This is a genomic window from Undibacterium sp. SXout20W, from assembly GCF_049340285.1.
Lineage (GTDB): Bacteria > Pseudomonadota > Gammaproteobacteria > Burkholderiales > Burkholderiaceae_D > Undibacterium.
The window spans coordinates 115344-166179 of the sequence record NZ_JBMPPH010000005.1; the positions used below are offsets into that span (position 1 = coordinate 115344).

The 50836-nt window shown below is 45.8% G+C and carries 42 protein-coding genes and 1 pseudogene (1 of these 43 running past the window's edge); 27 read left to right on the forward strand and 16 right to left on the reverse strand.

The window, feature by feature from the left end:
• The 4 genes from ACO0K1_RS04910 to ACO0K1_RS04925 form a co-directional block, all read left to right on the forward strand.
• Window positions 1-553, forward strand: the 3' portion of a protein-coding gene (locus ACO0K1_RS04910; protein ID WP_423023273.1) for an HpcH/HpaI aldolase/citrate lyase family protein. It extends 434 nt beyond the left edge of the window; 553 of the gene's 987 nt are visible here — the last part of the coding sequence; its start codon lies off the left edge, out of view; it ends in the stop codon at window positions 551-553.
• On the forward strand, window positions 550-1053 hold the full coding sequence (locus ACO0K1_RS04915) for a hypothetical protein (protein ID WP_423023275.1): 504 nt from the start codon (window positions 550-552) through the stop codon (window positions 1051-1053). Before ACO0K1_RS04910 ends, ACO0K1_RS04915 begins: the two co-directional genes overlap by 4 nt.
• Window positions 1054-1179: 126 nt before the next feature.
• Entirely contained in the window at window positions 1180-3915 is a 2736-nt protein-coding gene (acnA, locus tag ACO0K1_RS04920; protein WP_423023277.1) for an aconitate hydratase AcnA, read from the forward strand.
• Between the two features lie 258 nt (window positions 3916-4173).
• On the forward strand, window positions 4174-4938 hold the full coding sequence (locus ACO0K1_RS04925) for a substrate-binding periplasmic protein (RefSeq protein WP_423023279.1): 765 nt from the start codon (window positions 4174-4176) through the stop codon (window positions 4936-4938).
• A 113-nt stretch (window positions 4939-5051) separates the two neighbouring features.
• Here the strand turns inward: ACO0K1_RS04925 and ACO0K1_RS04930 are convergent, their stop codons facing one another.
• A complete protein-coding gene (locus tag ACO0K1_RS04930) occupies window positions 5052-6239 on the reverse strand; it encodes a cystathionine beta-lyase (RefSeq protein WP_423023281.1) in 1188 nt (395 codons plus the stop codon).
• A 243-nt stretch (window positions 6240-6482) separates the two neighbouring features.
• On the reverse strand, window positions 6483-8624 hold the full coding sequence (locus ACO0K1_RS04935) for a UvrD-helicase domain-containing protein (RefSeq protein WP_423023283.1): 2142 nt from the start codon (window positions 8622-8624) through the stop codon (window positions 6483-6485).
• Between the two features lie 454 nt (window positions 8625-9078).
• Between ACO0K1_RS04935 and ACO0K1_RS04940 the strand changes: the two genes are divergently transcribed.
• The 8 genes from ACO0K1_RS04940 to ACO0K1_RS04975 all read left to right on the forward strand — a co-directional run bounded on the left by ACO0K1_RS04940 (window position 9079) and on the right by ACO0K1_RS04975 (window position 18903).
• Window positions 9079-10275, forward strand: coding sequence for an efflux RND transporter periplasmic adaptor subunit (locus tag ACO0K1_RS04940; RefSeq protein WP_423023285.1), 1197 nt, complete (start codon window positions 9079-9081; stop codon window positions 10273-10275).
• Complete coding sequence (locus ACO0K1_RS04945) at window positions 10268-13360, forward strand: efflux RND transporter permease subunit (RefSeq protein WP_423023287.1); 3093 nt, start codon at window positions 10268-10270, stop codon at window positions 13358-13360. The genes ACO0K1_RS04940 and ACO0K1_RS04945 overlap by 8 nt, the downstream gene beginning before the upstream one ends.
• Window positions 13360-14904 carry an efflux transporter outer membrane subunit gene (locus ACO0K1_RS04950; RefSeq protein ID WP_423023289.1) on the forward strand — a complete coding sequence of 515 codons (1545 nt, stop codon included), beginning with the start codon at window positions 13360-13362 and terminating at the stop codon, window positions 14902-14904. Before ACO0K1_RS04945 ends, ACO0K1_RS04950 begins: the two co-directional genes overlap by 1 nt.
• A gap of 24 nt (window positions 14905-14928) precedes the next feature.
• Window positions 14929-15306, forward strand: coding sequence for a RidA family protein (locus tag ACO0K1_RS04955; RefSeq protein WP_423023291.1), 378 nt, complete (start codon window positions 14929-14931; stop codon window positions 15304-15306).
• Window positions 15307-15356: 50 nt separating this feature from the next.
• Window positions 15357-15800 (forward strand): acyl-CoA thioesterase, encoded by a 444-nt coding sequence (locus tag ACO0K1_RS04960; protein ID WP_423023293.1) that lies wholly within the window; start codon window positions 15357-15359, stop codon window positions 15798-15800.
• A gap of 273 nt (window positions 15801-16073) precedes the next feature.
• Window positions 16074-16367 carry a hypothetical protein gene (locus ACO0K1_RS04965; RefSeq protein WP_423023295.1) on the forward strand — a complete coding sequence of 98 codons (294 nt, stop codon included), beginning with the start codon at window positions 16074-16076 and terminating at the stop codon, window positions 16365-16367.
• A gap of 17 nt (window positions 16368-16384) precedes the next feature.
• A complete protein-coding gene (locus ACO0K1_RS04970) occupies window positions 16385-18049 on the forward strand; it encodes a tetratricopeptide repeat protein (protein ID WP_423023297.1) in 1665 nt (554 codons plus the stop codon).
• Between the two features lie 167 nt (window positions 18050-18216).
• Window positions 18217-18903: a VIT1/CCC1 transporter family protein gene (locus tag ACO0K1_RS04975; RefSeq protein WP_423023299.1), complete on the forward strand. Its 687-nt coding sequence runs from the start codon at window positions 18217-18219 to the stop codon at window positions 18901-18903.
• 4 nt (window positions 18904-18907) lie between these two features.
• Here the strand turns inward: ACO0K1_RS04975 and ACO0K1_RS04980 are convergent, their stop codons facing one another.
• A complete protein-coding gene (locus tag ACO0K1_RS04980; protein ID WP_423023300.1) occupies window positions 18908-20833 on the reverse strand; it encodes a PAS domain-containing sensor histidine kinase in 1926 nt (641 codons plus the stop codon).
• A 44-nt stretch (window positions 20834-20877) separates the two neighbouring features.
• A complete protein-coding gene (locus ACO0K1_RS04985; protein ID WP_423023301.1) occupies window positions 20878-22185 on the reverse strand; it encodes an HD-GYP domain-containing protein in 1308 nt (435 codons plus the stop codon).
• 208 nt (window positions 22186-22393) lie between these two features.
• On the opposite strand from ACO0K1_RS04985, the gene ACO0K1_RS04990 reads away from it, so the two are divergent.
• Window positions 22394-23029 (forward strand): ABC transporter ATP-binding protein, encoded by a 636-nt coding sequence (locus ACO0K1_RS04990; protein ID WP_423023302.1) that lies wholly within the window; start codon window positions 22394-22396, stop codon window positions 23027-23029.
• Window positions 23030-23059: 30 nt separating this feature from the next.
• Here ACO0K1_RS04990 and ACO0K1_RS04995 read toward each other — a convergent pair whose 3' ends face one another.
• On the reverse strand, window positions 23060-24361 hold the full coding sequence (locus ACO0K1_RS04995) for an MFS transporter (RefSeq protein ID WP_423023304.1): 1302 nt from the start codon (window positions 24359-24361) through the stop codon (window positions 23060-23062).
• Between the two features lie 291 nt (window positions 24362-24652).
• Between ACO0K1_RS04995 and ACO0K1_RS05000 the strand changes: the two genes are divergently transcribed.
• Both ACO0K1_RS05000 and ACO0K1_RS05005 read left to right on the forward strand, forming a co-directional pair.
• Window positions 24653-25243: a hypothetical protein gene (locus ACO0K1_RS05000; protein WP_423023306.1), complete on the forward strand. Its 591-nt coding sequence runs from the start codon at window positions 24653-24655 to the stop codon at window positions 25241-25243.
• Between the two features lie 595 nt (window positions 25244-25838).
• Complete coding sequence (locus tag ACO0K1_RS05005) at window positions 25839-26951, forward strand: NADH:flavin oxidoreductase/NADH oxidase (RefSeq protein WP_423023308.1); 1113 nt, start codon at window positions 25839-25841, stop codon at window positions 26949-26951.
• A 212-nt stretch (window positions 26952-27163) separates the two neighbouring features.
• Here the strand turns inward: ACO0K1_RS05005 and ACO0K1_RS05010 are convergent, their stop codons facing one another.
• From ACO0K1_RS05010 to ACO0K1_RS05025, 4 genes are all read right to left on the reverse strand, one after another.
• Entirely contained in the window at window positions 27164-28114 is a 951-nt protein-coding gene (locus ACO0K1_RS05010; RefSeq protein ID WP_423023310.1) for an SPFH domain-containing protein, read from the reverse strand.
• 76 nt (window positions 28115-28190) lie between these two features.
• Window positions 28191-28625, reverse strand: a complete 435-nt coding sequence (locus tag ACO0K1_RS05015; RefSeq protein WP_423023312.1) for an NfeD family protein — start codon at window positions 28623-28625, stop codon at window positions 28191-28193.
• A 365-nt stretch (window positions 28626-28990) separates the two neighbouring features.
• On the reverse strand, window positions 28991-29740 hold the full coding sequence (locus tag ACO0K1_RS05020) for a hypothetical protein (RefSeq protein ID WP_423023314.1): 750 nt from the start codon (window positions 29738-29740) through the stop codon (window positions 28991-28993).
• Between the two features lie 195 nt (window positions 29741-29935).
• Window positions 29936-30859 carry an alpha/beta fold hydrolase gene (locus tag ACO0K1_RS05025; protein ID WP_423023316.1) on the reverse strand — a complete coding sequence of 308 codons (924 nt, stop codon included), beginning with the start codon at window positions 30857-30859 and terminating at the stop codon, window positions 29936-29938.
• Between the two features lie 185 nt (window positions 30860-31044).
• Here ACO0K1_RS05025 and ACO0K1_RS05030 point away from each other — a divergent pair, with 185 nt between their 5' ends.
• From ACO0K1_RS05030 to ACO0K1_RS05060, 7 genes are all read left to right on the forward strand, one after another.
• Entirely contained in the window at window positions 31045-31494 is a 450-nt protein-coding gene (locus ACO0K1_RS05030) for a ribonuclease HI family protein (RefSeq protein WP_423023318.1), read from the forward strand.
• A 218-nt stretch (window positions 31495-31712) separates the two neighbouring features.
• Window positions 31713-33929: a YgiQ family radical SAM protein gene (locus tag ACO0K1_RS05035; protein ID WP_423023368.1), complete on the forward strand. Its 2217-nt coding sequence runs from the start codon at window positions 31713-31715 to the stop codon at window positions 33927-33929.
• Between the two features lie 160 nt (window positions 33930-34089).
• Window positions 34090-34380 carry a hypothetical protein gene (locus ACO0K1_RS05040; protein WP_423023320.1) on the forward strand — a complete coding sequence of 97 codons (291 nt, stop codon included), beginning with the start codon at window positions 34090-34092 and terminating at the stop codon, window positions 34378-34380.
• Between the two features lie 133 nt (window positions 34381-34513).
• Window positions 34514-35618 (forward strand): peptide chain release factor 2 gene (gene prfB, locus ACO0K1_RS05045; protein WP_186910676.1). Its coding sequence is split into 2 segments (ribosomal slippage): window positions 34514-34594 and window positions 34596-35618, totalling 1104 coding nucleotides; the frame shifts between segments, so codons are not numbered across the junction.
• Window positions 35619-35745: 127 nt separating this feature from the next.
• The gene (gene lysS, locus ACO0K1_RS05050; RefSeq protein ID WP_423023322.1) at window positions 35746-37284 is read left to right on the forward strand and encodes a lysine--tRNA ligase; all 1539 of its coding nucleotides are present in this window, start codon (window positions 35746-35748) and stop codon (window positions 37282-37284) included.
• Window positions 37285-37505: 221 nt separating this feature from the next.
• Window positions 37506-39287, forward strand: coding sequence for an ABC transporter ATP-binding protein (locus ACO0K1_RS05055; RefSeq protein ID WP_423023324.1), 1782 nt, complete (start codon window positions 37506-37508; stop codon window positions 39285-39287).
• A gap of 148 nt (window positions 39288-39435) precedes the next feature.
• Window positions 39436-39816, forward strand: a complete 381-nt coding sequence (locus ACO0K1_RS05060; RefSeq protein WP_423023326.1) for a cupin domain-containing protein — start codon at window positions 39436-39438, stop codon at window positions 39814-39816.
• A 24-nt stretch (window positions 39817-39840) separates the two neighbouring features.
• Here ACO0K1_RS05060 and ACO0K1_RS05065 read toward each other — a convergent pair whose 3' ends face one another.
• Window positions 39841-40833, reverse strand: a complete 993-nt coding sequence (locus ACO0K1_RS05065; RefSeq protein ID WP_423023328.1) for an NAD(P)/FAD-dependent oxidoreductase — start codon at window positions 40831-40833, stop codon at window positions 39841-39843.
• Window positions 40834-40917: 84 nt separating this feature from the next.
• Window positions 40918-41367 carry a CBS domain-containing protein gene (locus tag ACO0K1_RS05070; protein WP_423023330.1) on the reverse strand — a complete coding sequence of 150 codons (450 nt, stop codon included), beginning with the start codon at window positions 41365-41367 and terminating at the stop codon, window positions 40918-40920.
• Between the two features lie 163 nt (window positions 41368-41530).
• On the opposite strand from ACO0K1_RS05070, the gene ACO0K1_RS05075 reads away from it, so the two are divergent.
• The 3 genes from ACO0K1_RS05075 to ACO0K1_RS05085 are packed head-to-tail and all read left to right on the forward strand — an operon-like array spanning window position 41531 to window position 44277.
• Window positions 41531-42841: an O-acetylhomoserine aminocarboxypropyltransferase gene (locus ACO0K1_RS05075; protein ID WP_423023332.1), complete on the forward strand. Its 1311-nt coding sequence runs from the start codon at window positions 41531-41533 to the stop codon at window positions 42839-42841.
• A 1-nt stretch (window position 42842) separates the two neighbouring features.
• Complete coding sequence (locus ACO0K1_RS05080; protein ID WP_423023334.1) at window positions 42843-43649, forward strand: alpha/beta fold hydrolase; 807 nt, start codon at window positions 42843-42845, stop codon at window positions 43647-43649.
• Window positions 43650-43659: 10 nt separating this feature from the next.
• Window positions 43660-44277 (forward strand): LysE family translocator, encoded by a 618-nt coding sequence (locus ACO0K1_RS05085; protein ID WP_423023336.1) that lies wholly within the window; start codon window positions 43660-43662, stop codon window positions 44275-44277.
• A gap of 12 nt (window positions 44278-44289) precedes the next feature.
• Here the strand turns inward: ACO0K1_RS05085 and ACO0K1_RS05090 are convergent, their stop codons facing one another.
• A complete protein-coding gene (locus tag ACO0K1_RS05090) occupies window positions 44290-45276 on the reverse strand; it encodes a hypothetical protein (RefSeq protein WP_423023338.1) in 987 nt (328 codons plus the stop codon).
• 378 nt (window positions 45277-45654) lie between these two features.
• Here ACO0K1_RS05090 and ACO0K1_RS05095 point away from each other — a divergent pair, with 378 nt between their 5' ends.
• Both ACO0K1_RS05095 and ACO0K1_RS05100 read left to right on the forward strand, forming a co-directional pair.
• The gene (locus ACO0K1_RS05095) at window positions 45655-46200 is read left to right on the forward strand and encodes a hypothetical protein (RefSeq protein WP_423023340.1); all 546 of its coding nucleotides are present in this window, start codon (window positions 45655-45657) and stop codon (window positions 46198-46200) included.
• Window positions 46201-46550: 350 nt separating this feature from the next.
• The gene (locus ACO0K1_RS05100) at window positions 46551-47348 is read left to right on the forward strand and encodes a beta/gamma crystallin-related protein (protein WP_423023342.1); all 798 of its coding nucleotides are present in this window, start codon (window positions 46551-46553) and stop codon (window positions 47346-47348) included.
• Between the two features lie 207 nt (window positions 47349-47555).
• On the opposite strand, the gene ACO0K1_RS05105 is transcribed toward ACO0K1_RS05100, so the two are convergent.
• The 4 genes and pseudogenes from ACO0K1_RS05105 to ACO0K1_RS05120 form a co-directional block, all read right to left on the reverse strand.
• Entirely contained in the window at window positions 47556-48311 is a 756-nt protein-coding gene (locus ACO0K1_RS05105; RefSeq protein WP_423023344.1) for a hypothetical protein, read from the reverse strand.
• A gap of 275 nt (window positions 48312-48586) precedes the next feature.
• Window positions 48587-49921, reverse strand: a complete 1335-nt coding sequence (locus tag ACO0K1_RS05110; RefSeq protein ID WP_423023346.1) for a M48 family metallopeptidase — start codon at window positions 49919-49921, stop codon at window positions 48587-48589.
• Window positions 49922-50216: 295 nt separating this feature from the next.
• Entirely contained in the window at window positions 50217-50591 is a 375-nt protein-coding gene (locus ACO0K1_RS05115; protein WP_423023348.1) for a DUF6404 family protein, read from the reverse strand.
• Between the two features lie 34 nt (window positions 50592-50625).
• Window positions 50626-50836: pseudogene (locus tag ACO0K1_RS05120) on the reverse strand (IS3 family transposase); the annotation flags it as partial.

Genomic DNA, 50836 nt, shown 5'->3' on the forward strand with positions numbered 1-50836 from the left:
AATTGAAACACACGAAGCACTTGCAAATGTGATGTCCATTGCGGCGCTTCCTCAAGTTGAATGCCTCTCATTTGGTATCATGGATTTCGTATCCTCTCATTTTGGCGCCATCCCATCATCGGCGATGCGTTCACCGGGGCAGTTTGATCATCCATTGATTGCCAAAGCAAAGCTAGAAATTGCCGCAGCATGTCACCGATTTGGCAAAGTACCCTCGCACAGCGTTACGACGGAAATTCAAGATTTATCTGTTGTAAGCAACGATGCGCTACGAGCGAAATCTGAATTTGCCTACACCAGAATGTGGAGTATTCACCCAAATCAGATTTCTTCCATCGTTCGTGTAATGGCACCACAGCACGACGAAATTTGTGAGGCTGCAGATATTTTACTAAGCGCTCAAAAAAACCATTGGGCTCCGATACAATATGCTGGCAAATTACATGATCGTGCCAGCTACCGTTATTTCTGGACGATCTTAAAACGCGCAAAATTAAGCGCCATTAAGCTGCCGGAGACGGCATACGTTTTACTTGAAGGAGACCTTGAATGAACCAACTTTTATCCCGCATCGCAGGCCTGATGATAGCGGGCAGTTTTGCCCTGTCACCATGCGCCGTCCAAGCAGAAAATGCACCAATCAAGGCAAAGGCGTCAAGCAAAGCAAAGAAAGCAATACCTGAAGAATCCAAGGATGCTGATGAAGCCGAGCCAGACGTCCGCGAAGATAAAAATTACGACTATACGTGCGAACTTGGGAATTCTCTCACCATGTACACCCATGGGGACAATATTGAACATATCGCCATGCGTTGGAAAAAGCATTTATACCTCATGCATCGCGTGCCGACCACCACTGGCGCCTATCGGTTTGAAAATCCTAAAGCCGGGTTTATCTGGATTGGTATTCCTGCAAAAGGTTTACTGCTGGATTCACGTAAGGGTCAGCAATTGGCCAATGAATGCACTAGCACAGTTCCAATGATGGCAGACGCAACAGCCGCAGAAAACCAAGTTGCAACACCTGTCGAAGCTAGCGCGGTAACAAAATAAGTACCACTGAGCGAAGTAGCTTACGCCACTTACCGGCCGCACAAGATGGTATGTTGGAGTACTGCTCAAAATGAAGAAGCAACAAGCATGTTTTTGATCATTGATTTTTGTAAATAAGGAACAGCCATGAGCCAAAATGCGTATCAAGATGCATTCAAAACCCTGAAAGACTTTAAAATTTCAGAAACCAAAAAAGGTAAATTTTTTTCTTTGCCAGCTTTGGAAAAAAATCTGGGCGTTAAAGTATCTCGCCTGCCAGTGTCGATTCGCGTAGTACTTGAATCCGTTTTGCGTAACTGCGACGGCAAAAAAGTAACTGCTGAGCACGTTAAACAATTGGCTAATTGGGGTGCAACTGCAACCCGTACTGACGAAATCCCATTCGTTGTATCACGCGTTGTCTTACAAGATTTCACAGGCGTTCCTTTGCTGGCAGATTTGGCTGCAATGCGTAACGTTGCTGCCAAGCAGGGCAAAAACCCAAAAAACATCGAGCCATTGGTTCCGGTTGATCTGGTTGTTGACCATTCGGTACAAATCGATCATTTCCGTGAAAAGAAAGCGCTCGATCTGAACATGAAACTGGAATTTGAACGCAATAACGAGCGTTACCAGTTCATGAAATGGGGCATGCAAGCATTCGACACGTTCGGCGTTGTTCCTCCAGGTTTTGGTATCGTTCACCAGGTCAATCTGGAATACCTGGCACGTGGCGTACACAAAGTAAAAGATGCGAAGAAGAATGACGTTTACTATCCAGACACACTGGTAGGTACCGATTCCCACACAACAATGATTAACGGTATCGGCGTTGTAGGCTGGGGTGTTGGCGGTATCGAAGCTGAAGCTGGCATGTTAGGACAACCTGTTTACTTCCTGACACCTGACGTCGTTGGTGTTAACCTGACTGGCGCGCTGCGTGAAGGCTGTACAGCAACGGATCTGGTTCTGACCATCACTGAATTGCTGCGTAAAGCAAAAGTGGTTGGTAAATTTGTTGAATTCTTCGGCGAAGGTACACGTTCCCTGTCCCTGACAGATCGTGCAACGATCGCGAACATGGCGCCAGAATACGGCGCGACAATGGGCTTCTTCCCAGTTGACGAAGCAACTATCGACTACTTCAAAGGCACTGGCCGTACTAAAGCAGAAATCGACGCATTCGAAGGCTACTTCAAAGCCCAAAAAATGTTCGGTATTCCGAAAAAAGGCGACATCGACTACACCACAGAAATCTCTCTGGATCTGTCTTCCGTTGTGCCTTCTTTGGCTGGTCCTAAGCGTCCACAAGATCGTATCGAAATCGGTCACGTTAAATCAACTTTTGCTGATCTGTTCTCCAAACCAACCTCCGAAAACGGCTTCAACAAAAAAGTTGAAGATCTGGAAGCGGTCTACGTCAACAGTGACAACGTTAAAGTTAAAAATGGCGACGTATTAATCGCTGCAATTACTTCTTGCACCAACACTTCCAACCCTAGCGTATTGCTGGCTGCCGGTTTGCTGGCGAAAAAAGCGGTTGAAGCTGGTCTGAAAGTAGCACCACACATCAAAACTTCCCTGGCACCTGGCTCACGCGTTGTGACTAAGTACCTGGAAGCAGCTGGCCTGTTGCCATACCTGGAAAAACTCGGCTTCGGTGTAACAGCCTACGGTTGCACCACTTGTATCGGTAATGCTGGTGACTTGACTCCCGCAATGAACGAAGCAATTGTTGCAAACGACATCGTGGCATCTGCCGTCTTGTCTGGTAACCGTAACTTTGAAGCACGTATTCACCCGAACATTCGCTCTAACTTCCTGGCTTCTCCTCCATTGGTCGTTGCTTATGCTATCGCTGGCAACATGACTAAAGATCTGATGACAGAACCAGTTGGTCGCGTTAAAGGCAAAGACATTTTCCTGGGCGACATCTGGCCAACCAGCGCAGAAATCCAAAAACTGATGAAGTTCGCGATGAACTCCAAAACGTTCAAAGACAACTACGCTGACGTTAAAGGTGCACCAGGCAAATTGTGGGAAAACATCAAAGGCGTAGCGGAAGGCGAAGTCTACAACTGGCCAACATCTACTTACATTGCTGAACCACCATTCTTTGCTGACTTCACAATGGAGCCAAAAGCAGCGGCGACCGGCATCACTGGCGCACGCGCATTGGGTGTGTTCGGTGACTCCATCACAACTGACCATATTTCTCCAGCTGGTTCAATCAAAGAATCCAGCCCAGCAGGTAAATGGTTGAAAGAAAACGGCGTTTTGAAAGCAGATTTCAACTCCTACGGCTCACGTCGTGGTAACCACGAAATCATGATGCGCGGTACTTTCGCGAACGTTCGTATCAAAAACCTGATGATCCCAGCGAAGGAAGATGGTTCCCGTGTTGAAGGCGGTGAAACATTGTTCCAACCAACTGGCGAACAAATGGCAATCTACGACGCAGCGATGAAATACGTTGCTGAAGGCACACCAACCATGATCTTCGGTGGCGAAGAATATGGTACAGGCTCTTCACGTGATTGGGCTGCTAAAGGTACACAATTGTTGGGCGTTAAAGCAGTCATCGCTAAGTCCTTCGAGCGCATCCACCGTTCCAACCTGGTTGGCATGGGCGTGTTGCCACTGCAATTCATCGGCACAGACAGCGTTGACTCTTTAGGTATCACTGGTAACGAGTCTTTCGACCTGAAAGGTATCGAAAATGAAATCAAACCACAACAAGACGTTACTTTGGTAATTCACCGTGCAAACGGTGAAACACAAGAAGTAAAAGTACTGTTGCGCATCGATACACCAATCGAAGTTGATTACTACAAGCATGGCGGTATCCTGCCATTCGTTTTACGTCAACTGTTGTCTGCTTAATCGAAGATTTTTCGGTTAATTAGTCCTAAGTTAACGCATCAGCCCTTAGCTGCTGTGTAAAGAAAAGGGGAAATGGCTTCGTTCATTTCCCCTTTTTATTTAGCCCATTTTTTTAAAATTGCCATATTCCCTACCATTTTTGTGGTTTCGATAATTAGAGGAACAATACATTTATAAAATTTTGTACAAACCCGAATAATCTGACTACACTGCGTCTATGGAGATATAAATTTCCCCTTTAAATCAAGGACGTGTTGAATGCTGTCCAAGCATACTATTTTCCGTATTGCCCTGTTATTACTTGTCGTCCAGGTCAGACTCGTACAAGCAAGTGATTTGCTTGCTTGTGGTGGTGATAACAACTGGCCACCAATGTCATATCGTAGTAGCGACGATCAGCCAGTAAAAGGGATTTCAGCCGACATATTGCGAAGTATCTTCGCCGAAAAAATTAACGTCCGTTTATTGCCTTGGGCACGCTGTTTGTATCAAGCGAAATCACAATTGAATGTCGATATTGTTATGTCACTGTTCAAAACGCCCGAAAGAGAAAAAGAGTTCCTTTTTTCTATGTCGTATATGAGCCTGACGCCGTCATATTTATACTCGACCAGGCGATTCAAATCACCGCCAATCAAAACCCTTGCGGCACTAGAGAATTACAAAATCTGCGCATTACACGGCGCCTCAACGATTTACACACAACTACCGCCGGAAAATATTGAGAGTGGCGCGACAAGTTACTCCAGCTTGATTAAAAAAATAGACAAGGATTACTGCGATATCGTTGTTGATATGCGTGAAGTGTTTCTCGGACTTTCTGAATTAGAGTTATTACCCATTAATAATGCCAAATATCGCATCCAGGCGCTCCCTGGCACTGAGCCTTATCCACTACAATTTGGCGTGAGCAAAACAAATCCTAAAGCTCGGGATATTGTTGAAAAAATCAACTTAGAACTTAAACAATTACAACGCAGTGGTGGCCTTAAGCGCATTCTCGAGCATCACGGCATAAAATAGAAGATAGGATCATTGGAACTCCTAAGTCCGGGAGTGGTTTGTATTTCACGAAATACATGACCCGGACTTAGAGATAACTTTGCTTACATCGAACTAAAATTAATGCATCATCATTACTCGTGCATGCTTTGCAATGCTGACTCAATATCCGCGATGAGATCTTCAGCATCTTCCAGACCGATATTAAAACGCACCAAAATACCGGACTCAGTCCAACTTTCGCGCATTTTTTCAATTCTGTAGGGGACGCATAAGCTATGTGCACCACCCCAGCTGAAACCAATCTTAAATAACTCTAACGAGTCGACGAAGCGATCCGTCTGCTCTTCAGAGTATTTGGCGTCAAATAAAACCGAAAACAATCCGCCTGCACCATTGAAATCACGTTTCCAGATATCGTGACCTGGACATTCTGATAACGCTGGATGTAAAACCCGTGAAATTTCGGGGCGCTTTTGGAGCCATTCCGCTACCTGTCTTGCGGTCTTGTCGTGTGCATCAAAGCGTAACTTCAGCGTTGGCAAATTGCGCAAGACCAAATAAACATCATCCATCCCTACGCCAAAGCCAAGCCGCATATGCGTCAATTGCAATCGCGCATACAACGCTGCGTCATTGGTGATAACGGCACCCATCAATACGTCTGAACCTCCACTTTGGTACTTAGTCAATGCTTGCATTGAGATATCGACCCCGTGGTCAAATGGTTGAAAGGCAACGCCACCGGACCAGGTATTATCCAATGCCACCAACACACCCCTATCATGTGCAGCTTTACAAATCGCGGGAATATCCGGCACTTCCATTGACACTGAGCCAGGTGCTTCCGTCCAAATCAACTTCGTGTTTGCCTGAATTAACGCCGCGATTCCGTCACCAATAAGCGGATCATAATATCGGGCACTGATACCAAAATTACTACTTAACCAATTTGCCAACTCCCGATTTGGGTTATAGACATTATCAGGAATCAATACATCGTCGCCACTTTGCAGCAATGCGAGGTCAATTAAGGTAATCGCTGCAAGCCCACTTGGGACCAATAAACAATGATCGCCGCCCTCAATGTGGGCGAGGTGCGCTTCCAAGGTAAAACTGGTTGGCGTTCCATGCAATCCGTAGGTATAAGACGATTTCTCCAACCAGCTCCGGGCGCGCATCGCTTTCACATTTTCAAACAATACGGTCGATGCATGATGAATCGCTACCGGGAACGCGGCGAACCCGGCAGGTGCCTCATAGTCGTTGTGGACCAATTGTGTATTGATGCCCTTTGGCTTTTGAACTTCAATTCCCATCATTTCCCCCATTGCACGATTGAATTAATTACCTAATATTTAAATTATTAAATTGCCTGATTGGCTATTTACCATACTGTTAAGCAATATTCTTGTGACAGCTTAAGAAGTGACTAAGTGACTAAGTGACTAATACGTTGACACCAAAGAGCAATTTACTCAACCTTTCCTATGAATAGCATGACATATGTTGGCGGCACCGTCGCAAAATCGACAAGAAATCATCCAATTTCGGTGAGGTAAGAGTTATAACCACGCGGAAAATAATCGAATATCTAAGCCACCTTCGACATACCAGGCTTTCCTTGCCATATCAAACTTCGCTCCCAATTTCTTTGCAACATCCTTTTCATGAAATGGAACTTTCAAATACTGACGAACTGGATCTGAACTCATTTTGATTGCTGCGTTTCTCGCTACCGCTTTATTGGCTTCTTTTTTGAACCCATCGAGCTGCATCGCTGCAATGAAATGACTGCGCTTAGACATGTCGCTGGGTACCAATAAGCTCAATCGAGCTTTGGTACGGGTTGCGCCAACGTAGAATAAATGTCGTTCATCTTGGGGGTCAGCAAATGGATGAGGGAAAACATTGCGCTCCATCTTGGGAATAATCACATGTTCAAATTCCCGGCCTTTGACATTTTCCACGGTATCGAGCGTGACATAATTTTTCTCGCGCTTGCGTGTGGCAAAAGTCTCCGCCTCATTCAACATGACTGAAAAGTCCCTGATAGTAAATCCACTGATCTGTGCAACTTTAATGACGCCATCGATCGACTTTTCGACCACGGCTGCATCATGAGGGCGCATAAAAACACGCCTTGCAACGGCACGTAAATTCAATCGTTCAACTACGCATAATAAGGCTTCTGCCGCATTCGTTTCAGATCCTAGCTCCTGCAAATAAGCAACCGTGCTGACCATCACTTTGACATGCGGCAACTGCGAATCGCGGATGTACTTATTGTAAAAATCAAATATAAGCTCTGGATTTTTGGCAACAGTATATTTTGCGCTCTCTAAATCAGCAGGAGGAATATGAAGATCTCCAAAGACGGCTAAAGCGTCAAGCACGCCACTTCGTACTTCATAGCTTTTTATTGATGACAAATCATTGAGCACAATCGCCATTATGCCGCGCAAAAATAACACCTCGTCCCACTGCAAATAGCTTGCCATTGCGGGCGTCTTATAATCAATGCTTGCAGCTCTGAGTGTATTTTCGATATGTATAGACTGATCTCGATCGCGCATTAAAATTGCGCAGTGCTCAAGCGAATTTCCGTCATTCACCCATTGCTTAAGGCACTGAAGCAAACACTGTGTCTCGGAATTTTCTGCTTCGGCGTAGGTGATTACAGAAATTTCAGTATGTCTGGAAACGAAGGACTCAATATCCTTATCAGCGAATTCACGCATTGCGTAGGCAAGATGTGGTCCGTGCCTGTATGTGATGGTCAGGGGGTAGTGCTTAAGCGTTGGAAAAGCAGCTTTAAAACGGTTTTCCAGAAAAACGCGGCTAGCGCCTAGCGTTGCATGAATTACTTGATGTTCGTCGCCAGCGCCAACAAAAAAACACTTTCTGTCCGCGGAAATAAGCTTGCTCAGAATAGTAAATGCGGCCTCATTAAGATCATGAAGTTCATCGCAAATAACCAAACGGTAATCAGGTATGTACTGCTCAATACCAGGATATTCGAGCAAATACTGCGCAAGATCGTAGGTTGCATCGAATTGCGCCCGAAAAGCAGGCGCATCTCTTTTACCGCGACGTATCCTTTCATATTCAACTGAAGTTAGATATTGTGTTGCAGTGACGCCCCATCGCTCATAGACATTCTCTATTTCATCTACATCAAAATAGGGATCGAGTACCATCATCGCTTTAAGTCTCAACAACGACTCTAAAAATTGAGCGATTGCAAGATGATGAGTTTCAATTTGCAAAAAATCGAATTTTTGACCGTATTGCTCAGAAACATAATTCAGGGCTTGCAATGCAACCCCTTTAAGGGAACGTGAATGCAGTACTTGCTTTACGTCCTCCCCTTCTATACGAAACAGAATGTTTTTTGCAAATTCCTCAAAGGTCAATAACTGAATTTCATTAACAATTTTATAATTAATACCTAAATCAATCAGCCGAATTCGCATTACTTCACGGGCTGCATCTGTAAAAGTTAATGCCAGAATTTTTTCCGGCTGGACATTATTTGCTAAGGCCTCGCCAATCCGTAATGCTAATGTTGTTGTTTTTGCTGCACCAGCGTTGGCCTGAATTAAAACCACGCGGTTTTTCGCTACCTGAATGTTGATCTGCTCCTGATTTCTGACTATCTTCTTAGGAAAGAATCTAGAAATAGAATTAACAGTGTTTTCAATCATGGAATCCCAGTAATTCGGAAGAAAAAGAGCTGCAAGTCTACCTCACCAAAGGAAAGGAAACGATATATATGAAAAATATGAAAAATACCTTGCAGCCTTCGTTTTGAAAAATAACCATGGTTATTCAGCTATAATCCTGCCCAGCATTGATACCACCTACAATTTGGGCATCTTGCTGGCTCCCGCAGCAAAGCTTTCGCAGTGCAAAAAACACCGGCAAACCTTATTTAAAAGCATGATTAGCTTTGTCGCGCAAAATTTGCCGCGCCTTAACTGCGTGTATATGTCATCAACAAGTCAAGTTAGTACTTTACAGTACACGATACCGAATTTTTGTTCACGCCAAAGCAACGCCAATGCGTGAATAATTTTAAATAGTTTGCTTCATCCTTAATGCTGCTTGACACCAGCAAAGAATGACAAATACGATAATTATTAAAACAGGAGTAATTGCATGTCCATTACTGCAATCAAAAGCATAAAAAAAATCACATCCTTATTTGTCTCAAGTCGTCGCTCTGACCATGTCAAGCTAGCCAGCATGACATTATTACTTCTTGTCGCTATTGTTTCAATATTAGCAATTTCTTCTGCAAGAGCAGATGGCAACAAAACTTCCAATACGCCAGAGCCAATGTTGGTGCGCTCAGGTGAAAAATTAATCGTTCCTGAAAAATCACCATTCCGGACGCGGCTTAAAGTCGCGCCGGTAACAATGGCAGATGTTCCTCACGTCGTTAACTTCCCTGCTGCGGTAGAGGCAAATCCAAGCAAAACTGTCAATGTTTTGCCGCCTTTAACTGGACGCCTCTCGGAAGTCAAAGTGAGGCTTGGCGATGTCGTCAAGCAAGGCCAAATAGTCGCGGTGATTAGTTCTGGCGACCTTGCTCAAGCATTTTCAGATTTAGACAAAGCGAAGGATGCGTTGGAATTAGCACGTCTGGCATTAGCACGGGGCAAAGGCGTCAATGCCGCCGGGGCCAATTCAGTCAAAGATATAGAACAGTTACAAAGCAATTATAGTCAAGCATCAGCTGAAGCAAAACGTGCCGAAACAAGACTCAGCAGCCTGGGTGTCGATAAAGTCGCCGAAAAGTCTCGTACATTAAATATCATGGCGCCAGTATCAGGTACGATCACTGCGATAAATAACGCACCAGGTGCCTACATTAACGATGCGACTGCCGCTATCATGACGATCTCCAACCTTGATTCAGTCTGGGTAACAGCAAACGTTCCGGAGTCACAACTGCATTCGATCTCAAAAGGCCAAGCTGTCGATATTCGTCTCGCTGCCTATCCAAACAAAGTTATTAAAGGAAAGGTCGATATTATCAGCTCCATTCTTGAACCGGATACGCGCCGCAATAAGACACGAATTGAAGCTAATAATAAAGACGGATTATTAAAACCAAATATGTTTGCGACGGTCTCGGTTTTAGTACCACAGGCAAAGCAAATCCGCGTTCCGACCTCTGCCCTACTGATGAATAACGATAGCATCACCGTGTTTGTTGAAGTGGCACCATGGACCTTCGTTCGCAAAACAGTCACGCTTGGCAATGAAGAACCAGACTCCGCTGCCGTACTGAGTGGCTTAAACCCAGGCGACAAAGTTGTCGTCAGCGGAGGAGTGCTGCTCAATGATTAATCAGTTAATCGCTTTATGCTTCAGACGTCGTCATCTGGCATGGGTTATCGCGATATTGGTGAGTATTTATGGCTATTTATCCTGGACGAAAATGGCGGTTGAAGCTTATCCAGATATTAGCGATGTGACCGTTCAAGTCACAACCCAGGTACCAGGACTGGCAGCAGAAGAAATTGAGCAACAAGTTACAATCCCGCTCGAACGAGCATTAAGCAATACCCCGGGCGTCTCAGTCACACGCTCCAGCAGCACTTTCGCTCTTTCACTCATTACCTTAGTTTTTCAGGATGGCGTTGAAGATACTATTGCCCGTCAGCGTGTGAATGAGAAAATTGCACAGGTAACTTTACCTCCCGGGGTACAAGCTTCTCTCGCGCCGATGTCTAGCCCTGCAGGCGAAATCTATCGTTATACGCTGGAATCTGACACCAAAAATCTGATGGAACTATCCGAAGTTCAAAAATGGATAGTGACGCCGGCATTTAAACAAGTTCCGGGCATCGCGGACGTCAATAATTTCGGTGGCTTCACCAAAGAATTCCAACTTGAGCTTGATCCAAGCCAACTTCAACGATATAACGTCGCTCTCAATGACGTGGTCAATGCGATCAATGCCAATACCTCCAATGCAGGCGGTGGGCGCATTGCGCGTGGCGAGCAAAGCTACGTTGTGCGTGGCATTGGTCAAGTGCACTCGTTGGAGGATCTGGGCGCCGTCGTTGTTACGCAAAGCAATGGCATTCCTGTCCTTGTTCGCGATTTAGGTAAGCTCCAGTTTGGTCATCAGGAACGCGAAGGTATTTTAGGTAAAGATACCAATCCAGACACTATCGAAGGTATCGTTCTGATGCTGAAGTATGAGAATCCTTCTAAAGTTTTGGAAAAAGTTCATGCCAAAGTAGAAGAATTACAAAAACGTCTGACCCCGATGGGGATTAAAATCGTCCCCTACATTGATCGCGATGAGCTGGTCAAATTGACGGTTCACAAGGTCTCGCATACGGTCATTGAAGGTATCGGTTTAGTGTGTATTGTCCTGATCCTGTTCCTGGGTAGCCCGCGTAGTGCTATCGTCGCTGCGGTGGCGATTCCGATTGCATTGGTGAGCGTGTTCATCATCATGTATGCAACCAAAATGCCAGCTAACTTGTTCTCATTAGGGGCAATCGACTTCGGCATTATTGTCGATGGGGCCATTGTCGTGATGGAAGCAATTTTACGGCGCCGCGAAGAAGATCCGGACGTTGAACTCAATGAGGAAGACATTTTAGAAACGGTAAGTCAGGTTTCCAGCCCGATTTTCTTTGCAACGTTAATTATTATTACTGCATATTTGCCGTTATTTGCATTCCAGCGTGCTGAGGGCAAACTATTTACCCCGATGGCATATACGGTTGGCTATGCGCTATTGGGTGCGCTGATTTGCTCCCTCGTCCTTATCCCGGGTTTGGCATTTGCCGCGTTACGCAAGCCACAGAAAATATTTCACAATCGTCCGCTGGAATGGCTCACAAACAAATATAGTTCGACTTTGGATTTTTTATTGCACCGGCCATTTATTGCGTACGGGGCTGCTGCAGTCGCGTTGGTCGCAGTGGTTATTTTGGGTGCAAGTGCTGGTCGTGAATTTCTACCAGAATTGGATGAAGGCGCGTTGTGGTTACAAGTTCAGCTTCCTTCCGGCATTTCGTTGGATAAATCCAATGAAATGGCAGCTGAATTGCGCCGTACCATACGTGAATTTCCAGAAGTTTCTTATGTGGTGACTCAACTAGGTCGCAGTGATGAGGGTACAGATCCCTGGACCCCTTCTCACATTGAAGTCCCTGTGGGATTGAAGCCTTATGATGAATGGCCTGATCATGAAGATAAAGCAGAATTGATCGAAAAACTCACGAAGCGATTTGCTCAAATGCCCGGTTTTTCTATCGGCATCAGCCAGCCGATTATTGATGGCGTCAACGATGCCATTGGTGGCGCGCATAGTCCATTAGTATTGCGAGTTTATGGCATAGATCTCAAAGAAAATCGTCGGATTGGTAACCAAATTGTCGATATTTTGCAAACGATCAGAGGAACCGCTTCTGCTTCCCTATTTCAGGAACCACCGATTCCGCAGCTAGCAATCAAAGTCAATCGCGAAGCTGCCGCCCGATTTGGTATCAATGTGCAAGATATCTCTGCGCTGATACAAACCGGTGTTGGCGGCGCACCAGTGACACCAGTTTTTGTTGAAGATAGAACGTACAACGTCACGGTCCGTTTTCCCAAAGAAAGCAAAACCAGTATTGAATCTTTAGGTAATTTGTTTTTGAATAGTTCTACGGGTGCAAAAATTCCTTTATCGCAATTAGCGACTATACAAATGCAAAGCGGCGAAAGTACGATCTCGCATGAATTTAACGAGCGACAAGTGACTGTTCGTATCGATAATCGTGGTCGTGATCTGACGTCTTACCTGGCTGAAGCGCAAAAGCGTATCGATGCTGAAGTGAAGTTTAACAAGGAAAAAGTTCATCTTGAATGGGCTGGGCAATTCGAAAATCAACAACGTGCACAGGAAAGGCTGACGGTCATTCTCGGCATCGTCTTGCTGGTAATGGGCGTGCTGTTGTTCTTCCAATTTGGCAAGTTGCGCCAAGCTATTTTGGTACTTGGTGTTGTGCCTCTGGCTGCGCTCGGTGGCCTGATTGCGATTCATCTCACAGGTGAAACACTCAATGTGGCAACTGCTGTTGGTTTCATCGCCCTGTTTGGTGTCTCTGTTCAGAACGGCATTATCATGGTAGCTAACTTCAGACGTGTTCGTGGAAGCGGTCTTAATTTGCACAACACTGTCATTAAAGGTGCCGCCGAACGTTTGCGCCCTGTGTTAATGACCGCCACCGTAGCATCGTTTGGCATGCTACCAGCGGCCTTAGCAACAGGCGTTGGTACTGACGTCCAACGCGATTTGGCAACTGTCGTGGTCGGCGGTTTGATCATTTCCACTCTGTTGACCTTATTTATTTTGCCGACATTTTATTTTGCGTTAGAGCGCTTTGTCGAAGGCAGAGAACGTAAAATCTTGAGGCATAGCCGATAATGAAAACGATATCTTTACCTTTCATGAAATTGAAGCCCACCCTGCTCTCCGTTGCCTTGCTGGGAGTTTTTACGGCTGGTGTGGGTAGTTTAAGTGGCTGCGCCGTCGGGCCTGACTACCAACGTCCAGCGCAAACACTGCCCGAGTCCTACCTTGCAACGACGACAAACAACGATGTCAAAGCTTCTTCCGACGGCAATAGTGGTAATAAAGTTGAAAGCCAAAAATTGGTACCCGGGCGTGATATTCCCGCTGAATGGTGGGAGCTTTTCCATAACCAGGCTCTCAATGAATTGGTCATTGCCAGCTTAAAAAATAATCCAACGATAGACGCCGCGAAAGCCGCTTTGCGTGCGGCAAAAGAAGCGAGAGCCGCACAAGAAGCAGCCTTCTTTCCTAGCGTGTCTGCATCCTATTCACCAACCCGTCAACGCGTCGCAAAACCGCTTGCTAGCCCGGCGGCATCAGGGGCGACTTACTATAACGTGCAAACTGCTGAAGTTTCTGTTTCCTACACCATCGACGTTTTTGGAGCCAACAAACGGCAAGTGGAATCCGAATCGGCACAACAAGAAAACCAACGCCTACAACTCGAAGCAGCTTACTTAACTCTGGCAAGTAACATCACTAACGCTGCAATTCAAGAAGCAATGTTGCGCGGTCAAATAAGTGCGACGAAGGAAGTCATTCGCAGCCAAAAACAATTGCTGGAAATGTTTGAACGCCAACTGACATTAGGTCAGCTTGGTCAAGCAGATCTCGCAGCACAAGAAGCTGCCCTGGCTGCCTCTGAGGCACAACTTCCGCCATTAGAAAAGCAATTGTCTGTTCAACGCGATTTGATCCTCGCACTTGCAGGACGCTATCCTAACGAAACTGGTGTCGCAACATTTGAATTAGATGAATTGCAATTGCCATCTGAGTTACCGCTGAGTTTGCCTTCTAAACTCATTGATCAACGCCCAGACGTGCGTGCAGCAGAAGAACAAATGCATGCAGCCAGCGCAGCGATTGGTGCGGCAATCGCCAATCGTTTGCCTAACTTTACTATCGGCGCAACCAGCTATGGTTCGGCTGCTGAAAATTTCTCTGATCTGTTCAAAGCTAGCGGTGCATTTTGGAATCTTGCCGCCAACATTACGCAGCCAATTTTTGACGGCGGTGCGCTTAAACATAAACAAGCGGTTGCGCAGGCAGTCTACGATCAGGCAGCGGCACAATACCGCTCTATTGTCTTGGGGGCATTCCAAAACGTTGCTGATTCACTACAAGCGATACAGTATGACAACAACGCCTATGCTGCTGCATATAAGTCTGAGCAAGCTAGCTTAAAGAGCGTAACAATCGCACGTAAGCAATTTGCACTGGGTGACATCAGCACAGCAAGCTTATTGGTCGCCGAGCAAACGTATCAACAAGCCAAGTCAGCGTTAGTGCAAGCGCAAGCAAATCGCTTATCTGATACCGTAGCACTAATTCAATCGCTTGGTGGTGGATGGATGAACAAAAAAGAGACGTCAGACAAATCCAAATTAGCGTCATGATAGACTGGGTATAACGGAGAACAAATGAAAATCGTCAGACATGAAGTAGGCCCACGTTTCAGCGAGATGACCGCTGTCCATCTGGGGCAAGCAAAGTTACTCTATTTATCGGGACAAGTCGCTGAAAATACTTCACTGGATATCACTGGCCAGACACGTGAAATTTTAATGTTCATCGATCGCCTATTAGAAAAAGAAGGCGCTGACAAAACTGCAATCGTCTCTGCCCGCATCTTTTTGGCCTCAGTCGGGGACTATGCGGCAATGAATTCCGTATGGGACGACTGGGTACCGCAAGGACATACACCGTCAAGGACAACCGTTGGTGCGAAGCTGATACGCCCTGAGTATAAACTTGAAATTGAAGTTCAAGCAATTGTTAAAGATATAACAAATATTTAAACCGGCAGCGCGAATGGCACTCACAGACAACAGACATCAAAAGTAAAACCATGCTCAACTGGGATTTTCCGCAACTGTTCACATTGCAACGCATGCCACATCAACTGGACATAGACGGACTCAATCACACCAACAACGCCGTTTATGTGCAATGGTGTGAAATGATAGGCTGGGCACACTCAGAAAGCCTCGGGCTCAGTCTCGTTGACTACAAGCGTCTTGACCGCGCTATGGCAATCCGACATGCGGAATACGACTATCTGCTCCCTACTAATCTGGGTGAGAGCCTGATTTTAGGAACATGGTTGACAGAAACCGATGAAAAATTAAGCATGCGTCGGCGCTTTCAATTAATTCGTGAAGCTGACCAAGCCGTTATTTTCAGAGCCCAATGGGATCTGGTTTGCATTGAAATAAGCACGGGAAAAGCACGAAGAATGCCACCCGAATTTTGCGAAAAATATTTGTCGGCGCTAACGCCTAAACTTACCTAAAAAGTAAAATTAAATTCAAAGTCGGCTGGGTTACTCTTAATCTTTCACTTCAGCTCACACGACAGGCTTTAATTTTCACTTTAAATGAATCTTCTCCGGGCAAAGCGCACTCATTTGACAATTCAATGCGTTTGCTGCGCTTCGATGTAGTAAAATCAAGACACTTCTATACGGATCCAGTGCGGTAATAGACGCACATTTACGCTACTGTTTGATACTATCCAGCGTAGGCGATTCAAACTTTTTATGATTCCTTTTTAATTAATCCTGACTATGTTTACTTGGTTTGATGCTTCAGCGGCAAAATCTTTTGGCATTTCCCTTGCTGATTTTATTATTGATAAAATGCCGCAGGAACAGACCCAGAAGAAAAATAAATTAATGCATAAGCGTAAAGAGGTCTTAGTGAAGGTATTAGCGCAAGTTGATACGTTCGCACAAACCAACAAGCTCAATATTTACAAAAAGGCGCAGCTTGGAAATGCTTTGAAATGGCGTCTGATAGAAGCCAGCTTTGATCGTGAATTCGCAGATGAAATAACGAACATGATCATGACGCGACTCTGAGAAAGCGGTTACGTACCATGTTTTCATTCTTAAAAAATATATTCAATTCAGCGTCTCAAAAAAACGCGCCAACATCAATTCAACCGTTAGCAATTGAAAGCGATAGTCTGGCATTCAAAAGTGCCGCCGACACCGCTATCCGGTCCGGAAACACGATGCAAGCCTTGGAGTTATACAAAAAGGCTATCGCATTAGAACCCGGCATGGCAAAGGCCCACGTGATGTGTGGACATATTTATTGCGGTATTAAACAATATAAATTAGCGGAAACATATCTCAAAAAAGCAATTGAACTAGCGCCAGAAATTGCAGATTCCTACTATCTCCTTGGGACAATTGAGGCGAGCGAAAATAATACCGAAGATGCTATCCATCTTTTTGAGAAATCATTGGAATTAGATCCCAATCAACCATTTGCGTATAGGGATTTATGTTTAGCACTGTTTTCGGTGCGCAAACTTCAAAACGCAGAAGAAGTGGCCCGTAAAGGAATTGCGTTATTCCCAGATTTCCCAGACCTTTATATGCATTTGGGAAATACCGTCGCCTATTTGCAACGCCCCGAAGAAGCCTTACTTTGTTTCGATAAATCATCTTCTTTAGCCGGTGAAAGCCCTGAACTCTGCTATAACCAAGCAGCCGTTCATCTTTCAATGAATCATTTCGATGAAGCACTGCGTTTACTTGAACGTGCTCAAACGCTTAAACCCGATTACATTTCGGCGCGATTTGATGAGGCAATCATCAGACTCTTGCGAGGTGAGTTTGATATTGGCTGGAAAAAATTTGAATGCCGTTGGCAATTAGATCGCTTAGGCTTAGGAAAAATCAAAACATTTAGTCAAAAGTGGGGCGGGCTAGAAAGCCTATCGGGAAAAACCATCATGCTGGCATCTGAGCAAGGCTATGGGGATGCCATACAATTTATTCGATACGTCAAATTGGTTTCTGACGCTGGAGCAAAAGGCATCATTATTGTGATTCTGACGCCTTTGGTCGAACTTTTACAACAATTGAAGTCAATCCCTGGTGTGACGCATGTCATCAATGAATGGGATGTCGTTCCCCCACACGATTATTACTGCCCTTTAATGAGCTTGCCATTAGCATTCGGAACTACCGTGAAGAACATTCCTGCGGATATCCCTTACTTAAAGAGCGATGCAGCTTTGGTCGATAATTGGGATAAAAAATTGGGCGCCAGACAGCGTCCCAAAAGAATCGGTATTACCTGGTCGGGAAACCCCAAACACACCAACGATCACAATCGCTCCCTGACGCTAAAGCAACTTAAAACTATTTTCGAGTCTGATGCAGAATTTGTCGTTCTGCAAAAAGATATTAACGAAGAAAGCAATCATTTTATAAATGATCTGGAAAATGCCATTTTTCATCGACCAGAAATTAAAAGCTTCAGCGATACAGCCGCACTGATAGACTTAGTTGATCTGGTCATTTCTGTCGACACATCGATCCTCCATCTTGCGGCAGCAATGGGCAAACCGACCTGGGTGATGCTTCCATTTTGCCCTGACTGGCGTTGGATGATCGATACCGATCGCAGTCCTTGGTATCCAACGGTCAAATTATTTCGACAAAAAGCACAAGGCGATTGGAATTCTGTCGTGACGCCAATTACTGAAGAACTAGAGTTATTTATCGTTAGTGATTCTGTTCAATAAAGTTAAGCAAAAGACCTTTTAGTAAGTTCCACTTGTTCGATTTTTCTTTAAGCTCTATTAACTAGCAACAAATAATCAACAACCAATAACCAATAACCAATAACCGGCACCAGAAAAACTAACGAATAATATCAACACGAAATTCGAAGGTTTCTGCAGAGACTACGATGACATCGCATACGCACCACACCCATAAAACTGGTTGGCTAAGAGCAGCGGTCTTAGGTGCAAATGATGGCATATTATCGATCTCTAGCTTACTTCTCGGAATAGCTGCGGCAGAAGTTAACACACACAATTTGGCGGTCGCTGGGTTCGCAGGTCTTATTGGTGGCGCACTTTCCATGGCAGCGGGAGAATATGTTTCAGTCAGCTCACAAGCCGACACAGAAAGAGCGGATCTGGATCTGGAGCAGCTCTCCCTGAAAAATCAATTTGATGAGGAACATGCCGAGCTTCGTGACATCTATATTGCGCGCGGCGTAGAACCTATATTGGCGAGTAAGGTGGCGCAACAATTAATGGAGAAAGATGCGCTTGGCGCGCACGCAAGAGACGAAATCGGCATCACGGATGCTTTAGCTGCTCGCCCGTTGCAAGCAGCGGTTGCGTCTGCATTCAGTTTTTTGATGGGGGGCATTATTCCGCTTCTAGCCGCCATTCTGGCACCAAAGACTATGTTGATCATGATAATAACAATCATATCGCTAAGCTTTCTTGCCATCCTTGGAGCCATTGCAGCCTATACCGGCGGCGCATCTGTGCAACGCGGTGCCATTCGTGTGTTCGTATGGGGTGCGTTAGTATTGGCAGTTACTGGCCTGGCTGGCAAGCTATTTGGAATTCTCGTCTAATAGCTTAACTTTCACTTCTACGCCTTACGCCTGCCGTCAATGTAAACCAGAACGTACTACCCTCCCCTTCGGTGCTCTCAAACCCAATTTCTCCCCCCATTTTTTCAACGAAGGTTTTTGAGATATTGAGGCCCAAGCCCGTTCCTCCCTGTTTTCTTGTGTTACCCCCATCAGCTTGTGCAAATTTTAAAAATACACGATCCCGAAAATCACCAGGAATACCTTGCCCCTTATCTTCGACTTCAATTTTAAACATTTCTGACAGGTCAAATATCCGTACAAATACCGTTCCACCTGCATGTGAAAATTTTGCCGCATTCGACATTAAATTAGCAAACACTTGCATGACCCTGTCGGCATCACAAATTGCCCACGCATTTTGTGGATGCTCAGTAAATTGGTAGCGCACTCCAAATTGTTGCGCATAAGCGCTATTTGCCTCGATTGCTTGTTGCGTCAATTTGATCAGATCTATCCTGTCCATGCTGATATCCATTTTCCCGGAGACCAGCTTTTCGATATCCAAAAGATCATTCACCAATACACCCAAGCGTTGGCTATTTTTATGCGCGATTTTTAATAATTGCAATAACTTTGGAGGAAAATCCGGCCCTACGTTGTGCTCTAACAGTCCTAGCGCACCGCGAATAGAGGTCAGTTGCGTGCGTAATTCATGACTAACAACAGCGATAAATTCTGACTTAATTTTGTCCGCTTTCTTCTGTTCAGTTAAATCAAGTACAAATCCAACCCATTCATTTTCCGATCCATCTAATCGTGCCAACCCAATCATAACGGGGATCGCTTTGCCGTCGACACTGATCAACTCTGACTCGAATGGCATGGCCTGCATACTCAATTCAACTTCAGAGAGTGCTGCTCTATAGGCCGAATGGTAGGACTCCGGCATCATTGAGTAAAAATTAAGGCGCCCATCTTCAAGTTCACTACGTCCATAGCCGAGCAACTGCAATAACACCTTGTTTGCCTCTACCAAAACGCCGGAATCCCGCCCTTCAATAATGCCAACCAAGCTGGAATTAACTAACCGACGTAATCGCGATTCACTAATCCGCACCGCATCAAGCATCTTTGAATTTTTCTGGTTTGCCAACTCGGCAATGTCGCGCATCTCCACAAGATTATTTTCCACTTGCTTCATTTCAGTGATGTCGCGCACACTAAATAGTCGCCCTATGAGCTGATCGCGATAAAATTCAGGTTTTGAAACAACGTCAAAATATCTGCCATCGTTTAAACAAACCTGATTTTCAGTTTCAATATCTGGATCATTCTTAAATTGCTGCAAACTGTTGCCAAAGTCTCCTGCATTGACACAATTGGATTGCATAAATTGAATAAGTGAGTCGACATTTCTGCTCACTAAAAGATCTTCCGGAAAATCCCACATTGCAATGAATTGGCGATTCATATTGACGATATTGCCGCGCAGATCGACTGACATAATTCCTTCCGCCGTGGCCTCTAATGAGCTCTGCAATTGTGCGGCGAGATGAATCTGCTCCTCATTGACCTGTAATCGTGTAGTGATATCTTCGGCATGAAGAACCCAAAATACCTGATTGTCATGCTGAAAGCTGCTAACACGTTTTTCTACCGGAATAACCCTGCCATCCCTCGTCAGCCATTCACTTTCCGCAATTCGGGCATCTGAAAAAGCAGGTGTTTGACGAATATCATCCCAAAAAAAGAGATCTTGTAACGAACACTCTATCAGCGTCAGATCCCTTCCCAACAATTCGTTTCGCGTGTAACCAAGCATTGCGCAAGTCTTTTGATCGACTTCATGGATCATTAAATCATCTGACGAAACGACAATAACCGCCTCGCGCGAGTAATCGATAACGTGATGAAGCAAACCATGATCAAATAGGTTTTTGTGCTGTGGATCGTGGTCGTGCTTAGGCATGGTGATTAAGCATAGTCATTAAGCATAGTGATCAGACTTCGTTTTCACTGCGTGTTAGACGGCGAAGACTGCCCTGAAGCAGCTTTATTTTTTCGCTCAACGTAATAATTAACGTGCTTCCTCGGATTTAAATATTCAAAAATCATCCGCGGCAAGACGCCTGGCCTGATACTACTGCTAATATTCAAATCCTTAGATTCTGCCGATAAATCCAAAATAATCGCCGACTCTTTAGGTATTTCGGAATCGTAAACCAATACGCAGGGTCGCAATGGTTTACCGATGTTCACATTCATCACGAGCCCGATGACTTCATTCGATAATTTAACGATGGTACCAGGTGGGTAAACACCAAGACTCTTAATCATTGTCGCAATCACCGACGGATCAAATTGCCCGCGCTTATGTGCATACATAAAGGACAAGGCTTCGTGTGGCGTCATGGCGTTACGTATATCATTTGGATTACAGAGATTATCGTAAACGTTTGCGACACTAAGTATTCGCGTCGGCAGACTTAACTCGCCACCTTTTAACTTTCGCGGATAGCCCGTACCATCCATCAATTCATGATGATTACCAATCACGTCCAAAATAACTGCTGATAGTTCCGCTTTTTCGGCAATTTCAACGCCGTATTGGGTATGTAATTCAAAAAAATTCTGTTCTGGTTTAGTCAGTGGCTCAGTCTTACTCAGAATTTTGTCAGGCACATTAACTTTGCCAATATCATGAAACAATGCAGCAATGCCGATCTCTTTGAGTTGCGACGCATTACATTTCATTTCATTAGCCAGCATCATTGCCAAAACAGAGACATTGAGAGTATGGAAATATACATCTTCACTATTGCCACCCTGCTGAATGAGATGCATCACCGCATCGTTTTCATGGGAAAAAATTTCAGCAATGCTATCAACTAACTTCTGTGCTTCCTGCACTGTTTCTTTAGGCCGAGAAAAAATCTGTTTATTGATGTCTCGCACAACTGTCGCAGCACGCACGAATTTTTCTTCGCAAGCAGCGATTTCAGCACGTTGTTTGATCAGCCTTTCATAGCGAGCCTGTTTCGCCTCAATGATCGTGTCGTACACTTTTGCATCCTGCGCTTGGGCGACTGAGGATGAATTACTGTTGTACGTCGGAGGCGCCGCGGCCTTGATCAGATCTGATTTGGATGGGATATAACGGACGTGCTTCAGCTTTAAGGCCAGTAAATCAGTAATTTGTTGTTGGTTAGTAATCTTGAATGAGCTCATTGGAAATGAATGCTCAAACCAGCTTAAATCAAGCTTCACAAACATGCCGATTCGAACTTTTTCAATCTCAATTAGCTGTGTATCATCGGGCATAGTTCAAAAACACTGGTTAATTACGACTGTTCCCACTTCTCGTCTATTATATTTTGCTTCCCCACAATATTTTTTACTTTAACTATCCGCGAATAACAATGCAAGCTTTTAGTATTAATTTCAAATCGAATTATCCTCGCTAAAGCAATCTCAACTTTGTCACGGTCTAGGTATAATCGCTACGTTTACGTCAATCATATCGCAAAGCATGTCATCGACCCCTCTCCTGAATGTTAAAAATTTAAACTTTCATTATCCGCAAAGAGAGTTATTTAAGGATTTTTCAGTAGACATTAATGCGGGCGTTACGATAATTACGGGGGATGATGGTTGTGGGAAAACTAGTTTCCTTCAACTTCTGGCGGGTGTTTTACCAATGCAAAGCGGTCAAATCGTTGTTAATGCAAACAAGGTTGTCAGCGATCCTCACGTCTATTTGAACCACGTATTCTGGGTGGATGCGCACAACGATCAAATCGACAATATCCTTGTGAAGGACTACCTTGCGAGCTTAGCAAGCTCTTACCAAAATTTCAGTCAGCAAATACTGGAAGAAGCAATTGCGGGACTCGCTCTTGATGCACATCTTGAGAAACAGTTTTTCATGCTCTCAACCGGCACGAAACGAAAAGTGTGGCTGGCGGCGGCCTTATCATCAGGCTGCACAATCACCTTGCTTGACGACGCCTTTGCTGGCGTCGACAAACTATCGATACAATTCTTTATCACTGCATTAAACCGCACGTTAGCAGAGTCACGGCAAGCATGGATCATATCGACCTATCATCAACTTGAAGCCTTGGAAAATCTACACACTATCGATCTTGGTGCCAACGTCCTTTAGCATCCAAGACCTTCCGACCACCAAACCGATTTAACTTGCTAAAGATACATTTGCAGGGCCGTCACTGTCGTGTTTTTGTCCGTGAATACGTAACACCATGATCGCAGCAATAATACAAGCTCCACCCATCAACATCGACGACAGAACATAATTACCCAAGCTGTTGCGCATATAACCCGCCAACAAGGCCGCACTTGCCGCGCCCAATTGATGTCCAACGACTACCCAACCAAAAATGATCGGTGCTGCTGCCCGTCCAAAAATATCGTTTGCCAATCGAACTGTTGGCGGAACGGTGGCTATCCAATCCAAGCCATAAATAACGGCAAAAATCGGCAAACCAAAATAGCTGAGACCAAAAGCCTGTGGCAGGAAAATTAATGCGATACCACGCAATCCATAGTACCAAAATAACAAAACGCGGGCATTGTAGCGATCAGACAACCACCCAGATAAAGTGGTTCCAACCAAATCTAAAACACCCATGGTTGCTAAAATACTAGCTCCACCGACCGCTAAGATCCCGTAATCATTACACATGGCAATAAAATGAGCGCCGATGTAGCCATTCGTACTCATCCCACATACAAAAAAGCTAAAAAATAATAGCCAAAAATCACGAATGCCGACAGCACGCTTTAAAGCACTGATCGCGGCGATGAAAGGGTTGCCGCCGGTCATCGAGCTTTGCTGCACTTCATCAATTTGACCGTAACGTTTCAAACCAATATCTTCAGGCCGCTCAGGCAAAAATAGCGCCACCACAGGAATAGCAAGTGCGGCAACAGTTGAAACCATTAAAGCCACAGGACGCCAGCCAACATGATCAACCATATATGCCATGAGAGGCAAAAAGACCATTTGCCCGGTCGCAGCACTGGCGGTCAAAATCCCCATCGCAAGGCCACGACGTGTTTCAAACCATCGACCAACGATCGTTGCCGCCAACGTGTTTGCAACAACACCACTACCGGCACCAACGACGACGCCCCAAGCCACCATCATGTGCCAAGGCATGGTCATAAAAGTACTGAGAAAAGTGCCCACCGCCAACAATGCCATCGCTCCAAGAACCATCCGTCGTATACCATAGCTTTGCATTGCAGCGGCCGAAAATGGACCGATCAGTCCGTATAAAGCAATATTGATCGAAATCACCAACGATATCGTCGTACGACTCCATCCAAATTCATGCTCTAAGGGCAAGATCATAATCGCAGGTGTTGCCCTGATGCCGGCAGCAGACAGCAATGCCAAGAAAACAATGCCGACGATAATCCACACATAATTAAAGGGGATTCGCCGGGAAACTGCCTTTGCAAATTCATTCATATTCACATACTTTCAACGAGTTCATCAGCCTAGCAAAGCAAGTTTAGTGACAATCAGTGATGTTGTAAGACATTGAGCACTATTCAAGCCGTATTTAATATAAAAACGTAACTTACCACATCTGGAATTTATCGATACACACACCGCTCTCGTGCAAAACTCGTGTTGTCGCACACAAATAAAATTCATTCAGAAACGTTGTATCAATCCCAGAAAAATCAAAAAATCAAAAAAATAACTAAAGTCGGGTAAAAAGCTGCCGATAATTTAAGCAGACAAGGGGAATTGTATATGTCGCTTACTTCCATACCAACAACATCACAAAACAGTACAAATAGTCATACGCCTGGCGTTAATTCTGCGACAACGCCAAGCACGGCCACGTCAACGGTAACAAATAATGCGCCAGCGTCGATATCATCGACGGCAAGTCTTGGCTTAGTTAGTTCTGCGGTCACCCTCGCCTCTGAATCAAGCATTGTCTCATTACTCAACGGCGACCAATCATCTGCACAGACTTATTCTGCTGCAGGTCTGTTGAGTTCATTTAACAGTGCGGGTTTGCCTGCCAGCACTTCGAGCGCCAGTACAAATTCTGACTCCGCTACTCAATCCACCACCTACACAACATCGACAAATGCCTCACAGCAAGCAACGCAAGACCAGACAATTTTAAACAGCATCAATTCGTCGGCTAACGCAACGACTAATCCTAACGCTGCCCTCTATAGTGCAATTAGTAACATATCCAATAACAACAGCTCTGTTGACCTGACATCAAACTGGGCAACAGCACTGAAAAACAACCCTTCAGCCGCTGCAACCCTGGGACAAGATAATCTCAATCAGGCAATCGTTAGTAACATCTCTACCACTGCTTGAGGTCAAGGACTTGTACTCAACGATTCCTCTGTGAATGTCAACACTTGCTCGAGAATTTCACCTAAGTCTACGATCACAGGTACGAAACGAGTCAGGCACCACAGAACAATATTCCCACCGACGCATGATCGTACTAACGATTTTTCTCCATCCAGATATGTCGTCGAACTTTGCTTAGTCTAAGACTAAGCTCATTGCAAACCAGTGACACTTTCCATTTATTCGAACAGTACCGTATTGGATAGTTACCAGTTGATGTATTTAAACTCTTCCGTTACGCCGGCTTTGTTGGCAAATGGTGGAAGGTAATACTGGCATATATTTTCGTCATTACTCACTACTTAGAAGTTTGGAATAGCAATGAAAATGATCCATTGCCCATTACCCATTACCCATTACCCATTGCGTATTGCGTATTGCCCATTGCGTATCGCCCATCCTTAATTATCGATTGCCCATTATCAAACGACAATCAAACGACAACATATGGCTGGCTAAAATAGATGCATTCTGCACGCAAAAACGAAATGCCTTAAGATGGAGCCGCCATTCATTCCCTGGAGACAGGGAACTCACCATGATAGGAAATTTAAAGATGAGTGCACTATTCACGTCCATTTCTTTGGGCAAATTGACGCTAAAAAATCGCATTATTATTGCGCCGATGTGCCAATATTCAGCTGTCGATGGGAAAGCGACCGACTGGCACCTCATTCACCTCGGCGGACTTGCGTTGTCTGGGGCCGGTATGCTGATCATTGAAGCCACCGCGGTCGAAGCGATCGGACGAATTTCACCTGCGGACTTAGGTTTATGGTCTGATGACACCGAGGCCGCACTTGCCAAAGTGCTGGCATCAATACGCCATTATTCGAAAATGCCAATTGCAATTCAATTAGCCCATGCAGGACGCAAAGCATCAAGTCAGACACCGTGGGACGGTGGTCAATTGATTGCACCCCAAGATGGTGGATGGGCAACCGTAGCGCCGTCTGCCATTCCACACGGCGCAAATGACGCTTCACCGTTAGCGTTAGATAGTGCCGGTTTGGCGCGCATAAAACAAGCGTTTGTTGATGCGGCGATACGGGCTCAGCGTTTAGGGATTGATGCCATAGAATTACATGCTGCGCATGGTTATTTATTGCATGAATTTTTATCACCGCTGTCGAATCAACGCGACGACCACTACGGGGGAAGTCTGGAAAATCGTTTGCGTTTTCCTCTCGAAGTATTCGATGCCGTCAAAGGTGCCATATCTGAAGATGTCACCCTTGGTATTAGAATTTCAGCAAGTGATTGGGTCAGCGGTGGATGGGATGTTGAACAAAGCATTGTATTCGCCAACAAATTAGAGCTCCGTGGATGCGCTTTTTTACACGTGTCGAGTGGTGGCGTATCGCCATTGCAGCAAATTCCTGTCGTACCTGGTTATCAGGTTGAATTTGCCGACAGAATCAAAAAAACGACTTCAATGCCAATCATTGCCGTCGGACTAATTACCGAGGCGGAACAAGCGGAAGAAATTGTTGCAAGCGGTCAGGCTGATATGATTGGGATTGCCCGTGGCATTCTCTATGACCCACACTGGCCTTGGCACGCTGCCGCTAGGCTTGGCGCGACAGTTGATGCACCTAAACAATACTGGCGCTCCCAGCCGCGCGATCAAAAAGCCTTATTTGGTGAAACAAAAATTGGTGGCAGATAATTTGGTTTAGGTGTGATGTCGGCGTGATGTCCGCGTGATGTCCGCGTGATGTCGGTGCAATGTAGTTGCAATCAAAATAATCACCTAACTCTCGTTAAAAAGAGCACGAGCAGGCCATTCCTGATCGTGCTCCTCTTGATTTTACGATACAACACCAAAACACAAAAAAGCAACCATGCAATATCAAGATCTCAAATTTTTTGCTCAGCCGTTTAACTTACACGCTTCGGCGATTCTGTCACATTCCCTTTTTGGGACTTTGCGACTTGCATCGCGGTAGCAATTAATCCACTCATATCACCAAGATTTGCGGGAATAATAATTGAATTATTTGTTTTAGCCAGATTAGCGAAAGCGGCAACATATTGCTCTGCCACCTTCAGATTAACCGCATCCTCACCACCGGGCGATTGAATCGCGGCGGCAGTTTTACGGATTGCCTCGGCGCTCGCTTCCGCAATAGACAAGATCGCAGCTGCCTGACCTTCAGCACGGTTGATGGAGGCTTGCTTTTCACCTTCCGACTTAGCAATTGAAGCTTCTCGTTCGCCGGTTGCAATATTAATTTGTTCTTGCTTGCGACCTTCTGATGCGGCGATCAAAGCGCGTTTTTCACGTTCTGCAGTGATTTGCGCTTGCATCGCATGCAAAATTTCTTTGGGCGGCGTCAGATCTTTGATTTCATAGCGCAGCACTTTGACACCCCAATTTGCTGCGGATTCATCGATCGCACTAACAATTGTGGTGTTGATATGATCGCGCTCTTCAAAGGTTTTATCGAGTTCCATTTTACCGATTACTGAACGCAGCGTAGTCTGTGCCAATTGCGTAATAGCCGCGATGTAATTGGACGAACCATAAGACGCACGCATCGCATCAGTGATCTGAAAATATAAAATCCCGTCAACTTGCAATTGCGTATTGTCACGGGTAATACATACCTGTGGCGGCACATCGAGAGGAATTTCTTTGAGCACATGCTTGTAGGCGACACGATCAATAAACGGGACGACAATATTCAAACCAGGCCCCAAGGTGCTGTGATATTTTCCGAGCCGTTCGACGACCCAAGCGTGCTGTTGGGGTACGACGTTAATCGTTTTAAACACAAAGACAACAGCCAGAACAAACAAAACCAGAGCCACGCTTCCTATACTTTCCATATACCCACCTTATTGTTTTTGAGAAGTCATTCAGACTAAATACCACGCTTTAAAACTCTTTATTGACCTTTAAACCTCACATGGGTTTAACGATTAACTTACTGCCCTGAATTTCATGAATCACGTATTGCCCTGCATCGCCATCGCGATGATGCAGTTCTACATCCCACATCGCACCTCGATAAGCGACACGCGCACTAAAGTGACCATTTGATTGTTGATGCCAATTCTGCACATCAACTGTCTGACCGATATCCATATTCACATTGGGATCGCGCGCTGCATTCACGTTTCCTTTCCAGCCATATTTACTCTTATGCAGAAAAATTGTCGCCAAACTCCCTACGATAGCGGCAATTATTAGCTGCACCGAGGATCCAAAGCCGATGATAGCGACAATGCCCCCCGCAACCATACCGATCGCAATCATTAACAAATAGAATGTTCCGCTGAATAGTTCCAGTATCACAACCACGCCAGCGAGTACTGCCCAAGTCATCCATGCGTTCATTCTCTGCCACCTCTATAATTATTATTTAGACTACACATTGTGATCCAATTTACACCAAGCGTCACCGGTAAAATTGATTATATTTAGCCATGGATTCATCAGCATATTTTTTAAATTGGCAATAATTAACCGGTAACTTACCGGTTAATTGCTTATAAGTTACTCATAAGTTACTCATATGCAAAATTAAGCATATTAAAACCAAAATAAAACCAAAAATAAAAAGCCTGCAAACAAACAATTTGCAGGCTTTTTATTTTTGAAAAAGTTCGTTTCAATCAAAGAGACGTACACAGCAACTCTTAACCACGACTCTTACGATACGATTCTTACAATACGATTCTTACACTACGATCATCAGACGGTCAGGCACTGGTGCTAAACAAACTGCCTATCGAAGTACTACCCTCAACGTTAGCTGCGACCAATTTCAGAAAAGATTGCAAATTGGCCTGACTAGGATTGCCGCCACTGTTACTTACAAGACTATTAAATGAACTTTGAAGAGCTAAAGTCGAAGAATTTGAAGACCCACCTGAATCACCAAACATACTATTAAGCGAACTTGCATTGCTTCCCAGTGTGGTTATTAATTGTTGGATGCTTGATTGCAGATTGAAGGTCGCGCTATTTTTGTTCAGTTGAACAGGTGCTGGACTTGAGGACGCCGCTCCTGACGATCCTGAAGAGGATGAATTACCGGATGAGAGACCGAGAAGCTGCGCAATATTATTATTCCCAGAACTATCCGTGCTATTCGAAGAATCATCAAGCATAGAGAATAAATTACCCGTTGTTGCAGCTTGCGCATTAAGGCCAGGCAAAGAATTTAACAAGCTACTCGTAAAATGTGACGAAGACTGTTGACCACTCGAAGACAATAGGCTGGTCAAATCGATATTCGGGTTAATTTGCGCCAATGCTTGTGCAATCGCCGCATTTAACGTACTCAAATTAGAAGAACCTGCGGCAGCCGCGGAAGTTGCAGTCGAACTGTCAGCCGCTGTAGCAGTTACATTATTCGAAGCACTGGTTGCGTTGACGGATGTATTTGCAGACGTGCCCAGCGAGCCAACAGTCTGATAGCTGCCAGCACCAAGTGAAGAAATTGACATAAAAAACCCCTATTCGCCAGCCACAATACGGCCAACACAGGTCATTCTGGTTGAAATGATCGATAATTGAAATGATATTCTGCTTACATTTTACAGACTAATACAAAATTCGCGGTATTCCAGCTCAAAATGCATAAACTTGTCGCACTTTACAGAGAAATTAGCAGTCAGCAGGCATTTTCACTCACTTTTTTATTAAGCAAGCTTCTCCCAAAATTCGCTTACGTATTTACTGGTCAATACGGGATCTTCAATCATCGGTATGTGCCCTATTCCAGCCAAAATAAGCTTATGACTGCCGATTAAATTCTCGTTCAGATAGTCCGCATCGGCGACATTTAAAACTTGATCACGATCTCCCCAAAGAATAAGAGTCGGAAACCGTAAGCGTTGCAGGTACGTACTTTGATCGATATCTACCGCAATATCAGTAAATATTTTCTTATCAATGTCAAAACGTGCCATTTTCTTATCTGCCATCAAATTAAAAACTAGTCGCGGAATATAAGGTGGCTTGTTCATGCAGATTTCCAATAATCGTTGGTAATCATCTCTGGATTGCACATCTACCAACGGATTCAGATCACGGAAATCAACAATTTTCTCTAATTTACCTTCTTTTATTTCGGCACCCGCCGCACTGATTAATACCAACGATGTCACTATCTCAGGATACAAATGCGCCAACCTTAACGCAATTGCTCCTCCCATCGAATGACCAATAACATGCACTTTGTGAATTTGAAGTGCCAGCAACATGTCATGAATACGGTTAGTTTGGCTATGAATCGAATAATCCAATTCATCAACCCACGAGCTTTCTCCATGACCCGGCAAGTCTGGAATCAACATAGGATTGGTCGGTGACAGTTGATCGACAAAGCTGAGCCACGTTTCTTTCCCTGCGCCAAAACCATGCAGCATCAAAATCACCGGGTCAGATTGCGCATCAGATTGTGCGTCAGAGCGCAGGATTGTGCTGCCAAGATAGGATATATCGCCAAACTCAATATGGATGCTTTTCTTCCCGAGTCCCGCCTTTTCGTATCCGGCGCGAACTACATGTTCAAAAATACCAGTTTGATATTGCTTGATTTTTTGCTTAATGATGTCAAACATAAATCTCATTTCACTCAAAAAAATATTCACAAAGCCGATATCCGGCCTCAATTTGCCCTCATGGAGCACACTATGCGCGCGATTTGTCGCCAGCCAAACATAATGTGCCATCAATTCACGGATAAAATGTGATTTAAAACTCCCTTTCATCAATTACTTAGCAAAAAAAATCTTCAAGGCAATAAATGGCTCGATTTAAACAAGATATTGATCCCTACGCAGAAGCAAGTTGGCTGGCTTGGTTTGACGGCTCAGCCAAACCTAATCCAGGGAAGTGCCATATCGCATGCATCTTGAAAGGCAAAGATGGTGAAATTTTCACCCAAACCAGGCACATTGGGGATGGCGATAGCAGTGACGCGGAATACCAGGCACTTATTGCTGCACTTGAACTCATTGCGTTGCACGTCACTCCCTCTTCGAGAGAAAGTGTTTTATTGCGCGGCGACAGTCAAGTTGTTATCAATGATGTATTGGGATCAGAAAAGAATGCGGCGACAAGACTACACCCCTATAGAATCAGGGCGCTCGCCTTACTATCCCACCTTCCTAACATCCGCTTGAAATGGATTCCACGTCATAAAAACACAGAAGCTGACGCTCTAATGCGCCAACAAATTGACATCAAAAGTTAAAAAAAACTTCCCGATACAAGATTTCTTGCTTTTTCAATCACAAACCTTGAATAAAACGCGCAAGCTTTTGATTATTCAGCATAAATTCCAGATGCGGCAAGCAAGGATGGCTGCTTTCCGGTAAAATCGCGCCCATGAATCCTTTGCCAAAAAATCTCTTCTCTTTCCCACGCTTCCGCGATGATGTCGGCGGTAGCAACACAGCCCCATTTTTACCTATGTCCCGCGCCGAAATGGACAAACTAGGCTGGGATACGTGCGACGTCATTTTAGTCACAGGCGACGCCTACATTGACCACCCCAGCTTTGGTATGGCTCTCATTGGACGCTTGCTCGAGCATCATGGGTTTAGAGTTGGCATCATCAGTCAGCCTGACTGGCACTCTGCTGACGCTTTCCGCGTCCTTGGTAAGCCAAACCTCTACTTTGGCGTCACGGCGGGCAACATGGATTCCATGGTGAATCGTTATACGGCCGACCGCAAGATTCGATCAGAAGATGCCTATACGCCCGATGGCGACCGCACTAAGCGTCCTGACCGTGCTTTGGTCGTGTATGCACAACGCGCACGTGAAGCATTCCCGGATGCGAATGTCGTGATTGGTAGTATTGAAGCGAGTTTGCGTCGCATTGCGCATTACGATTACTGGTCCGATAAAGTCCGTCGCTCCGTACTGCCCGATTCCAAAGCAGATATTTTGTTATTCGGCAATGCCGAACGCGCATTGATCGACCTGACACATCGCCTCGCCCAAGGCGAAGCAATCAAAGATATTCGTGATTTACGCGGTACCGCATTCATGGTGCCGCGAGGCTGGCTGCCCGATGAAGACTGGACTGAAATTAATTCGGTCAAGATCGACACCCCTGGCAAACTCGAGGCGCATACCGACCCGTATGCGATGACACCAGAAAAAGATGCCAAATGTGCGACTGGTGATGAAGCCAAAACCGTCACACCAGAATTAGCGCCAACCAGCGTCGTGCAACAGCAAGCCATTCGCATCATGAGCCGTGAAGAACGCCAGCTCATGCTCAAAAACAAACAACATAAATCGGTGATCCGCTTGCCTTCATTTGATGAAGTCAAAGATGACGCCGTGATGTACGCGCATGCCTCACGTGTTTTCCATCTGGAAGCGAATCCGGGTAACGCCAAGGCGCTGGTGCAAGGGCATGGTGACCGTGATGTCTGGCTCAACCCGCCACCGCTGCCATTAGCGATGGATGAAATGGATGGCGTGTATGACCGCGCGTATGCGCGTGCACCACATCCGGCGTATGGCAAAGCCCGCATACCTGCGTGGGAAATGATCCGTTTCTCAATCAACATCATGCGTGGTTGTTTTGGTGGTTGCACTTTCTGTTCGATTACCGAACATGAAGGCCGCATTATTCAAAGCCGTTCTGAACCATCGATCTTGCGAGAAATCGAAGAAATACGCGATAAAGTCAAAGGCTTCACGGGCACCATTTCTGATTTAGGCGGGCCAACTGCCAACATGTACCGCCTCGCCTGCAAAGACAAAAAAATCGAAGAATCCTGCCGCCGCCTTTCTTGCGTCTATCCATCGATTTGCTCGAATCTGGGTACCGATCACAGTAAATTGATTTCGATCTACCGCAAAGCCCGCGCCATTCCCGGTGTGAAGAAAATCCTGATCAGCTCAGGTTTACGCTATGACCTTGCCGTCAGATCACCAGAATACGTGAAAGAGCTGGTCACCCATCATGTTGGTGGTTTGCTGAAGATTGCGCCAGAACATACTGAAACCGATACTTTATCGAAGATGATGAAGCCAGGGATCGGCAGTTACGACGAATTCAAGCAAATGTTTGAAAAGTATTCTAAAGAAGCGAATAAAGAGCAATATCTGATCCCTTATTTCATTGCCGCCCATCCTGGTTCGACGGATGAAGATATGGTCAATTTGGCGATCTGGCTTAAAAAGAATGACTTCAAGCTAGATCAGGTACAAACGTTTATGCCGACCCCAATGGCATTGGCGACCACCATGTACCATACGCGCAAGAATCCGCTCAAAAAGGTGACAGCAGATTCTGAAATTGTAGAAACTGCCCGCTCCGGCAAAATCCGTAAATTGCACAAAGCCTTGTTACGCTATCACGCACCTGAAAATTGGGAAATTATCCATGAAGCTTTGGTACGCATGGGGCGGCGCGATCTGATCGGCAGCGGTCCGCGACATTTAATTCCAGCGCGCCAACCAGTGATTCCAATTACCATCGAAGAAAGCGGCATTGCCAATGGTCGACGGGTTGCTGCGCCGAAAATCAATACGTTTGGAAAAAAACCGGCTGCCCGCACAAGCGCAGTGTCTGCCACGAAACCGGCAACACCTCCTGCCCGTACGGGCCTGGCGTACAAGTCGCCGAAACCGAAAGCGACGCCAGCAAAGTCAGGGCGACGTTAGTAACGTCGCTCATTTCACGAGCCAAACTCTTGCAACACAAAAAAGCTGCGCACACCACGCAGCTTTTTTTACATCCACAGCCAATTCGATGGCATTGCTGATGTACAATAAATTCATCGGTTAGACGCATTTTTTTACACACCTACCATCCGGAGGCAGTATGAAACACATGAAAACCGTTTTAATTTTAGAGCACACCGAAGAAGTTTTCGATAAGCTCACGTGCGACGTCTGTGGTGCCGAATCCCTCTGGGACGAGAACTGGAGCACCAATGAGCACGAGAAGGTCAACACAACCATTTCACTTGAGGAAGAGGAGTCCCGCCCAAGCGGTGGTTCTGCAAAAATCACGCAATACCACATTTGCCCTTCCTGCTTTAAAAATCACTTAGCAAAATGGTTAGAAAGCCATCGCCATACTCAGCCGACCGTATCCACGTCTGTTTGGTAATATAAAAAATACAAAATCTCGCCTTTTCCTTACGTAGGTGATGCAGTTCCATAAAACTATTGGCACCTGAGCCACTACTCAGGTGCCGGTAAGGTTATAATGCAAGGTTTTATTGCATTAGAAAAGCGACATTATGGAAGCCGAACGCCTCAATAGCCTGTCCTCCCTGCTTGCCGACCTGACGGTCCGCGAAGCCGAACTTCGGAGGTATCTTTGACTTCGATATCAAGTCAGAGAAACTAGAACAAGTTAACGCCGAATTAGAAGATCCTAAAGTTTGGGATGATCCTAAACGCGCCCAAGATCTGGGTAAAGAAAAAAAATCCTTAGAAGCGATTGTCGATACGCTCAACAAAGCCAATGCAGGCTTACGAGATGCCAACGATTTATTCGAAATGGCACGTGAAGAAGCCGATGACGATACTTTAGAAGCAATCGAAATCGACGCCCAAGATTTGCGCGGCTTGGTTGAAGGCATGGAATTCCGCCGGATGTTTAACAATCCTATGGATCCAAACAACTGCTTTATCGATATTCAAGCTGGTGCGGGCGGTACGGAAGCACAAGATTGGGCTTCCATGTTGTTGCGCCAATATCTGCGCTATTGCGAACGCAAAGGCTTTAAAGTTGAGATCCTGGAACAATCCGATGGCGACGTTGCCGGTATCAAAACCGCGACTTTAAAAGTAGAAGGCGAATACGCCTATGGCTTCCTGCGCACAGAAACTGGCGTTCATCGTCTGGTGCGTAAGTCACCGTTTGACTCTAACAATGGCCGTCATACCTCATTCTCCAGCTTGTTTGTGTATCCAGAAGTGGATGACTCGTTCGAGATCGATATTAACCCTGCCGACGTGCGTACTGATACCTATCGCGCTTCTGGTGCTGGTGGTCAGCATATTAATAAGACCGACTCCGCGGTGCGTTTGACCCATGGCCCGTCCGGTATTGTTGTGCAATGTCAGAACGATCGCAGCCAACATCGCAACCGTGCAGAAGCATGGGAAATGTTGAAAGCTAAGCTGTTCGAACTGGAATTGCGCAAACGCATGAGCGAAAAACAAAATCTGGAAGATTCAAAAACCGACGTCGGTTGGGGTCATCAGATTCGTTCTTATGTGCTCGATCAATCACGCATTAAAGATTTGCGTACTGGTTTTGAAACAGGCAATACCAAAGCGGTGCTCGACGGCGATATTGATGAATTTATTGCGGCATCTTTGAAGCAAGGCGTTTGATTTAAATATCCGTGAGCGCGTTCCTGCGTCATTCAACATAATAAACATCGTTGCGACAGGCGCGCTCACCAGCACCAATAATCGATGGGCATGCTGCCCAATAAACTGAGAAACTGAGAGAAATCTTATGTCAGAAATAAACAATCAAAGCACTGCCAGCGAATTGCCGGTTGATGAAAACTCCATCATCGCGGAACGTCGTGCAAAGCTAGACGCCATTCGCGCCAAAGGCATTGCTTTTCCAAACGATTTTCGCCCTACGCATAAAGCTGCAGACTTGCAAGCGCAATACGGCGACGTCGGTCGCGAAGAATTAGAAGCTTTAAACGTTCAGGTCAGCGTCGGCGGCCGCATGATGCTCAAACGCGAAGCCGGCAAAAAAGCCGCTTTCGCGACATTGCAGGACGCGTCCGGCATCCGTGCTGATGGTCGCATTCAGCTCTACGTCACGACCGACAAGACTGGCGAAGCTGAAATGGAAGCCTTCCGCCATTACGATCTTGGCGATATCCTGGGAATCGAAGGCGTTCTGTTTAAAACCAAAACGGATGAACTGACGATCAAAGTCACAACGTTGCGTTTGCTAACCAAATCCCTGCGCCCTCTGCCAGATAAATTCCACGGCCTCGCAAATCAAGAGACCAAATACCGCCAGCGTTACGTTGACCTGATCATGAGCGAAGACACCCGTCGCACATTCAAGGCACGTACTGCGGCGATGAGTTCCATCCGTAACTTCATGGCCAGCCATGAATTTATGGAAGTAGAAACACCAATGTTGCACGTCATCCCTGGCGGCGCTGCTGCAAAACCATTCATCACGCACCACAATGCCTTAGACATGGAAATGTACCTGCGTATCGCACCAGAGTTGTATCTGAAGCGCCTGGTGGTCGGTGGTTTTAATCGCGTCTTTGAAGTCAATCGTAACTTCCGTAATGAAGGTGTCTCACCACGCCACAATCCAGAATTCACGATGATGGAATTCTATGCAGCCTATGTTGATTACAAATGGCTGATGGACTTCACTGAACAAGTCATTCGCAAAGCAGCTGAAGATGCGCACGGCACTGCTGTATTGACGTATCAAGGTAAAGAGCTGGATTTATCCAAGCCATTTGAACGCCTGACGATCGTTGGTGCGATCAACAAATATGCGCCACACTACACCAATGAACAATTGCACGATGCAGAATTCATCAAAACAGAATTGTTGAAATTTGGCGTTAAACCTTTCGCTACAGCAGGTCTGGGCGCATTGCAATTGGCCTTGTTTGAAGAAACCGCTGAAGCACAATTGTGGAACCCAACCTACATCATCGACTACCCTGTCGAAGTATCGCCACTGGCCCGTGCATCTGATACAACACCGGGTATTACAGAACGCTTTGAATTGTTCATGACCGGCCGCGAAATTGCGAACGGCTTCTCAGAGTTGAACGATGCAGAAGATCAGGCAGCACGCTTTCAGGCACAAGTGGCCGCAAAAGAAGCAGGCGACGACGAAGCCATGTTCTACGACGCCGATTACATCCGCGCCCTCGAATATGGCCTGCCTCCAACCGGCGGTTGCGGTATTGGCATTGATCGTTTGATGATGTTGATCACCGACTCGCCAAATATCCGTGACGTCATCCTATTCCCGCACCTGCGCCGTGAAGACTAAGTAGAGCAAAGGTGGGAGGAAATTAAATACTCCCGCCAGCACCTAAAAACACCCAATCTTCGTAACGAAATGCGGGTGTTTTTTCATTTTTAGTAGGGGAGTATCGTAATTAAGGAGCAAGTTACATAACTGCATTAATTGCGATAACTTCAATTTCATGCATTAAAAAAACCGGTCACGGTAGAATCTACCCTTCTCCATCACCCTTCCCACCTAAGCCCATGCCGACGATCCATCCGCTAAAAAAACTTCTCCATTACGCCAAGCAATACCGCGCAGATTTTCGGCTGGCAGTACTGTATTCGATACTGAATAAATTCTTCGATATCCTGCCAGAGGTACTCATCGGCGTTGCCGTTGATATCGTGGTCAATGGTGATAAAAGCTTTTTAGCGAAACGCGTATTGGGTGGCATTGGCATCACCGACACCTGGCATCAATTGATTGTTCTTGGCATTGTCAACGCGATAATTTGGGGCGGCGAGTCGTGGTTTGAGTATTTACTGTCACTCAAATGGCGCAAACTCGCGCAAAATTTGCAGCATGATTTGCGCCTTGATACGTACGACCATGTGCAAAAGTTGGAAATGGCTTATTTCGAAAATCAACGCACTGGGAATCTGATGTCGATCTTAAATGAAGACATCAACCAAATGGAGCGCTTTTTAAATGGTGGCGCCAATCAAATCATTCAGGTGATTTGCTCCTCTATCATGGTCAGTGCCGTATTTTTTATCCTTCAGCCTTCTTTGGCAGTCATTTCGCTATTGCCCGTTCCAGCAATTTTATTCGGTGCATTCTGGTTTCAGAAGCGCTTAGCACCACGTTACGCCGAAGTGCGTGAGGCTGCGGGTGATGTCAGTGCGCGTCTGAATAATAATCTACTAGGATTAGCGACGATCAAAGCCTTTGCAACGGAAAATCTTGAGAAAAATCATATCGCCGAAGCAAGCAACAATTATCGCGAAGCGAATGCCCGCGCTATCGCCATCAGCTCTGCAATTACGCCCGTCATACGCATGGCGATCCTTGCCGGTTTTACGGCGACCTTAGTTTATGGTGGCTGGCTGACATTACAAGGTGACTTAGCAATCGGTGCCTATTCTGTATTGGTATATCTGACACAGAGATTATTGTGGCCAATGACAGGATTGGCCGAGGTGGCCGACATGTATCAACGTTCGATGTCGGCCATTGACCGGGCGATGAACTTGCTCGATACAAAAATCAATATTAACTATGACGGACAGCACCTGTCTCCGACCCTTGTCGAAGGCGACATTCGCTTTGATCAAGTAGTGTTTTCTTACGGCGAACAAAGTACCTTAAAAGAAATCAATCTACATATTCCGGCGGGTAAAACCGTGGCGTTTGTTGGCTCAACGGGCTCTGGAAAATCGACGCTCGTGAAGCTATTACTCCGTTTTTATACGCCGCAGCAAGGCCGCATCTTATTGGATGGCGTTCCCACAGACAGTTTAAATTTGCAAGATTTACGGCGCGTTATTGGTTATGTCGCACAAGATAGTTTCTTGACCGATGCCACCATCGCTGACAATATTGCCTATGGCTTGGTAAACGTCACCGATGAAGCCATTGCTGCAGCGGCGCAAGCGGCTGAAGCCACTGGTTTCATTCAACAATTACCACTCGGATTTGCCACGCAGATCGGCGAAAGAGGACAAAAACTGTCAGGGGGACAGCGCCAACGTCTGGCGCTGGCGCGCGCAATTCTTAAAAATCCACCCATATTGATTTTGGATGAAGCCACCAGTGCCGTCGATAACGAGACTGAGGCTGCAATCCAGCGTAGCCTCGACGTGGTGAGCAAAAATCGCACGACAATTATCATTGCCCATCGACTTTCCACGATCCGACATGCAGATACTATCTATGTCGTCGATGCAGGCACCATTGTCGAGAATGGTACTCACGATGAATTATTAGCGCTCAATCGACACTACGCGAGTCTCTGGCGTTTGCAAACTGGAGAACGCTTGTAGAATAAATTTACATTCTAAGTTATTATGTAACCTTCCAATACATTGAGTTACACAAGGTATGAGAGCCATAGTCAAAGCTGCCTTCGCAGGAGGAATCATCAGTATTTCAGGGTTTGTCGCATATGAGGCAATTCGACACGCGTCTCAAATGCCTGCCCCAAGCTCTGAATCCGTGAAATTACATTTACGTCCTTTTGAGGTAAATAAAGCATGGGTCAAAGCTGGCACGCCCAACTTTAGAGTCAATGAATTTTTTAAATCCACAGATGGGAAAACCAGCTCAGGTATTTTTGAGTGCGACGCATCAACATTTGAATGGCATTATCAGCTTGACGAGGCAGTCTACATTTTAGAAGGCAGCGTTGATCTTGATTATCAAGGTAAACAATTTACTTTAAATGCAGGAGACACGGCATTGTTTCGCGCTGGGACCAGCGCCGTTTGGCATGTCCCCAATTACCTCAAAAAGACCTGGACGATTTACGATGCTGGCAAGCCCGCACGTGGGCTTGCCAAAATATTACAGTAAATTTCCAGTAAATTTTCCAATAAATCAGCCAACTGACTTCGCCAGCGCAAGCGCACTGAGGAACGCATTTTCTATCCGTCCGCCACCTTCTAAACCAACCGCAAACCAGTCACCGCAAACACCTACTTTGCGATTTGCATCCCAGAGGCAATCTGAAGGCAAAGGATGCTCAGATTGCGCAAAGCGCCAGCGATGGACCACGGCGTGAATTGGCTGTATCCAGGAACCAGTAGCTTCGTGAAAGGCTTTCAGTAACTTTTCTTTGGCACGTTCCGGATCTTCCTCTAAATGTTCAATACTCCATGCAGGACTCGCTTGGGCCACCCAACGTTCCCCTGCCCTATGCAACGGTTTTGAGGTATCGCGGGCAATCCACGACAAACGAGATTGATTCACCCAGGCACCGCCATAAGGCAAATCTAACGAGGTCGGGAAACCAAGCATCAGTGTCCAGCATGGCAACATCTTAGCTTTCGTGGCTTGATCGGCAAATTTTGGCAATTCACCTAGCAATGGCGCCGCCTGATCAGCTGGAATTGCCAGCAGAACTGCATCAAAAGGGCCAGCAGAAGCGGCAATACCAACGGTATCCGCTTGCACCTTGAGCAGCCATTGCTCGTTATACCCCTCGATTGCAACGACTTGCTGTCCTTTGCGAACATCCAGACCATGCGCAAGTTGCTTTCCTAAGGCATTCATGCCCGGGGTTGCAACATAACGCGTCGCGCTCTTTCCAGCGGACTTAAATTGTCCATGATCCAGGCTGACTAACTTCTCGTCCCACGCCGTCACCCAACCTAATTTTTTCCAGTCGCTGATTTCTTTTTTAAATCGATCGGATGTTGCCGTGAAGTATTGCGCACCATGATCAAAACCTCCTAGCTCCGTCTGGCGCGTACTCATGCGACCGCTCACCCCGGCGCTTTTTTCATACACAGTGACATGATGACCTTGCGATTGCAATTGGCGCGCTACAGTCAATCCCGACAATCCTGCCCCTACTACGGCGATCTGCATATTTTTCCTTTTTTTCAACAAATAAAAAACGCCCGCAACATTCTCAGTGCGGGCGTCATCTTTAATTAAGTCAACATTGTGTTCTTACTCTTCAGTATGTTCAGCAGGCCAATCGCGGATATAGGCCTTAAGCATTTTATTTTCGAAGCTTTGCGCTTCAAGCACAGCTCTTGCAACGTCATAAAACGAAATCACACCTAACAAGGTTTTCGCATCCATGACAGGCAAATAACGCGAGTGTTTTTCTAGCATCATGCGGCGCACTTCATTCACTTCGGTTTCCGGTGTCACGGTGATTGGATGGTCATCCATGTATTTACGCACGGTACCATTTCCCAGAGAGCCTTTATTGCTATGAATTGCACGGATGACTTCGCGGAAAGTCAAAATCCCTGCCAGATCACCGTATTCCATAACAACCAGCGATCCAATGTCTTTTTCTTCCATCACACTCACAGCATCAGCAATCGGCGTATCGGGCGTGATAGTAAAAAGGATATTGCCCTTCACCTGGAGTATTTCTGAAACTTTCATGGCGTGCCCCTCCTGTTATCTGTGTTTTATGTAACTGGTTTCCAATGTATCGTATGCGATGCAAAAAATCCAGCATGTTCACACTTTTTACCGCTGAAAACACAATTTCATTTTGTGACGTTAATGGTAGCATTGCGCCATCACAATATGGAGATACCAGCATATGAGCGGTCCACATTACCCTGGATTTGATACTTTATCATTGCACGCAGGTGCAGCACCCGATCCTGCTACCGGCGCCAGAGCCACGCCGATTTACCTGACGTCGTCTTATGTTTTTAAGGACTCTGATCAGGCGGCGTCGCTATTCAATATGGAGCGTGCAGGTCATGTTTATTCGCGCATCTCGAATCCTACGAACGCCGTTCTGGAAGAACGCATTGCAGCATTAGAAGGCGGTGTCGCGGGGATTGCCGTTGCCAGTGGTCAAGCAGCGATGCATTTAGGCCTGGCAACGATTGCCGGCGCTGGTTCTCACATTGTCGCTTCGCGCGCGCTCTATGGTGGTTCGCAGAATTTACTAGCCTACACCATGAAACGCTTCGGCATCGATACAACATTCGTTGATCCACGTGACCTCGATGCATGGCGCACCGCAATACGTCCAAACACCAAGGCATTATTTGCTGAGACCTTAGGCAACCCGGGACTGGACGTGCTCAACATCCCAGAAGTAGCTGCCCTTGCCCATGAAAACTATCTGCCATTGATGGTGGACTCGACGTTCACGACGCCCTATTTACTGCGACCTTTCGATCATGGTGCAGATCTTGTCTTTCATTCAGCAACAAAATTTTTATGCGGCCACGGTACAGCCATTGGCGGGCTATTGGTGGATGGCGGCATCTTCGATTGGCAAGAAGCGTATGAAAAAACAGGACGATTTGGCGAACTATGCGAACCCTATGACGGCTTCCATGGGATGGTATTTACAGAAGAATCCACGGTCGCCGCTTTCTCATTGCGCGCGCGACGTGAGGGGCTGCGCGACTTCGGCGCTTGCATGAGCCCACACAATGCCTTCGCCATCCTACAGGGGGTAGAAACTCTGGGTTTACGCATGGATCGACATGTTGCCAACACGCGTAAAGTGGTCGAATTCTTAGTCGCGCATCCCGCAGTAGCGTCGGTTTCTTACCCGGAGTTAAGCTCCCATCCCGATTACGAACTGGCAAAGACATTACTACCCAAAGGCTGTGGCGCCGTTTTTTCTTTCAACCTAAAAGGTGACCGGGCCGCCGGCCAACGTTTTGTCGAATCATTAAATATTTTCTCGCACCTTGCCAATGTTGGCGATGCAAAATCGCTCGTTATTCATCCTGCATCGACAACCCATTTCCGCGTTCCGGCAGAACAACTCAGCGCATCTGGCATCACCGAGGGAACAATGCGTTTATCGGTCGGGCTGGAAAATGTGGATGACTTGATCGAAGACCTAAGCCGTGGCTTGAAAGCAGCCCAGAAAGGAGCCTGAGATGATCATTCAAGTGAATCAGCACAACGCCTACGCCTACACGGGCGGCAAGTCACCTAACCCAGAATTACCAACCGTGGTCTTTATCCATGGCGCCCAAAATGATCATTCGGTCTGGGCGCTACAAAGCCGCTACTTTGCCCATCATGGTTTCAATGTACTTGCGGTGGATCTACCCGGACATGGACGCAGCCAAGGGCCGGCCTTAACGTCCGGTGAAGCGATGGCAGACTGGCTAGTCGCTTTATTGGATGCTGCACAAATACCGCAAGCGCACTTGGTTGGTCACAGCATGGGCTCCTTAATTGCACTTGAAACGAGCGCTAAAGCAGCCGGTCGTGTAGGCAGTTTATGCTTGCTCGGCACTGCATACCCAATGAAGGTATCTGACACCTTGCTCAGTGCAGCTCTCGATCAGGAACAGACTGCGATTGATATGGTCAATATCTGGTCACACACGTCCATTGCGCACAAGCCTTCGTTCCCTGGCCCCGGATTTTCAGTACTTGGCGGCAGTCAACGTTTAATGCAGAGAATGTCAAAGATCAATCCTGATACCTTGTTTTATACCGACTTTTTTGCTTGTAATGCTTACGCAAACGGCGAAGCTGCCGCATTGACCGTGAAATGCCCTACGCTCTTTTTGATCGGCAAAAAAGACATGATGACACCGCCTAAAGCAACCGCCATTCTGACCAAAGCGATCACTCACGCAAAAGTGACCTTGATAGAAAATTGTGGTCACTCTTTAATGACAGAGCAGTCCGATGCTGTTTTAAACGCCCTCTTCGCATTTATAAAGGGCTGAGCGGATGGCAATGACATTACAAAGCTGGGGATTATTTACCATCACTGAGGCCGCAATGTCTTTGTCGCCAGGGCCAGCGGTCATGATGGTGGTAGCTTATGGTATCGCGCGCGGATGGAGGAAATCGCTGTTCGTTAATCTGGGGATATTGTCTGGCAACGCGATTTTTTTCATGCTTTCAGCAAGCGGACTGGGCGGCGCTCTATTGGCGTCGCCGACTATTTTTATGGGTATCAAATACCTGGGTGCAGCCTATCTGGTCTATTTGGGATTATCCGCAATCTTTGGACGACCGTCTCCAATTACTCTTTCACGTATCGATGACAAACAACTATCTGGCAGGCAGATTTATACGAGTGCGTTGATGTTGCAGCTCACCAATCCAAAGAGCATGTTGACCTTTGTTGCGATTTTGCCGCAATTTATTGATCCCTCACAGCCAATTGGCACGCAAATGTTGATTCTGGCGGCCTGCTCGATCATTCCTGAGTTTTTCATACTCCTTGGCTATGGCATGTTAGCCAGCAAAGCCAGCCATCTTGCCACACAAGAAAAATACGTACTGATCACCGAACGAATTGCTGGCACATTGGTGCTAACCGCTGGTGTTTTAATTGCGATAGTCTGACTTTTTCTAAGATCAAGGCACGTCAAAATAATCAAAGAAACGCTGTACAAACAACGCAATATCGCCATCATCTAAATGATTAATCCCGCCAGCCAATTGCCGCCCTCCACCTTGGGGGAAGGCGGCACAAAATCGGCTGGCAGGTTTTAATTCCGGATACGCAGAGCGGACACTGACAACATAGCCACCAGATGTTTTAGGAGTTAATACGGCAAACGAAGAATCACGTTGTTCTTCTACCAGTTTGTTTGCCAATAAACCAGAAATCCTCCTCGACCAAGACGCATCTGGTAGTACATAAATCGTACATTTATTTCTTGACTCAAGCGGGTGTAAGTCATTGAGATAAGTGAGCTCTTCCGCATAAGCAAATTGCAGCGCTAAAAAATGCGGAGAACTGCGAATGAAGTCAAACGGATTGACGAAGCGATGGACTTCTTTATACAGTGCCGCAGGATGAACATGCAGATCAGAAACCTGTTCACCGTAAGCGTTATAATTCAACAGCTTACCCAATTCTTGCAATGACGTCCGGTCGGTCCAACTCAAGCCTTGCTTGGTACACATGCCATTTGCCGTGTGGATCAAATTGTCTCCAAACGCAGCAACAATCGCCCACATGACATACCGGTCATGCAAACAACGACTGACCAAAATACTGGTGCAAACATCTTTTTCTTCCGACCAGTGCATTTCAAGTTGCGGATGCTGAAACGCTGTGCGTGCTTCATGATGATCAAAATAGGCAACCTTTGCACCGGCATCAAGGTGACGCCTTAAAGCATTGGCATTTGCATCAAACGAGATGTCCAGCACGGTCAGATAATCGCCAGATTTGACCTCAATTTTATCGAGCAGAGCGATATCGCGTTTAACACCTGTGACTTCGACCGCTTCATGCGGAAATGCCATGCGCAATTGATGTAAAGCACAAATGCCATCGGCATCACCGTTAAAAATATCGTAATAAGTCGTTTCATTTGCAGGATTACTATCCATGACAGGTCTCACTTCTTTTACACGGTAGCTGTACTTGAAATTTTATCAGTAGTTCAATCAGGCAAGCAGAAATAAACTCGCCGCAGCTTAATACTAGTCAGATTTGAAATATAAATGTATAAAATTTGCGACAAGGCAATTATTGATGTATGAAACTGTCTCCGAAAATCAAATTTTCACGTCCCACATTGCAGTCAATAATTTCACAATTGACATCAAAATTCCGCGTTCAGGCAAAATGAATTATGTACTTTGCCGAACAGAACTAATGTTGCACATCATGTAAAACTGAACGTATGAGGTTCGAATTACAAGGCACTTTTTGCCGACGGTTCGAAATAGACTAAAAATGCTCGCCTCAAAACAAAAGGATTCAAAATGAAATTCGCAATCACGTTGTTACTGATAGGGGGCTCGATTGCCCTCTCCTCACCTGCCTTTGCGGCAAAAACCGAAGCACAAACAACCTATGAAGCGGCCAAAGATAGCGCCGCTGCAGACTATAAAATTGCAAATGCTCGCTGCGACGGATTGGCAGGAAATCCAAAAGATATTTGTGTAGCTGAAGCAAAAGCTGCTCGCACTCAAGTCGAAGCCAATGCAAAAGCGCAGTATAAAGGCACGGTAAGTGAACGCGCCAGTGCCCGCAAGGACATTGCAAATGCTAACTATGGTGTAGATAAAGCAAAATGCGAAAATCAAGGCGGCAATCAAAAAGACGTATGTTTAAAACAAGCAAAAGCGACTATGACTGCAGCAAAAGCGGATGCTACCGCTGATAAAAAAGTGATCGATGCACGGACGGACGCCCACGACGATAAACAAACGGCCAATTACAAAGTCGCATTAGAAAAGTGCGATGCATTATCTGGCGCGAGTAAAAATACTTGTATCGATGCGGCAAAAACAAAATATGGACAATAGTAAGCGCGTCTTTGGCGAGTAGCAATCGGTTTGACTGCGGAGTAATTGCGGCGTTTCTGCGCCTTGGCTCCAGCTTCTCTGCGGACGTTCTGCTGATTGTTAGCGGAATGTCTGTAGGCTATCTGCGGATAATCCGCAGATCAATAAAAGTAGTGCGGTTGCCTGCATTCAGGTATCAAAAGGCACTGCACTGCAGTACAAAATTTTCGGTCTGACTTTTGTGGTATCCCAGAGTTGGTCATCAACTTAAATGGCGATCAACGATTCTCAGACTATGCACAAGTGCAACCTGGCAATTTGACGCCATAGGATTTGTACTGTCATTATTAAAATACTCTTTGGAGAAAACGATGAACCTGCTTTTCAAATCGGTTTTTGTAGCCACGGCTCTGACCTTGTCAGCGCATGCGATGGCACAAATCATACTTTACGAAAATAACGGATGGCGTGGGCGCACGTTTTCAACCTCGCGTGAAGTGGGCGATCTGAATCGGTATGGTTTTAACGATAAAGCCTCATCAATCATCGTTGAGAACGGGAGATGGGAAATATGCGATGACGCTAGCTTCGGCGGCAAGTGCATGATTCTCCAAAAAGGAAATTATCCTTCTCTGAGTTCCATGGGCATGAATGACCGAATATCCTCGGTAAGGCCAGTCAATCATAGCGATTACTACAATAATGAAGTAGCACAGCAAACAACACCTGCCTATGAATATCGCCGTCGTCCCGATGAAGATGTATTTCAAGCACAGGTTACCTCAGTGCATGCTGTATACGGTGCCGCAGAACAGCGCTGCTGGACCGAGCGACAACAGGTTAACGAACCCTCCCACAACAATGTTGGTGGAGCAATCGTTGGCGGCATCCTTGGTGGGGTGCTGGGTCACCAGATTGGTGGTGGAACTGGTCGCGACATCGCGACAGCAGGTGGCGCGGTAGCAGGGGCAGTTCTTGGGGCAAACGTTGGTGGAAACTCTGGAGAGAGCTATTCAAAAAATGTTCAGCGTTGTCGGACACTACCAAATCAGGAGCCCGATTCATGGGACGTCACCTACAATTTTCGTGGGTATGAGCACCATATGCAAACCCGTCAAGCACCAGGAGCGACCATCATAGTGAATCGCAATGGCGAACCAAGGCAATAAATCGACTGATAACGCAACAGATAATGCAACAAATAAGCCGACGAATATGGCGACGAACATGCCGGCAAATAAGTCGATAATTGAATCGATAAAAACACGTAAATCCGGCCTGCCCTTTTTTGCATCGATGAGTAAGTCAGATTTTAGTCAGATTTCAAAGCGATTGAAAAAATACGGCTGACAGAGAAGTGTGCGATTTTCTGTCAGTTATTTTTCTTGAATTCGCGAATAACCGCGTTCCTCCAGCGAATAAATCAGCCTCTCGCTTCCATGTAATCCAAAACTTATCATCGTAACAAAGTACATCAGAGATGCAATAACCGGGTAACCACTATTGCCCTCAATATGGAAAGCATCGTTACAGATTTTCACCATCAAATAGGACATCAGTGAAAACCCCAAAGGGCGCCATAGCCGCTCAGAGACCGCCCACAATGGGGTGAGCAAAAACGCTGACCAGCAAAATGTAGTTCGTATTATTCTTAAATTTCCATCCTTATGAATCAAACGGATTGGCAATTTTTGCTGCATTTTTCGACTGTGGCGCACCTGCGTGAACCACCGTCTGGAAGGCTCACCGAATAAGTAAAAAAACGCGATCACTTCGAAAGCAGCCTGAGCAATCTGCAAACCTATATCCAGTGGCGTATATCCGTCGAAAGTGAAATAAAAAAATAAGATGAAGTAGCTCAAAATACTGAGCAAAACATAAAGCCACAGCGCCAACACTCCACCCTTGGCAATTCGCAACACGACATATGAATGAATCAGAAGCGCTGAAAAACTGCCAAGTATTGCTGAAAATTTTAAATCAGCTTGTTCGATTGAAACAACATCCCTAAATTGGGTGATCACATTGAAGCCAATTGATAGCCATAATAAACCGACTGCATAGACGACTTTTTCAGGTCGGTTTATTTCTGCCTGAGGCAAAGTTATTTCGGGCACTTTTCTATAGAACATTTAATTTCTTATTTTTATTTTTGATACATCCAGTATCGTCTTTGGACAATTATTTTGACCATATGCATTGGTTGTTTGCTTGAAGACCATTTATTTGTCATTCAACATTGCAGTGGACTTGCTCACCGTGCAAGGGTATCTGACCATCAAAGACACACATCATTGGAAACGCTGTTAAGGATCGACGTTTGACCGATGTGCCTTTGCATTACTTGAGCATGGATTCGCTCAAGCCAGCAACTCTCTTCACGGTGAAATTCAAAATTCATCCTTATCTATGGCGTCCCCATAGCTTCGCGCCAGCGCATCGCATCATGCACTCGAAAGCGAGTACTAGGATGGTCGAAGAATATGATTTCTTCTATCGGCCCCGGGTCGGGCTTACGATATTCAGTGAGCTTCAAGAATGCTTCAGCAGCGCCATGAGGTTCGCGTGCCAAATTGAGTCCAAACCGATCCGCCTCGATTTCTTGCACCCGAATCAATGTGTTTGTCACAGGAGTGGCAAAGAACATGAACACGCTAAATACGGCAGACAGCAATGGCAGGCTGGCGACGTCGGTGACGCCTTTCAAAGCAAAACGTTCACCATAACGAACCAAAAGCTTTGCCATTGCCCATTGCGCAAATAAAAAAGCTGCCAATAGGATCAGAACAAATTCTGCAATCATTTTGTAAATATGATTCAAAACATAATGCCCGAGCTCATGCCCCATTACGGCTCGAATTTCAGGCAAGGTCGTACGGCGTAACAAGTTATCGTTGAGCCTCACCGCAGCGGAGCCGAATATACCGCTGACGTTTGCACTAATGCGTGTCGTCTGACGAGAGGCATCAAATTCGTACACATTATCTACAGGCACGCCATCAGCCTTAGCCATTGCCAAAACAGCTGATTTGATTGCGCCATTCTCAACTGGCTTATAGGTATTGAATAAAGGATCAATCCAGACGGGACCAATCAGGAGCACTACAACCAAAAGTCCACCACTCACGCTGGCGCCCCATACCCACCAACCGGCACCTACGCGTCGCATCACGGCATAAAGTATCGCAACAGCAACAGCAAGTCCGACGGTGTTGACGCCCAATCCGACCAGTTGCTCAACGAACCAAGGAATAAAGGTTTGAGTGGCCATGCCATAGTCGTGTTCTCGCACGTATCCCTGGTAAATCGACAAAGGCAGTGACAAACAAAATCCGGCAACAGAATAAAAAGCACCAAATAACATATCTCGCAAGAATGGCTTACGACCAACTCGCTGCGACCAGTCTCGTACCCGGGCGGCACGCTTGCCACTGATTAAGATGGTCGTAATAACCAATCCCAACAAAAAATTCCAGAGATGTAACCAATAGCCGCCTTCAAAATAGGCATTTGCGCGCGAAACAATCTCTGGTGATAATCGATCAAGATAGGCTTTTGTGGCTGCGTCAGCATCACGCGGTAACCCAGCGCGCCATTCATCGCTGACTGGTTCGACTTGAAAGTGTGCATTAGTTACTGGAGCCGTTGTCGCGCCAGTGGGTTGCTCTGAGGCTGATGCGAGTGATGCGAAAAACGCAGCCACGGTAAATATGGCTGTTACACAAAATGACTTCAGCTTCATCGATTTTTCCCTTTTTATATGAATGAAACGTGTTAATTCACTTTTGAATAAAGGTGCAAAGGAATTTAGGATTTATAAAATTTAGAAAGTCTAAAATTCAGGACGTCTAAAAAAGAAGCCAAGTCAGACATTGAACTTTAAGGTCTTTACTTTGCTTACTTTGCTTACTTTGCTTACTTTGCTTACTTTGCTTACTTTGCTTACTTTTCATACCTTCATTCGTCATGTTTTTCTGCATCAAACAATTCAGACGGATCAAATTGGTGCTGCATGTAGCTACATAGTACGACGGGGGCTAGAAAGCTTTGTCTCGATTGAGATTTACTTCTTCAATCTCACTCCATTTCGGTAAATTGTGTTTGCGATGACTATAGGAGTAGTAGGCACTCATCAATAATCCGAATAAAGCGCCAGCTACTATTGCGGAGATCAATGCATTCAGGGGTGCAAATCCTTGCCGAGACCAAAGGGCAATCCACATAAGGCTACCCCACAAGGTGGCGAAAAATACGCCCATCAGAAATACGTTCACAAAAAATTGAGCAAAATGCGGCGGCCGTATATCAACTCCCATTCGCCAAAGCAAACGCACCAATGGAGGTGCGTAATTGCTGGGCGAAATACCGCTAGATTCAAGAATTTTTAGTGCCGCCAGGCGTTTTTCTGACACGTTCGGTAGTTGTCAACAAAGATGTCGCGTCAAGTCATGCTGCTAGCATTAGTTCCTCTGCCTGATTTCGTTTCGGATTCAGCCAGACCTCGTCCTTCAATTTCCAATCCCGCGTCGCACCAGACCAGCGCTCTGGATGCCGTTGTTTCGCTACTTCAAAGACCTGTACACGTTGTCGCAAGATTGCTGCATCGCGGCCATCATGACGCTGTGCTGGCGTCACAAATTTCAGAGCGCTGTGCTTA

What these genes read in the sequence shown, in the direction of transcription:
- ACO0K1_RS04915 (WP_423023275.1), top strand. Translation starts at nt 550, where the DNA reads ATGAACCAACTTTTATCCCGCATCGCAGGCCTGATGATAGCGGGCAGT.
- acnA (WP_423023277.1), top strand. Translation starts at nt 1,180, where the DNA reads ATGAGCCAAAATGCGTATCAAGATGCATTCAAAACCCTGAAAGACTTT.
- ACO0K1_RS04925 (WP_423023279.1), top strand. Translation starts at nt 4,174, where the DNA reads ATGCTGTCCAAGCATACTATTTTCCGTATTGCCCTGTTATTACTTGTC.
- ACO0K1_RS04930 (WP_423023281.1), bottom strand. Translation starts at nt 6,239, where the DNA reads ATGATGGGAATTGAAGTTCAAAAGCCAAAGGGCATCAATACACAATTG.
- ACO0K1_RS04935 (WP_423023283.1), bottom strand. Translation starts at nt 8,624, where the DNA reads ATGATTGAAAACACTGTTAATTCTATTTCTAGATTCTTTCCTAAGAAG.
- ACO0K1_RS04940 (WP_423023285.1), top strand. Translation starts at nt 9,079, where the DNA reads ATGTCCATTACTGCAATCAAAAGCATAAAAAAAATCACATCCTTATTT.
- ACO0K1_RS04945 (WP_423023287.1), top strand. Translation starts at nt 10,268, where the DNA reads ATGATTAATCAGTTAATCGCTTTATGCTTCAGACGTCGTCATCTGGCA.
- ACO0K1_RS04950 (WP_423023289.1), top strand. Translation starts at nt 13,360, where the DNA reads ATGAAAACGATATCTTTACCTTTCATGAAATTGAAGCCCACCCTGCTC.
- ACO0K1_RS04955 (WP_423023291.1), top strand. Translation starts at nt 14,929, where the DNA reads ATGAAAATCGTCAGACATGAAGTAGGCCCACGTTTCAGCGAGATGACC.
- ACO0K1_RS04960 (WP_423023293.1), top strand. Translation starts at nt 15,357, where the DNA reads ATGCTCAACTGGGATTTTCCGCAACTGTTCACATTGCAACGCATGCCA.
- ACO0K1_RS04965 (WP_423023295.1), top strand. Translation starts at nt 16,074, where the DNA reads ATGTTTACTTGGTTTGATGCTTCAGCGGCAAAATCTTTTGGCATTTCC.
- ACO0K1_RS04970 (WP_423023297.1), top strand. Translation starts at nt 16,385, where the DNA reads ATGTTTTCATTCTTAAAAAATATATTCAATTCAGCGTCTCAAAAAAAC.
- ACO0K1_RS04975 (WP_423023299.1), top strand. Translation starts at nt 18,217, where the DNA reads ATGACATCGCATACGCACCACACCCATAAAACTGGTTGGCTAAGAGCA.
- ACO0K1_RS04980 (WP_423023300.1), bottom strand. Translation starts at nt 20,833, where the DNA reads ATGCCTAAGCACGACCACGATCCACAGCACAAAAACCTATTTGATCAT.
- ACO0K1_RS04985 (WP_423023301.1), bottom strand. Translation starts at nt 22,185, where the DNA reads ATGCCCGATGATACACAGCTAATTGAGATTGAAAAAGTTCGAATCGGC.
- ACO0K1_RS04990 (WP_423023302.1), top strand. Translation starts at nt 22,394, where the DNA reads ATGTCATCGACCCCTCTCCTGAATGTTAAAAATTTAAACTTTCATTAT.
- ACO0K1_RS04995 (WP_423023304.1), bottom strand. Translation starts at nt 24,361, where the DNA reads ATGAATGAATTTGCAAAGGCAGTTTCCCGGCGAATCCCCTTTAATTAT.
- ACO0K1_RS05000 (WP_423023306.1), top strand. Translation starts at nt 24,653, where the DNA reads ATGTCGCTTACTTCCATACCAACAACATCACAAAACAGTACAAATAGT.
- ACO0K1_RS05005 (WP_423023308.1), top strand. Translation starts at nt 25,839, where the DNA reads ATGAGTGCACTATTCACGTCCATTTCTTTGGGCAAATTGACGCTAAAA.
- ACO0K1_RS05010 (WP_423023310.1), bottom strand. Translation starts at nt 28,114, where the DNA reads ATGGAAAGTATAGGAAGCGTGGCTCTGGTTTTGTTTGTTCTGGCTGTT.
- ACO0K1_RS05015 (WP_423023312.1), bottom strand. Translation starts at nt 28,625, where the DNA reads ATGAACGCATGGATGACTTGGGCAGTACTCGCTGGCGTGGTTGTGATA.
- ACO0K1_RS05020 (WP_423023314.1), bottom strand. Translation starts at nt 29,740, where the DNA reads ATGTCAATTTCTTCACTTGGTGCTGGCAGCTATCAGACTGTTGGCTCG.
- ACO0K1_RS05025 (WP_423023316.1), bottom strand. Translation starts at nt 30,859, where the DNA reads ATGTTTGACATCATTAAGCAAAAAATCAAGCAATATCAAACTGGTATT.
- ACO0K1_RS05030 (WP_423023318.1), top strand. Translation starts at nt 31,045, where the DNA reads ATGGCTCGATTTAAACAAGATATTGATCCCTACGCAGAAGCAAGTTGG.
- ACO0K1_RS05035 (WP_423023368.1), top strand. Translation starts at nt 31,713, where the DNA reads ATGTCCCGCGCCGAAATGGACAAACTAGGCTGGGATACGTGCGACGTC.
- ACO0K1_RS05040 (WP_423023320.1), top strand. Translation starts at nt 34,090, where the DNA reads ATGAAACACATGAAAACCGTTTTAATTTTAGAGCACACCGAAGAAGTT.
- lysS (WP_423023322.1), top strand. Translation starts at nt 35,746, where the DNA reads ATGTCAGAAATAAACAATCAAAGCACTGCCAGCGAATTGCCGGTTGAT.
- ACO0K1_RS05055 (WP_423023324.1), top strand. Translation starts at nt 37,506, where the DNA reads ATGCCGACGATCCATCCGCTAAAAAAACTTCTCCATTACGCCAAGCAA.
- ACO0K1_RS05060 (WP_423023326.1), top strand. Translation starts at nt 39,436, where the DNA reads ATGCCTGCCCCAAGCTCTGAATCCGTGAAATTACATTTACGTCCTTTT.
- ACO0K1_RS05065 (WP_423023328.1), bottom strand. Translation starts at nt 40,833, where the DNA reads ATGCAGATCGCCGTAGTAGGGGCAGGATTGTCGGGATTGACTGTAGCG.
- ACO0K1_RS05070 (WP_423023330.1), bottom strand. Translation starts at nt 41,367, where the DNA reads ATGAAAGTTTCAGAAATACTCCAGGTGAAGGGCAATATCCTTTTTACT.
- ACO0K1_RS05075 (WP_423023332.1), top strand. Translation starts at nt 41,531, where the DNA reads ATGAGCGGTCCACATTACCCTGGATTTGATACTTTATCATTGCACGCA.
- ACO0K1_RS05080 (WP_423023334.1), top strand. Translation starts at nt 42,843, where the DNA reads ATGATCATTCAAGTGAATCAGCACAACGCCTACGCCTACACGGGCGGC.
- ACO0K1_RS05085 (WP_423023336.1), top strand. Translation starts at nt 43,660, where the DNA reads ATGACATTACAAAGCTGGGGATTATTTACCATCACTGAGGCCGCAATG.
- ACO0K1_RS05090 (WP_423023338.1), bottom strand. Translation starts at nt 45,276, where the DNA reads ATGGATAGTAATCCTGCAAATGAAACGACTTATTACGATATTTTTAAC.
- ACO0K1_RS05095 (WP_423023340.1), top strand. Translation starts at nt 45,655, where the DNA reads ATGAAATTCGCAATCACGTTGTTACTGATAGGGGGCTCGATTGCCCTC.
- ACO0K1_RS05100 (WP_423023342.1), top strand. Translation starts at nt 46,551, where the DNA reads ATGAACCTGCTTTTCAAATCGGTTTTTGTAGCCACGGCTCTGACCTTG.
- ACO0K1_RS05105 (WP_423023344.1), bottom strand. Translation starts at nt 48,311, where the DNA reads ATGTTCTATAGAAAAGTGCCCGAAATAACTTTGCCTCAGGCAGAAATA.
- ACO0K1_RS05110 (WP_423023346.1), bottom strand. Translation starts at nt 49,921, where the DNA reads ATGAAGCTGAAGTCATTTTGTGTAACAGCCATATTTACCGTGGCTGCG.